Below are 56,299 nucleotides of genomic sequence, written 5' to 3' on the forward strand. Positions count from 1 at the left end.
AAAGGTAGCCTAGTCGCCCTTCGGGCGACGCGCTATCCCTCCCGGCGCTAAAGCAACCGGGTTTCCCGCGTAAACGATGATCAAACCTGAAGCATTGACACCAGACAGGCTGGGTAGCCTATGCAGCGCGATCACCGATAACCCAGATCGCTTTCGCGTTTTACGTCGAATTCACCTGAACCAGGCGACGCTTGGACCGAAACTTGATGCGTCCATGGCCGGCACAGTCCAGGAAGGAACGCCGCTTATCATCCTCATGCTCAAGGCTACTGGCAATGATGTAAGTGGGGATACGCCGGTCGAGATTGGCATGCTCAAGTGTTACGCCACTCGAAATGCGGATGGGAACTGTGCAATGTCGGTCGCAGCCGGTTACCAAGGCGTTGAGTTTCCAGGGGGTGCGCTTAGCGACGAACAGCAGGGCGCGCTGGGCTTGACGAATGAAGCGCTGCAAGGCCAGGCGTTCGATGACGCTCATATCGCTGCCTTGATGCATGATGACCCGATCGTCATTTCACACAATGCGCTAACAAGCCGGCGCTTTTTCGATACCCGTTTCCCTGCGCATGCGCGCCTTCGCTGGGGGTGCTCTGCACGTGATCTTGATTGGCACAAGCGGTACGGCTACCAGGGCAAAATCCTCGAGACCCTTTGCATGCAGACAGGCGCTTTTTACGAGAGCGGGCGTTCGATTAACGAGGCTGCTGCGCTTGCTTGGCTACTTAATCGCCATTCCTGCATGGTTAGCCAATTGCTGGCGCGAGCAGATCAGGATGAGACGCTGGTGGATGCCTTCGGGCTGCCATTGGAGCAGAAAGCCACGGTACGTCAGGCAGGCTTTGAGTGGGTGGCTGATGGTCGGGGTAAACGGCTACACAAGCGGGTGCCTTTTGATCAGGCGGAATCCCTGCAGCAGTGGCTCACGGGGCTGGGAGCCGTGCCTGGGCTGGTCACGCTGGACTGCCGATCGCGGTTTGCGGCTATGTGATAACCGCTGAGCGGTGAAAGAGCTGGCGCCTGAGACCAACGGTCGAGGCGCCATTTTTTTGTTTCTGGGGATGGGTCAAAGAATCACGCGCAAACGACTTTTTCTGCAGAGGTACAGGGCGTTATTGCGACGAGGTTCGTAATCATTTCCAGCGGTACCACCTGGGAAGGATCTTTCAGGGGATGCCTGTCGAGCAGGTCAGCGGCCATGCCTGTTACCGCTGTTCCCTGAAGGCTGGCCACTTCATGTTGCAGATGGCATAGGCGCAGTAAAGTACAGTTGTGGCGGATTGGGTTGGCGCGATCAGGAATTGTGCGCGGGCCACAATTGCGAGCGACGTAGGTGGCCATCACCAGATCGGAGATCCCTGCACAGAGAAGGGCAGCGCTGTCCTTGTCGATGACAAGATCTCCGTCGTGGCAAAGCCTATCCAGCAATTGAGTGAGCCGGGCAGCATAGTTAGGGCGCTGCATCTCCCAGACGAGACGATCATCCAGGTGGCTTGTATCTCGCTGTTGCTTGAGGGTATCCAGCAGGCAGGAGACAGAGATTGCGGCTAGGTGGCGATCGCTGAAAGAGAGTTGCATGGTGGGTACCTCAGGAGCGAAATTTGCATACCACCCATATAGGGGTCCCTTGTGACCGGTGGGCGAAAATATGTTGGTTATTTCGAAAAGGGTGCGTAGTGGCGTAGGCCAGGGTCGTTTATCCGGTGATTAGCATCGGCTCCCACCACGGCGTGATAGGCACGACCTCGCCGGTATCCAGAATGTGCTCGTGGTCATCGGCGAAGGCCCTATAGCGTGAAATATGCTTTTTACAGAACGTCTCGAGGTCAGGCTCGGACAGCCTCGGTGAAAAAATGCTGCCGGCCGCAAGATTGCCTATCAATGCGGTACCATCAGGGAACTCATGCAAGTCAGCCAGGCACATATCCATAACCATACAGATATGCTGGCGATTCCTGGCATACTCGCCAACCATGAGCCGGATAGGTTGCTGGTCATGTGGGGTCGCCGGTAAATATTGGGTACCGTCCTTGACGTAGACGGGGCCAAGCACATCAAGAAGCTTTGCAGAGACCCGAACCAGATCGCCCTTTTTTAGATCCTCGAGTGGCGTATCGATCCACTGGTCATAGTGCAAGCATGGAACGCTGAGCATTTCTTTTCTCCGTAGGTAGCTTCGTGGGTGAGGCAAAGGGCATGCCCGTTCAAGGGTAAATTTCTGACTCGATCGGAAAGTGCTGTCCGTTATACGTAAAAGTGATGTCACCCCCGTCTGTGATACTGACCAAGGCCAGCTGGCGCATGCCGGAAGACACTCGCCGCCAGTGAAGCGCAACGTGCTTTCCGCGAAAGTCACGCGCCAGTGTGTCAGCCACCTTGCCGAGGCTCGATGCATGATCCTGGCCGTGACTGCGGATGATGACTGGAAGCTCAGCACTCATAAGCTAATCGCCTCTGTGCTACGGACGGGAGCGTGATGGGCAGGGCTTGAAACAGCCGGGGCTTGCCTCGGCCGATACAAGGCATTGGCGGTAAGGTCGGGGCTCATGTTCACCACATCCAACGCAAACTGGTAACTCGAGAGATCTGTGGCTGAAAGGCGGGTACCGTGGAGGATGCCGGAAAGATCTTCGCGGGTATTCACGGTTTGCACCAGGTCCTCGAGGGCGGCAGCAAGAATAAGGTTCTCGCGGTCGGTAAGGGCACCCCTCTGGATGGCGGTCATCTTGAGGTGGAGCCGATGCAGCTCAGCACTGCTGTCTTGGCTAGCCCAATCAAGCGGTGCCAGCATCCCTTTAATGTGATGGGTGCTGTGTTTTTCCCAGAGCGTTTCTTCAAGACTGGCGAGTGCGGCAAGGACGATATCGCGTTGGCTGTCGGTGTAGACCATGGGGGTTCTCCTGTAGCGCGTATGGGTAGCTCTCTTTACCACCGATATAGGGGTCTATCGTCCTTGCTGGGCGAAAACGCTTACCCAAGAGACTGCGTTCCTTCAAATTCGCGGTAACCCTGGCGCTGGCGTTCTCTCTGGTTGAGCTCATTGACCCATTCCTTCATCTCATACACGTCCTTCTGGCCAGGAATGTCGAGAATCGGGTGTGAGCGATCCACGGTATCGAGCCGAAGTGTTCCCAGGCCTAGAAGTCGCTGGGTGATCGGGCGAAGGGCGATAATGTCTCGAATACGCGACAGCTCGACCTGATCCCTGCGGCGATTGAGAATGCCATGGGTGTAGTTGATTCGTTGGCTTGTGAAATGAAATTCCATGACCGCCAGCGAGAGCGTCTTGCGGATGGCGGGAAACAGACAAGCAAGCCAAACAAGGCCGTACACCCATGCTTGCCATGTCTCGTAGGGAAAGGCCTCACCCATCACGTCCGCGATCGACTGGGCGATCCAGGTCACCGGCAAATGCAGGAGTTTCAGAATTTCCATGACCACAAAGCCGAGGAGGCCGTAAGCGAGCCAGGTGGGCACCGCGGCTTTCAGTGAAGGTTTCAATGTGGCCAGTGATACCTCTTCTTCAGGCTGCGCAGGTGTGCTCTGGTGAGATGGCGGTATGTTGCCGTTACCGTTTTCCATGGCCTTCCCCAATTTTATGGTGTTCACACCAGTATATAGGAAAAGCTGATACCCTGACGTTGTGAAACCGCCATTAACGCCTTGCCGGATACCCATACCTTGCCCAATTATCTTTCGAGAAATGCCATGAAATCCCAGCAGGGCGCCGCGCTGGTGATAGTGATGGTGCTATTGACAGCAATGCTGATGCTGGGGGTGTCGATGATGCAGTCCTCCTTGATCGATGAGCGTCTGGCCGGCAACTATCGAGCGGCGGTCCAGGCGCAGATGAGTGCTGAATCAGAAGCGGCTGAAAGAATGTTCGTCGTCGCGGATGAATCCGGCTTGGATTGCCAGGATGCCATGGTGCTAGATGCATCAGGACGGGAAGACTGGGAGGCGGGCTTTTACCACTCAGACACGCACTCAGGCAGCCGTTACACGCCTTGCGTGCTGACCGATGAGCTCGGCTCATTCGTATTCGTGATCGAGGGCTATGTCGGCGATTCAAAACGACCAGAGGCGAGTCACTTCATGCTGGCGGGCAGTCTGGCAGGCCAGAACACCGGTGCGGATCCGAGCGAGATACAGGCAATCACAGAGTTCATCGACTATATCCAATCCCTGCTGGGAAGCGATGACGTGATCGCCAGCTGTGATGCGGGCACGATTATGGCAAGCGGCTCGAGCATCGCCTTTTGCAACGGAGACTATGTGGGACAGATTGATTCTGGGATGGAAAACATATTGCTGGTGACAACCGGCAGTATCACTACAGGCGTGGGCGGGCAAGGGCAGCCGTCTACGTTCTCCACCTCGCTGGTAGCACTTGGAGATATTGTGGTGTCGGGAATGGGCAATGATGTTCTGGAGGGTATCGTCTGGTCTGGCGGCGACATTACCTTCAACGGCAATGCTAACGTGATTGGCGAGGTCATCTCCATTGCTGAGAATATCACGGTGAATGGCCGCGAGCGCCTTGAGGCGGGCGAGGCTATCGCTGACCTGCTGGAAGAGTCAGGATTATCACCGGCTGATGACTACATCTGGCGCCAATTTTAAGTCACGCCCGGCAGGCGTAGGTAGTCAGGCGACGGTCTTGGTTTCGGCCTGAACTCGCCACGCTTCATCAGCGAGGGCGTTCAATTTTTCCTGAGTCATGGGTTCATGTGCATCATCCATGAGCTTTCCGCCCAAGACAGCGCCAGCAAAGGCCAGCGAGATTGCTTCCTGTAGGGGGTTGATGTCCGTTGCAATGGCGCGGTGTGGCACGATAAAGGTTAGCCCTTGCACCAGGAGGCTATCCCTTGCTTGAAGTTGATCCGGGGAAGGCAGGGCGCCAGGATTGAAGGCGCTGAAGACAGTGAAGAAGTAGTGCCCCATGCTGCTTGCGCCGTGATACCCCTTGAGGTTGTCGTCATACGTGGCCAAGCCGCTTCCCATTCGCTGAAGAATGAAGGAATTTAGGCTGTGGTCATCATCCATCACGACGGAGAAAATGAAGGCGCCCCCGTCAGCCGGAAGCGTTTCCACGGCTTGACGACAGATACTGGCGTGCTTTGCATGGCGGGGTACGTCTGAGGTTGCGGATGCAGGTTCCTCACTCGGGTTGGGGGTTACCCTGTGAGCCGTCTGGGTGTGATCGGCGCGCTCAGGCGAGAGGGTGTTTAACGCTGGCGCGGTTCTTTCGGCTCGAACCCTCCGGATGCCGTCCATTATAATCAGGCTGCAAAGCCCGAGACCGAAAAGAATCAGCATGACTGTAAACTCCATAACAAACTCATAATCCGTTGTTTATATCAATGCATTATAACATGAACGAATTATGGCCTGTTGACGACCGATAACACTACTTGTCCTGGAACAAGCTTTCACCGACGCTGGCGGCTTTCTGCAGATAGGCTTCCTTGTCATCTCGCACATAGGTCTCGGTAGTCGATGAGTTGGAATGCCCGAGCAATACCTGCAATTCACGAATGCTCATCCCATGTTCATGCATGGTCGTGGCGAAGCTTCGCCGCATGTCATGAGGGGTAACCTCAATACCGATAAGATCCGCTATCGTCGTGTTGCAGCGCTCCCTGACCTTATTCAAAATGTAGTTGACCGCAGTCACGTTGAGGCCGACGTCGTTAATCCTGGGCGTTGCTCGGTTGTTGCCGTAGCGGCAAAACAGCGCCCCAGGTGAGTAGCCGCGCTCGGCATCCAGGTATTGAATAAGCTCCTCCCAAAGGGGGTCGGGAAGCCTTAGGTTGCGTTTTTTAGTGCCTTTTCCGTGTATTTTTATCTTCTTTTCGGCGAAATCAAAGTCTCGGGGAATATGGATACTGATCAACTCTTCGCGCCGAATCCCAAGAAAGCCGAGAAACAGGATCATCAGGGCATTGCGATTGGCCGTGAGAGTCCCGTCAGTGCGAGCTGTGGTGACTAAGCTCTTGATGACGGAGAGGTTTTGAGCGCGGCCCGCTGGTTCTGGATGATTTTTTGCGGGTTTAATGGCGCGGATACGTTCATAGGCGTCCGGGGTCATGATCTCCATACCCCAGCTTTCCTTGGCTGTCCCTTTGAGGGCCGAGAGGTAAGCGTTGCGCGTACTTGGCTTATAACCCTCATCCCTTAGTCGGCCCAGTACAAACTTGATGGCCGGCACCTTGAGATCGTGCCACACCACATACTCGTAATCGTGTGCGCCAAAGTAGCGAGCGACGTTGTTCAGCAGGTACATCTTGCTGCGGGCGCCGGAGGGAGATCCCTGGCTTTGCAGATGAATATGGGCGGGATTCTCAAGACGAGGAATAGGGTGGTTGGTGATCCTGACAACTGGCTTCGTCGCGTCAATGGAATCGTCACGATTCAGGTGGGCATCGGGAAGAAATGAACGCGACGGCTTGGCTGGCAGCCTGCCATCGGCGGGCTTAGACGGCGGAAGCTGAACGGCCGTGCCAGGACCTTCGTGCTTTACTGGCTTATCTTTGCTCATGGATGCGCTCCATTGATTGCGGGTGTATCAGGCCGAGTCTGCGCTGCACGGCCAATAAAATAACAAAAACAGATATACTGACTACAATACCGTAATAATATAAATGAGTTGGCCGAATGCTCACGAAAACGCAAGTGATTCCAGCGACTTCCTACGATAGGGCGCCTGCGCCACGATCTTCTCATTGGACGCTTTGGGGGCAATGGATTGCAGTGTTGACCATGAGTGCCGACCACGCTGCTCGCTTTCTCTTTCGTGAGGCTGCGTTTGCCGATGGGGTGACAATCACGGTCGGGCGGATCGCTTTTCCCGTGTTTGCCGGCATGGTGGCCTGGCATGCGCTTTACAACACACGCAGCTTGCGCCGCTATATCGGCCGAATTCTGTTGATTGCGATCGCGGCCCAGCCGTTGGTGATGTGGCTCAACGGTTATCCGCACATCGCCTACTTGAATATTTGTTTCACCCTGGCACTTGGGTTGGGGGTAGCGCGCTGGGGACAGCACTGGTATCGGGTATTCCGCGAAGGCCGGCGGAGCATGGCGCTGCTTTTTATTGAGGCGCTGGCCATGGGCCTTGGTGTTCTCGTGGTTTCCAGCTTTTTCGAGTATGGCCAGGCGGGGGTATTGCTGGTGCCACTGTATATGCTCAGTTTCCATACGTTGAGAAAGGCGATGGCTGAGCAAGGCATTATTAAAATTGCCGGCGCTTGTGGTGCGATTCTCATGACGGCCTTGATTGCCAGTCTGGCCAATATCAATCCGGTGTCGACGCTGGTGGCCACCATGACAGCGCTCGGTATCATTGTGCTGGCTGCGGGACCGCGAGTGCCGATTCAAAAACCACGCCTTTGCCTGCCACGCAGCGTATGGCTGGCATGGTATCCCGTGCATTTTGCCGTTCTGGCGCTGATCGTCCACATTATCGGATGAAATCCGGGTTTTCGGGTCGATCACAGGCATCACTCCTTTGGCGGTGAATAGCGCTGAAAGCCTTATGTGCTGTGGCTTTGCGTGTGTTCGTCATCTATATTCGTAGCGCTGTGCGCAAAATCTATTATGTGGTGCGGGGCAATACCCGCTAGATTTTACGTAGGAGCGGCTTTTTGAGTCCCGCGGACGACCATCTATGCAGACCTGGGTCACCATCATCACCGATGATTATGTTCACAGCGAAACTCAGCGCATGGAAAATTGGTTGGTAGGCGTACCGACAGACGATGCCCGCTGGGTGATATTGATCCAACCGCCCTACTGATTTCAAACTAATCATAACGTCAATTATGTTCGGTTTGAATTTGGATTGCCAGGGCTGCTTGCCCTCTCTTGCGCGATGAATGAATAAAGTTTGAACCGTTGTGTTGGGGTTTCTTGGCAGGTATTCACGTTGCGCGGGAGGCCCTGCATGTGTGACGGAACCTACCCACTGCAGTACAGAGCCTCGAGGCTATTCATCTCGCGGACTTAAATCCTTAAAATCTAGCCGGCAAGCTCTCGGTCATTTGGTAAAACCATGACAAGCTATCGGGCATCGTGATGTAGGTATCAGGAATTTCGGGGTCGGTCTCCTGGCGCACGGCGACACAGGCTCCTTCATCGGTTACAAAAAGCTCCCAGGGCAGATCGGCATCAAATTCGACGCGAATTCGTTGGTGTTTGGATTCTCGGTTGCTTGAAGCATCCCGCATCAGCTCAAGAAGGTTGCGCAGGCAGCACAGCGCTTCACTTTCTGGAAGGTGTGCCCATAAGTGAGGAAGCTTATATAAATCAGGGTTTGACACTGCTTTCTGGACGGTGGCTTCGGGAGCGCTAATGATCTCGGCGAGCATGTCCTCGAGGGGCCGGTCTTTGTAGTCAATGCCGTTTATTTCCTCGATAAAGCCTGGCATATCGTGAAGACTGCGCAACGTGGTATGCAAAGCAGTGGCATTTTCCGCATGAATAGTACCTTGGTCAGGCAAACGGAAAACATAAAGTTTGGCACTGGGATATGGGTAAGCGCCGAACCTAGCAAAAGCAAGGCGATGCAAGAAAGTCCGTAGACTGTTTTCCACTTCATTAACCGGGAAATCAGTTAATAACTCGACCGGATGATCGGTTGCTCCTGGCATAGTGCGCCCCGTGGGTTATGTCTTTATGGTGTACTATTAAGCATATCACTGTTTGCTTGAGCCAGGCTTTAATTCAGGAGGTGTGCCGTGGCGCATCAATACCGTTATTTGTCAGCCATTGAAAAAGCTTTTGATCAGATAGTTACGGCCACTCACCAGCTTATTAACCAGTACAGTAATGACCAAACTCATGCTTGGGCCCTGCACTCCCCGAGACCAGACGCGGCCTGGCTTGAGACCGCATTGCTCGACTATTGGTATGAGGAGGGTCAGGACGGGCGCAGCACACGGCCCTATATTGGCATGATCGCGGCTGGGCCGGATCTGCTGGAGGCTGTGGCGGCAGTCAATGCCGCAAAAAGTGTTTTTTCTCAGGTGCTTGCTGAGATCAAGCGGGAGGAAAAGGCCCTGATTCCCGAGCTCAAGGGCAGCCTCCCTGCTCGCCACCCTGCCCTGGCTTCCAATCTCTCCGGGGCGGGTCTGGCCAGGCTTAACCTCAAGCAGTGCTGGCGCCATATTCCGGTTGCCGATGCGCCGGTCGAGCGTGTTCACCTGAGTTGGTATACCAGTGGCCGCTCTATCAAGCGACTGACGGTTGCAGCAGTTGAACAGAAGCTAATGAGCATGAATACCGACTCTCAGCATGTAGAGATCCTGATGAAGACATTGGCGTCAGTTCCCAGCCGAGAGCCGCTCGCCCAGGTGCAGACGCTTGCCCCGACAATGCGTGCTAACCTTTTCTTTATTGACCCTTTAAGGGATGGGCGGGACCGCCGGGCAATGAATGTACCGCTTCCGCTGTTTATCCCATCAATAGATGGCAGGCTGCCGCTTCATAACCAGCCAACTCCCTTCCCACCGGAAAGCAGGACCCGGAAGGTGCGCAGCGATGAGAAGCTAGAAGAAGAACCCTTTCTGCCTTCATTGCGGATCTATCGTTATCGTTGATAGCTTGCATTCGCAACTTATACGCACCTGATTTATTTCTACTAAGATAATTTAGCCAATCGAGGGTTTTATGCTTCGATTGTAACGATATCCTTCCTGCCTTTATGTCAGCTGAATGCGGGTGTAGGATGTCAACAGTGTTGACACGCATACAGGGGAATGGGCGATGCTACTCATTGAGTATCTCACCAAGAAAAGGGAGCTTGAAGCACTTGAGCAAGAGATTGAGTCGCTGAAAGACACTGCCGAAGTAAGGGCCGATCTTGAATTAGTCGATCGGCTGAACGCATTGATGGCTGAATACGCTATTGGGTTCAACGAGCTTCAATACATGCTTGAGACTCCCGGGGTGATGGCCATTGGCTTCGCAACAGCAGAGCCAATGCCCCAGGAAGTGGACTCCTTGGAGGCCGCCCCGGCATCAGCATTAGAACCCGAACCACCGAAGCCGAAACCAAAGCCAAAGCGTCAGGAAAAACAAAGTCAGGAAAAACAAAGTCAGGAAAAACAAAGTCAGGAAAAACAAAAGCAGCACAAGCAGGATGCGCCGGCATCGGCTCCAGGCTCGATTTACCGAAAGCGCCCGCTGAGGGTCTTTCGCAACCCCCATACCGGTGAAGTGATTCGCACCCGCGGGGGCAAGCACCGTCAGCTGACAGAATGGAGCGCTCGCTACGGTCCCGATGTGGTCGCTGAGTGGCAAGAAGAGTAGCTGCTGTGAAGTGCCTCCGGTACGACGCCCGCAGTGGCATATTGGTACAATGCTACTACATAGGGTGGTTTATTTAGTCAGGAGGTGCCTCATGCACAACAATGACAATAACGTTCAGGACGATTTCTTACGTGGGGTGTTTGGCGATGTTTTCGATGGCGCCGAACACCAATCGAGTGCACAGAAAAGCGCGCTGAATGACGTCCACTTCTGCCGTGCGTTCGAGTGCTGGTCTGTGGATGTGCTGGATGATGTGGCGCGTCCATACTGGATCGTCGGTATTTTGGTCGGCCTGGCAATCACTATTCTGCCTTGGGTGGTGCTTAGCTATTTCATTGGCAGCATCGGGGGGCTGTTCTACCACCTGGTGTTCTCTGGGCTGTTTGGCCTGATCGCTTATCGGTTTATCGCTTACGGTGGATCAGAAAAGCCTACAACTGAAGCGATGGCTTACATTGAGCGCGAACGCACACGGTATTTCGGCTGAAATTCAATGTTCTGGTATTGTGTAGTGTACACTGAATGGACAATGTAGAGATTGCCAGGAGCGTGTCGTGTTCACTGTCCAATTCAAACTGTGCTTTCGAGATTCCGAGTGGAAAGTCCTTTCCGAGCACCCTTCTTTCGCCTACGCCAGGACGGTCGCAGAGCATCGCTGGCGTAATGTCGCTGCGGTCAAGGTGTGCGATTCAGACGGCGTAGCAGTCTGGCCCTCGCCTACCTTCAACACAGATGCCGGGTCGCTTTCAGCGACATTATCCCGGCATTGAAGCCACGCTATCTCCCTTTCCCTGATCCATTTTCTCACCGGAGACCTACCCGATGAAGCCCACCCCTGAGCAGCAGAAAGTCATCGATCTGGGGTCTCAAGGGAAAAGCTTGAAAGTGGAGGCCTATGCTGGCTGTGGCAAGACTGCGACTCTTGTGAATACAGCCCGAGCAATCAAGGGTAAGGGACTCTATCTCGCCTTCAACCGAGCTAACGCACTCGAAGCGAAGAAAAAATTCAAAGGCTTTGCTGACGCGGCGACCATTCACTCTTTGGCCTACCAAGCCGTGGGCGTAAATTTTGGCGATCGGGTTGAAGGCGAATTAGCGGGCAAGCTCTCTGCATACCGCCTGGTACAGTTTTTCAATTACGCAGCGCTTGGGCCTATTACTCCCCTGGGGCGAGCTACCCTGATTCGGGAAACTCTCTCAAACTGGATGAATTCCGCCGCAGAGCTGCCGGAAACCCAGCACGTTCCCATGGAGCAAGCCCAGCTTGCCGCCCAGGCGGCGAATCAGAACCTCTCGCGTCCTGCAATGTTGGCCGAAGTGATAGCCAAGGACACACGCAAGCTGTGGGAAGAGATAATAACCGGCGGCAGTCTTCCCCTTCCGCACGATGGGTACCTAAAAATTTTTGCGCTGCAAAAACCGGTATTCCCCTGTGACTACATCCTTTTCGATGAGGCACAGGACGGAAACGAGATGATGATGGAGCTGATCCGAAGCCAGCCCTGCCAGCAGATATACGTAGGCGATGGATTTCAGTCGATCTATAGTTTTCGGGGCGCGGTAAACATCCTTGCACAGATTACCGACCTTCCCACTTGCCACTTGTCCCAAAGCTTTCGCTTCGGTACCGAGATCGCGGATCGAGCCAACGTGGTGCTCGAGTGTCTGGGTGCAAAGGTGCCATTGAAGGGCTTTGATACTGATCGCACAGAGCTGGGTCAGCGCTCCGCCATGCTGTTTCGCAGCAATACCACGATATTCTCCGAGCTTCTGGTGCAGGTGCTCAAGAACAAGCGCAAGGTGGCCGTGGTCGGCGGTACGAAAGATATGGCCCAGGTTCTCAGAGCCGTTGAGTCACTCAAGGCCGGAGAGGAAACGCCCCACCCCGACTTCGTTGGCTTTAGCCGCTGGGAGCAATATATCGAGGCTGCCGAGATCCCCGGCGCTCCTGCCGACATGGTGCGCCTGGTCAAGGTATGCAAATCCAATCCGGTCAAGGCACTCCGCTACGCCCTGCAGCTTTCGGATCGGGTCAAAGAGCATGAGGCGGATATCGTGGTATCCACCGCGCACAAGTCCAAAGGGCGCGAGTGGCCCTACGTAAGGCTTGGGAACGACCTTTACCGGCCGGACAATAGCCCCGAAGCCGAGGAACCCTTTCAGGAAGAGGAAGCCCGCTTGGATTATGTGGCCCTCACCCGTGGGCAAGTGGGCATGGAGGGTGGCGAGGAAATGATGGCGGCGTTTCTTGAGCGTCAAGCCATGCTGCGCGAAGGTCAGTTGAAGGATGGCGTCGATCTGGATATCAATACGCTGATTCGTGACCTGAAATCGCTCCCCCCCAAGGCGCGTATGGAGCGGCTTACCGGCCTGCCTTCTGATATCCAAGGGAAACTGATGGCACGACTGCAGCAAGGTGCCTGAGTGGAAAGGCATTAAGGTTTGACTTGCCGGCCTCTTAGCCAATAGTTGACATTCTCCCCACCCTTCAGCGCTACGCGACTCTGGAAGAGGTATTACGCGCTTTTAGATAATCCCCTTCCTGATTAGAAAAGCGGCCAGCGCCACAGACAGCGCCAGCCTACTGAGGCTAGATCCTCCCCTGTGAGCTTGCCAGTCAGTTCATCCGCGGACCCGAACCATGGAGGCGCGAAACAGTTTGCCGTCGTGCCGGTATCCGGTCTGCAGGACATTGGTGACGGTATTCTTGGGCAGGTCGCTTTCCGTGTCCACGGCAATGGCTTCGTGAACATTTGGATCGAACGGCTTGCCCAAGGCCGGAATGACCTCGATGCCATGCTGGGCTAGGGTGTTGCGCTGCATTTCGAGGATCAACGCCACGCCCTTGCGGTGGGCTTCATCCGCCGGTGAGGCCATGGCCTCAAGGGCTTTCTCCAGGCTGTCTATGGATGGAATGATGGCCTTCGCCAGTGAGGATATGGCCGCCATCTTCCCTTTCTCGAATTCCTCGCGAGTGTCACGTTCCGCCTGGTTTTTTTGTGTCCTGAATCCGGCAATGCGTTTTTCCAGATTATGGATGCGATCAATCGCCATTTTTTCCAGGCCATCCCGATCTTGTTCAGTGCAAACATCCACCAGATAGATCATATCACCGCGCTCGGCACTCCCCCTTTCGTACCCGCCGCCACCCTTGCCAATGAGGGCCATGTGAGACTGACACCAGCGCACGTTTTCCTCGCGGGTGACTCGACCATCCGGCCACTTTGTTGAAACGCTCTTTTTGTCCGATGGTGATATGTCTTTCCTGAAAGCGCCCCCGTCAAGACGCGGAAAGTAGATCTTGCAGCCAAACATTGCCTGGAGCGGCGTAATGTCTACATGACAATAGATATCCTTCCCTACGACATGGAATTCACGGTCATCCTGGACCTTTATATTGACGATAATATCGTCCCTTTCACCAATCTCGAACTCATGCCCTACATTTGAAACCGTGCAGATGCGATCTACGCAGGAAATATCGTTGGGGGAGAATGTAAGGTTGAGCTCATGATCTTCAAGGGTCTCGCCCAGACAATGACAACGGTAACAGGGTTCGCTTGCAGTGCCACCCGTGCCCTTGCATTCTTTGCATTTGGATAGCCGCCGGTAGCGGACACTTATCTTTTTCCTGTAAATCAATTGCGCTATTGACGGTCTGACTGTCACCTGCAGCTTTGGTCTTTGCATAAAATGGCCCTTGAACGACTGATGATGCAATCCATGTGATCATGATTCGGTAATTTGCGGGTTGCCCGACCTTGTTTCCAGTGCCCTCTGCTTAAAGATTGACGCGAAACAGGATTTCGAGACGAAACAAGCTGGCGCCTTGCAGCGCCAGCCTCTCTGCCCTGTCAGGTGCCGTTGGCAAGCGCCAGGTGGGCGCCGGCATGCCCGATCACGACCTGCTGTGTGGCGTCGTCCCAGGCGAAGTACAGGCGGTGGCGATAATCGATGCGCAGGTGCCAGTGCATGGTCCAGGTGGTGCTTTGACCATCGGCGCCCTGCTCCACGAAATCGCGCTCCTGGGCCAGGCGCTCGTGATTGCGCACGTTGTCCGACTCGTTCAGCGACAGCACGCCTGGCAGGCAGTCGTTCATCTCATAGGCCGGGCGCCCGGCCATGAGGATGTCGCGGCCATCGGTTGCCAGCGCCACGAGCTTTTGCAGCAAGGTGGTGGCGCTCAACTGGCTGGCGGAATGCGTGGCGGACTCCATGGCTGTGTCAAGCACCCGGATGCGTTCGGGAAAGCTCGCTTGCACCAGGGCAAGCGCCTGTGGCGCGGTGCCTTGCATGGAAAATTCTTTTAAGGCTTCGTGAACGCTGGTATCCGCTCTGCCGGGGAAGGTTTCCTGATTCGCGTTATCCAGGTGCTGGCGCAGGGACCAGTTTGCCGCCTTGAGATCACGCAGGCAGTCTTCCTGCTGGTGCAGCTGTTCCCGCAACTCTTCTATCTGCGAGTCCTGGCCTTCTGATTCGCCGTGCTTACTTGCTTCTGCATGCTCTGTGGCGATGGAGGGTTCACTGTCGATCGTGATCATTCCCGTAAAGCTTTGGGCTTTTTCGGTAGATATCCCGAGTGATTCCCAGGGAAGCTTGTCACTTTTGGCGAGTATTTTATCTACCTTGCCCTTGATCGACTCTTTCCAGGCTTCGTATTGATTGGCCTGCGCCTGTAGGGCGGCCATACGCTCAGCAATAGGCTTATCCTGCTGCTGGCCCAGCTTGTCGAGCTGGCTTTCCCAGTGAGTTAGTTGTTCGACAAGACGGCTGTCTAACGACTCGACCTCCAAAAACCATGGAACCAGATCATCTGGCAGGAGTGATGGATCATGCATCTCATTTAGCTGTTCGACGGCTTCAGCGTCCGAGGGCGCTTGGGTAGGCGTGGGGGCGTCAATGCGGCTAATGATGACACCGCGGCATTCGCCAGCCTCCTGGATAAGCTTGTCGAGGAAGTCCGCGCGAGCGCCTAGCCGTTCGATATCCGACGCCAGTTGATCGTTTGAACTCCCGGCCTGTATCCGGATTAGTGTTCCCGCCAGTTGGCGAACCACGTTATCCGTTGGCACAGCATTGCTTCCGATGCTGGCGCTGGAGCCGCCCCGAAAGAGTATGTTATCGAGTAGATAGCGCTGAGAGTTAAACCAGAATTCGCGGCTTTCATCTTCAATCTCAGACCATTGCTCCAGCGCGTAATTCAGACCCGTACCGGCATCTTTCCAGCAGCCCAGTAGCGTCGCGGTATTGGCCAGCCAGTTCCCCAGGCGCTGAATGTGATGCAAGTTTTTGAATGCAGACGTAGTGACCCGCGGCATGTTTCCGGCACACTTCTGTAGCGTGCTGTCGCCGTGACAGCTGAAGGCAGTGTGCACCATCATGTCGTGGGCGCCGGGCCAGAGCATGCGAAGGTCGCTGAGAAACCGCACTGTCTTGTAAAGGCTCGCAATGGCCCACCATGCATTGAAGGTTGCCCATGTCAGCGCATCGGGCGTTTCGTTTTGCTCCGGCGTGAGCGATTTAAGGCTATCGAGTACCGGGAACAGCAAGCTTAGGTATTGCTGATGCTTTTTGATCCGCCGTAAGTCCTGGCCTTCGATGAGTGCAGAGGCAGGGACTGACAAGAAGTCCTCGGATTCAAATTCGACACCGGCCTGCTGCATCCAGTGATTGAGGATATCGTGCTCGATTACCGGGGCGTTCTTTCCGGCGAGGTAGTGTTCCAGCAGGAATAGGCGATGCGATGGCCTTGCCAGGTAGCTGAGCAGCAAGAGCAAGTCTTGATCAATGAGGAAAGTGCCGCACCCGCGCAAGGATTTACGCAGCCGTTTGATGCTGCTGCGGGGCAAACTAGCGATTTCTTTAAAATAGGTATCGGGACTCTTTCCCGTCAGCGTGGCGAATGACAAAGGATGCCTGGGGTCTTTCGCCCTTTTATCCAGGGCGACCTGAAATGGGGCAAAGGGTAAAAGCGTCGTAAAAGTGCCGGTATCGGGCTCCTTTTCTCCCCCATATAACACTAGCCGCATGGCTTCGCTCATGGGTTCCTTCGACCCTTCCCCGCTCATGATGCTCGAATCATCAATAAGGCTCTGGAAGTATTGCTTTTGCTCAAGGCCGACCGCAGCTTCAGGCTTTTTCATCATCACGCCAATTTGGGAGGGATCCTTCAGCGCGTCGGCAAACAATTGGTAAGTCATGTAAGCATTCCATGGTAATAATCCGATGCTTACATCATAACACTTACGTTTGCACCTTTTGGGGTAAGGAACACTTACCGGTGCTCGGCTTTGTCGTGGTTTGCTTCACTGCTCGAGTCCCGTGGAGAAGGTGAAAATTGCATCTGCGGTATATCGGGATGCACGCAGTGGAGGCTGTTACAAGGAAGCCGCCCAGGCTATACCCAATGATGGGTACAATCTGGGGCGGCCTTGTCACATGCCGCTTGTTCAGCGGTAGCTTCACAAAGCAAAAAAGACACTTTTGAGCCGCTTGCGCAGCGGAGATTGGATCTAATCTGGCTCTATTGGATCGACAATGCATACTAGCCGCTTGTACAGCGGTTCCTGGTCCAAGCCTTCTTCGGGATGCTGGCGATATTACTATCCGCTTGCACAGCGGTTCACTTTTAGGTTGGGCATTTGTCGCACTATTAATACTTACTAGCCGCTTGCACAGCGGTTCACGGGGGGGTAGAGGATTTCGCGACTGTCCCTACTTATTAGCCGCTTGCACAGCGGTTCACTAGGGAAACAAATGGCTAAAGCATTGAATAAAGGTCTTTTATACGCAGCGCCCGGAAATATTCCTTTTACACGGAGGTCGATAAGCACCTGTTTTTAAAGAGCGAATGATTCAGATTTGAAAAAGGGTTATCCAGCGATCCGGCGCGGCATCACGCATGCCTCCCAATCGGTTGCCCAGTAAGGAAACCGGCAAGGACTCAGCCCATGGGTCACCTGCTCCACCGGCGTTGCGGAGATTGACTCCCAGAGAGCCACCGGCAAGGGTCGTGCCGGTGTTCCGTCAGCGGCGATCCAGGAGCGGTCATCCGCGATCTCACGAATCGAGCGACCGGCAATCTGCCCCTGCCCTTGATTGGCATGCTTGCCCAGGCCTATCACAAGCTCAAGCAAGTGCAGGATGTCGGCAGGTTTGCCCACCCCGTAGCAGGTGGCCGTGGGCGCCATCACCGTCACGTACTTGGAGAGCTTGTTGGCATAGTCGCCGCGTTTTTTGTCCAGTGGCGTGTAGGGCCTTGTCGACACCTTCCCCTTGGCCGTGCGCTTCGGTCCGATATTTCGGATGTCCAGATCGTCAGCGCTTCTCATGCTGCGTACCTTGATCCTGTCGAGGTAATGAACCTCCGGGCCAAGGAAGATCGAAGACGCCCGAAAGATACCGGAGTCGGGATCACGCTCCAGGGGAATATGTGGCACCAAGTCGTCGCCGCGAAGCCCGGTCATGACCTCGGCGGCAAACGACAAAAGCCCATCCAGGGTGGTATGAAACGGCAGGATCACCGGGGATACCAAATCCAGCTTCAATTCGAACGGTACGGATTCAGACATCAGATATCCTCCGGGGTGTAGCAACCCAAGCCGTCCAGAAAAAGCTGGGCCTGCTCGAATGACTCAGAACGAAACCGCTGGGGGATACAGGCCAGCAATGAGCGTGGCGCTGATGTTAAGCGCTTACCGGCGCGCTTTTCCAGTTCTGGGTCAAAGCTTCCGGCCCAGGCTTGGGGAAGCGGAAAGCGCGGGTCAGCAATCCACACACAGCAGGCGTCGCTTCTGGCGCGGATACCCCGTCCAAGGCCTTGGGCAAGCACCTGGCGCACCTGCTCCTGATCGTGCTGCTGCAGAATGCGCGTCACGCTTTCGTGGCTGTAGCCGATGCTGCGCAGATGAAGGCGTAGCCGCATTTGTTCATCACGCTCCGGGGGCGGAAAGGGAATCCGGTGGATGAAGACGTTGGGGACCAGCCCCGGCAGGTCGACGCCCTCCCATCCACTGGGGGTAATCAGTACCGCGCCGGGCGTCTCTCGATAGCTCTGAAGGACGGAGCGAAGCGCCGCCCCCCGCTGGTGCTCGATCACGGTCATGTCCGGAGCAAGCTTCCTCACCTGCTCGGCGAGGGCCTGGGTGTCGCGCCAGCTAAGGGTCAGCGCAAGCACACGGTCCAGCGAGCCTTGCTGGGCCTCGATGAGCATGGCGGCACTGTACGCCAACCAGGCGGGGTCGGTCACCACCGCGACATCGCCTTGCTTGTTAAGCTGCTTGCGGGTCGGTGAATGCACCGCGGGATCGGCCAGCACGAACCGCATCTCGCCAAAGTCGGTGGGTTCGTGGCGAACCATCAGCTCGACCTGGACGTTATGCACCGGTTTGCCCGTGGTCTTCGACGGGTGGCGGTTGATCCCCAGCTGGCGCGAAAAGCCATCAAACGCCTTGGGAATGGCTTCGCCCGGGACGCTCAGGGTTGCCGAGGTAAACACCACCGCATTGAGAACAGGCCTGGGCGGCAGGGTGTCCGGGCTATCCGTATCGTTGTCTTGCGATAGCGGCGCCCATAGCCTTGACAGGGTGCGACCGGCATCGGGAGCGCCGACCGACAGGCTGGGGTATTCCCTGACCGGGGACCAGCTCACAATCGGCGTGCCGCCACCCCCCGTTCCCAGCGCCGAGGCGATGCGCGACAGGTCATGACAGTGATCGAGCGCCTCGTAAAGCATGTCCTGGCTGTAGGCATTCGATAGCAGGTTGTTCCCGACCAGCTGCGCCAACTGGCGACTTGCCGTTACCGCCATCTTCGCCGCCCCCGCCAGGCGTTCGGGCAAGGAGCCAATCTGCTGAGCGGTGCTATACCGAGCCCCCTGATGCTGGTCGGTCAGAAAGGTCGAAAGGGCCGTCAGCATTTCATGCAGCGAATGCCACTCGCCCTGCTGGGTCTGGCCCAGGTCGTCGGCAATGCGCCGCGAAAGCTGACTGAATCGGCTAACCGACAGCGAATCACTCAATACCGACTCGGCGATCCCCGGCAGTTTATGCGCTTCATCCACCACCACGCTGCGCACGGGGCGCACGCTATCGGCGTCATCGAGAAGATTGCCCCAGCGGAAGGCATGCAGCACCAGCAGGCTATGGTTGATCACCAGCACATCCGCGATTTTTGAGGCCGCCACATCAGCATGATACGGCGCGGCCTCGTCAGCATCGGAATGCTGATCCAGGGTCACCTGACCCGGCGTCAGCCCATCCGGCAAATCCTGCCCGCCCTCCTGGAGAAAGTCATCCAGAACGCCACCGCCCGCTTCGCGCCAAGCCTTGAGGTCGAGCAGAAACTCACGAATGGCGCGCATCCTCTCCTGCTCGCCCTTTTGCCGGCCGATGCGCAGATTATGCAACAGGCTGTCGATCTTCCCCGGCGAGACATAGTTTTGCTTGCCCACCCGGCGAGCGATCGTCAGGCGCACCGCGGTCAGGTCGGCGATCCAGTCGGCCACGCATTCCGCATCCTTGCCGAGCATTTGGCGCTGCAGCTGGCGCGAGTGCGTGGAAATGGCTGCCCGTTGCCCGGTCACCGCAGCATGGGCGAACAAGGCCACCAGGTACGCCAGGGTCTTGCCCAGGCCGGTACCCGCCTCGAGCATGCCGAGGGCGGTTTTCTCGTTTGCGTGATCGTAGGCGCACAGGACCATGGCCACCCGTCGAGCGTAGTCCCACTGCTGGGGATTGGGATGATAGCCGTGGGTTTGCGCCAGGCCCTGCGGGGCCAGGATGCGATCCACGATATCCAAGACCTTCAGCGCCAGCGGATCGTCTACCACGCTTGGGGCTTCAGGGGTTGCGGTTGGGTTACTCATGCGCCCCCCTTGTCGCGTCCGGCCCTGCCTTGAGGCGTTCGCTGACCAGGGGCACGGGGATTCCCAGGCCGTAGGCCGCGCCCGGACCGACAGTTGCGTTGTCCGACGATCTGGCCGGGGTGCGGCTGATGGCCAGCGTATAATTCTCGGGGCTGCTCGATGACTGGCTGGCCATGACCACAAACTGACGCGGATGGGGGTATTGATTTTCGGCCCGGATGCCGCCGGTGGCCGTTTGCGGTAAATCTGGCGGAGCCTCGCCGCGTGCAATGGCGCGCCTGGCATAACGCTGCAAGCGCGACGGGGAATATTTGCGCGAATCGCCCTTTGCCAGCCGGGAGCAGACCACGTACTCGGTGACGTTCTCCGGCACCGGGCGGATCGACTGAATGCCGATCAGGCCGATGTCTTCAAGCTTGGTGGCCATGGCGACGATGCGCGCCAGCGCCATCGGCTCGGCAAAGGCGCGAAAGCTAAACCCCATGCCATGGGAGTGGTAGCCGGGGAAGTCGACCCCGATGTGATGGGGCTCGGAGGCGCTGCGCAGTTGATGGACGATCCACAGCAAGCGCCCGTGGAGTTCCGCCGCCAACGCCCCGTCGCGGATCACGATATCCAAATAATGGCTCATGCGTTACACCTTGGTCGGCACGTTGAAATCCCAGTTCATGTCGGCCATGAAGGTATCGAACGCCGCCACAAACCCCTCCAGGCGGCCGTCACCGGTCAACACCGCATTGGAAAACGGCTCGCAGCGCACGGTGCCCACCAGCACCTTGCCTTTACGGGTCACCTCGAAGAGGTCCCACTGGGCAGACACCAGGCCGTTGCCGTTGGCCACGTGGGCGCCGATGATCGGCTCGAGGCTCCAGGCATCCAGGCCCGCCAGCAGCAGCCCCATGTCCACGTCGCTGGCGCGGCGCACGATCATGCGGTGCGACATCACCGCGCCCTGCGGGATGGCCTGCCAGCCGGCCAGCGGCATGCCCACCGAGTTCTTGCTGCCGCTTTCCTCGCGCACCTCGTTCATTTGCGCTTCGATGTTGGCGACGTCCTCACGGATGGCCTGGACTTCCGCGTCGTCCGCGTTACGACTCAGGGCGCCATAAATGTCCGAGTTGCGCTTGCGCAGGTCCGCCTTGAGCCGCGAAAGCTCCCGGTTGCCCATTGACCGCTCGCTCAGCTGCAGCAGGTCCGCATCCGACAGAAACCGCGCCTGGTCGGGATCCCTGTAGACATCATCGCTGCGCGCCCCGGAAAAGATCACCGGCTCCATGGCGTCGTCGCAGATCGCATTGCCCATGCCCAGACGGCCTTCGAGAAAGCCGATGGTGCCGGCATCGCCCGCACCGAACAGGTTGAGCAAGGGATTTTTCTGGCGGACTTCATGAATGCGCATCACCGACGTCTTGTCTTCCTCCCCGGCGCCCTTGATGCCCCCCAGCGCCAGTAAGAAGTGGGTATCGAGATCGAAGGGCTGCGGATTGCCGGTAAGCTCGATGACCCGATCGCGCACCACATCGCGTACCCGGCGGCGCAGGGTGCCGCGAATCCCGGTCGATGGAAACATCAATCGCTTGCCCAGGGCGGTCTGGGTGTGCGGGACCGGCGTCGGCTGGTTCTTCTTGCCCTCGCGGTCGAAAAGGTCCTTGCTGCAGGTCGCCAGGGGCTGTTCTGCGGTGATCTTACCTTCGAGGACGTAGTTGGAAACGGAGGGAGGCGCGATCTCGGTCATTAGGCTGAATCCATTATGGGATAAAAGTAATGTAAGGTATCTTGCATTGGAACACATATCAAAACAGACAGGTGGTAAATTGAACATCCAGAGCCCGGTTGATTTCTTTCACGCGCACCTTGGCCAGTACCTGGTGCCCGACGCCAGCCCCCGCAACAGTACCGCGCCCTCGCTGCCCACCCGGACCAAGGCGGCCCGGGAGGCGGGACTGGCCGCAGCGGACTTGCCGGTCAAGCGTGTCGGGACCGGCATGCCGGTGTATTACATCGTCACCCCGAGCCATGCCTGGTTTCTGTCCAACACGGCGGCGCCGTCATCCGAGCGGGTGACCGCGGTGCGCATTGACGACGACGAGGGACGGGCGGCGATCAAGGGCAACCAGTACCTGGCGCACTGGCTGTATCACGAGGCGCCCCTGGATCAACCCTTTCTGATCGGCAATGTCGAGAAGGCCAGCCCGATTGCGGCCATGGCGATCTCGCTGCCGCCCACCCGGATCATCTTCTGCACCACCGGCAAGTACGGGCGACTGGTGCTCAACCTGCTCGACTTTCGGGAGGACGTGGCCACCGTCCGGGCAAGCGGCATTCCCTGGGAGACGCTTCGCAAGGCCAACCTGCTCAAGGAGAAGGTCCGCCAGAGCGCCAAGGGCATCCTGGCGCCCCAGGAAGAGGTCACGGCACGCAAGGAAATCGGCAAGTTGCGCAAGAAGCACCCGGAGCTTCTGGCCACGCTCAAGGCGCTGCATGCCAAGCCCGGGTCCGGGGAAGCCACGCTGTTGCACTGGTTTTTTCAGGAAGGCAATTACTACGGCCAAGTGATCAAGGCCGCCCAGCAAGCGGCCAGTTGACCGGGATGCGCGACGCCAGGTCATGCCGGCCTTGGTGGGCAGAGGCGTTAGGACGCCGAGGCGGAAAGCTGGGTGTCCGGCGCGCAGGCCAGCAGCGCTTTGATCCCCTGGGTTTTCCAGGCGGCATGCCAGTCGAGCACGGCGTCCCCGGGCATTGGCCTGGCGAACAGAAAGCCCTGGAGTTCATCCACCTCGATCTCGCGCAGGTACTGGGCTTCCGCCGCCTGCTCCACGCCCTCGGCGACCACGTACATGCCCAGGTCGTGGGCCATGACCACGGCCGCCTTGGTGATCGCCTGACTGACCGGGTTCAGGTGAATGTCCTGAATGAAGGTACGGTCGATCTTGAGCTCGGTGAACGGCGCGACCTTGAGGTGCGAAAGCCCCGACTGCCCGGTGCCGAAATCGTCGATGGCCACCCCGTAGCCGGCCAGGCGCAACCGCGAGATGCACGACAGGATGTCCTGGGTCAGGGAGGTGATCGCGGTTTCGGTGATCTCAAGGCCCAGGCAGGTCGAGTCGATGTCGTGGGACGCCAGGGTGATGGCGATGGTTTCGACCAGATCCTTTTGCGTCAGGTTGCTCAGCGACAGGTTGAGCGCCAGCGGCGCGTTCAGCCCATCGGCCTTCAGGCGCTTGATGTCTTCCACCGCCTGGCCGAGCAGCGCATGAAACAGCGGCTGGATGAGCCCGCCGTATTCGGCGATCGGAATGAAGCTGTCGGGGGGAATCCACTCGCCGCTTTGGGTTTGCCAGCGCGCCAGCACCTCGATGCGGGCGACCTGGTGGGTGCGGGCATCGATGATCGGCTGGTACCAGGGCTGAATCGCCCCCGTGTCGATGGCCTCGGCCAGGGCGCTGCGGGTGATCGGCTGGGGCTGATCGGTGCAGGCGGTCAAGTGGGCGACCGCCAGGCGGCCCGCCCAGAGCCGCTTGAGCTTGTCGGCGCACAAGGGATAGGACAGGTAGCCCGGCACCAGCAGCGAGCGGCTGCGGGCATGGCTGACCAGCGACCCCATCAGGCGGCAGTCGGCGTTGCCGGTGAGCACCAGGCCGCCCCGGTAGCCGTGCTGGAGCAGCAGGTCGTGCAGCGCCAGGGGGTTGGCATCACGCCCACTGTCGACGCGCTGCACCACCAGGCCCAGCGACGGCGTGAGCCAGGGCGTGATGTCCTGCCAGCGCGCCAGCCCGCACACGGGCGAGAACCCCATGGCGATGAGCATGTCGCAGGCGCGGCGCGTATCGGCCGGGTTGCTGTCGATGACGAGGGCAGCGTGCTGAAGGTTGGGCATGAAGGCTCCGATGCCAGAAGGGGACACCTTGATTTTAGCATACCCTCACTACAGCACGGGAAATGAAGAAAGACCCCCGTATACCGTTATAATTAGGCCAGCCAGTCCTCCACCAACCCTAAAACCTCCCCTGACTTCCCTGCCAAACGTTGGGGTTGGCTTGCCTGGCCTCTATGGGGTCACTCCCCTGACCCCCGGAGAGCTTCCCTGACAGGCGCCCTTCCCCTGGGAGTTGATCCCCAAGGCCCCAGCACCAGCACCAGCACCAGCACCAGCCACCCAAACAACCCACCCCCAGGGAGACTGCCCCCTCAGGAGAGAACCCCGACCCCACCCGACGCCCTGACCGACAGGACGCAGAGCTCACCGGCCTTTCCCAACGGGCGACAATCCCCTGAGGGGGAAAGCCCCAATGGCCGAGACCCGCGCTTTAAGAGCAATTCCGGCCAGGGCGTCAATCCCGACGATGGGGTCATCCTCCCTGGGAGAGCTTCCCGACCGCAGCCATAACACCGCCGGACAGGGCTTAGCGTCTGGGGCCTTTCAGGCAAAAAAAACGCCGACCCTATTCAGGCCGGCAAGGGAACTCTTGGCAATTGCTTGCCGAACGAAAACGAGGAAGATCAAAGTGACAGCTTTAATCTGAATCCCAGTCTATCACCCATTTCTGGTGCTGTCACTACAACATCAGAATGACAAAGCCAGTCGCGGATAATCGCCCTTTCATAGGAGGCATCCCATGCATTTGTAAGACATGTCTTACAAGCGAGCGAGCAGATTGTGCCAATATCACCTATAAATGGCAAGCGATATCCAATACCCCTCTTATATAGGTATATAACCAACGTTCGGCGACTTGATGCCCGTCAAGTTCTGGTATTCACTCCACTTAGTAATAAACCGGCAACGCCCGGGCCACTGCCCCAGGGAGACGGCCCCTTGCGGGCATTCCCCAGATCGGCGTTAAACGCCTTAGCCACGGAGACTCTCCACGGCCCGCCATGCCGGGCGAATTGCCCGTCTAGGCGAACATCTCCCGGGGGGTCGCCTGCCCCGGGCTCCCGGATTGTCCTGCCCTGAGGCGACCCCCCGCGCATGTCACCAGGCGGTGGGGCAGTCTCTTCTATCAGGCGAATCCCTCTGGGGTTGGGGTTGATCTCCCTGGGGTTGGGGTTGATCTCCCTGAGGGAACGTCTCTAAGGTCGGGAGAGTGACTCCGGCCGGGAAAAAACGGCGGGAAAGGGCCGGTTTAGCAGGAAAAACCGGGCAGGCAGGGAGGAATTTGGGGGTTGGGAGGTAGGGGTGGGCTTATTATAACGGTATATCTATTAGGGTGCGGTTGGGGGTCGGTTGGACCTGGGGTTGGTTGTAACGGTATATGGGGTGCCTGGCGGGCGCCTGGGCCTTTCGGTGGGTAGGCCTTGTCCCAGGCAAAAACGGTGCTATCGTTGGGTGGCTTTTCTGAAAAAGACGAGGTGGACGATGGGATTTCTTCGACGGTTGCTGGGGCGTGAATCGGTCAAGGGCAAGGCCCCGGGTCGGCAGCATTATTCCCCGGTGGGACACGACTGGCGGGATCTTCCCGTTCAGACACGCCCGCAGCGCGTCAAACCTCGGCCGGCGGTCAAGCCCCACCCCGCCGCTGCGCCGTCCACGGATGCGGTTGCTGGCGCGGCCACCGCCGCGACCCTGCTGGCAGCGGTGGCCACCTCCCAGGCGCATGCCGAGGACGCGGGGCCGTTCGGCGATGATCGGCTGGCACCGGTGGCGGGGTTGTCAGAATCCCACGACATCCACGCCTCCACAGGCGATTGGATGGCCACCGACACCCCAAGCGGCCCGTCAGTCAACCCGGCCTCGGGCTTGCCCATGACCAATGAAAGCTTCGACGTGGCCGGCAACCTCTTTGGCACCGATTCCATGAGTGGCGCCATGGACAGCTTCGAAAGCATCGGCAGCTGCGGAGGCGGCATGGACAGCTTCGGGGATTGTGGCGGCGGCATGGACAGCTTTGGAGATGGGGGCGGCGGCATCAATTCCTGGTGACCCACCCTACCCGGCCGAGGTCATCGAGCTTGACCGCGGCCGGGCCTTCTTAGCTGACCTGCCGCTCGGTTTGTGCGCTGAGCGACGCCACCGTAAGTACCGGCATATCATCGATGCAGCAGTCCTCGATGTAGGGGTAGGTGCCCCAGCGTTGCCGGTCGCCCACGATGTACAGGCGTGACTTCGCCCGACTCACCGCCACGTTGATCAGGTTCGGCTTGCTGGTGGCCCACTTTTTGGCCCCTTCCTTCGCGGGATCGCCGCCCAGGACGAAGATCACCGCTGGCGCCTCCTTGCCCTGCACCTTGTGGATCGTCCCGCACTGGACGCCCGTCAGGCCGTGCCGCTCGATCAAGCGTTCCAGCCCCTCCACCACCTTGCGAAACGGCGAGATCAAAAAGATCTCGCTCGGCGCCAGTCCCTGCTGACAAAGCCGCGCAATCAGCGCCCGCACCGCCTCGCCCTCGCCGGGTATCCAGTGGTTTTCGGCATTCTGCGCGGGCACATGCACCCAGCCACTCGGCAACAGCGCCGATGCCTTGGCCGGCTTGCCGTTCACCATGGCGTTCTCGTAAGCCACGACGTTGGCGATTTCGAACATGGGGCTGTCGCAACGCCGGTGTACCAGCAACGGGGCACCCACCCATTTTTTATTGATGAAGCTGCCGTAGCGGCTGGCGTTGTCCGCGCATTCCTGCGCCGAGGTGAAGCCGGGCATCCACTGCTCGCCCACCCCGGCATGGCGCCGCAAGCGATCTTGCAACTGGTCGGGCACGGTCACCACCGGTTCCAGCTGCAACGGATCGCCCACCACCATCACCCGCCGGCTGCGCCAGATGGCCCCGGCGGCCTGTTGCGGCGCGGCCTGGCCCGCTTCATCGATGAGCAGCCAGCCGATATCTTCCTCTTCCAGGTGCTCGAATTGCCGGTGAAAGGAGGCAAAGGTGGTCGAGACCAGCGGGACCATCAGGAAAAAGGTCGCCCAGGCGGACTGAGCCGCCTCACGGGGCACCCCCTTGGCGGGTGCTTCGCCGTTGATCAACTTCATGGCCAGCATGGTGTTCAGGTAGGCTTTCTTACCGGCATGCAGCACAAAGGCGTCCTGCAGATCCAGGGCCGCCAGCAGCACCGCCACCCGGGCTTCGTTCCATAACTCATCCGCCCAGGGCGAGGATCGCTCACGCGTGGTAACGTCTTGGGCAAGCTCGTAGCGCCAGGCGCCGATCTTCGCCCCGAAGCGCTCGCAATACAGATTAAAGTGAGCCACATACTTGGACAGTCGTTCTTCGCAGCGCTGGTACTGTTCGACACTGGTCTTCAGCGCCTTGTCGGCCTGGCGTGAATTCGCCCTGGCGGTCGCCACCTTGTCCTTTGCCCCGGCAAAGGCGGCTTGCTCGGTGGGCAAGCCATCAAGGATGGCGGGTTTCGTATTGCGAGCCCTGGCGGTACTGAGCTGCGAATTCTGTTGAGTAACAGCACTGGAGGCGCGCGCCACTTCCATATTTTTTGTCTGAATATCTTTACGTCGGGCTAGCTTCTCGCTTTTCCAATCCTCTACCGACCGAATCGGAAAAAACTTGCCCAGCCAGCACAGAATGTCCGCCGGTGCGTCGTCGTCCAGATCAGACAATTCCTGTTTCAACTCTGACTGGCGTTTCTTCAGTGTCGCCTTGTAGGCCTCGGCCTCTTTGGCGGCTTTCGACGCCGCTACCTCACTCTGTTCGCGCCTTGTTTTCTCTCCTTGGTAGGCGGCATTCAGGGCGCTCTGGGCTTTAGCGAGGGATTCTTGCGCGGCGGCTAAACTGAGCTCCCAGCGCTCGAGATCCCTTAGCCAACGCCCTCTTTCGTCGCTAAGCCGGGACAGCTCGGCGCGTAAGCCAGGCACAGCATCGTGAACCTTGGCCAGCCCGATGCGGATAGTGCGTTCTTCGGCTTCCTTGCGACAGGCCTCAGCGAATCGACTGCGGGCCTCTGCCCAGCTCAGCGGGGCAACCTTGCTGCCTGCCTTGAGCAGCTGCTCCATACCCGGAAGCTCGGACTCTTTGCACGCTTTGGGCTTTTGCGCCTGTGGCTCCAGGCTCGGATCAGGGCGTGGCCACCAGAAGTTGCTGACAAATTCTTTGCGGTTGCGCTGCTTGCCCAGACGAGCGGCCATCAAGCGCCAGGCCGGACCGTCCTTACCCAGCAGATGGCTGGCAATCGCGCCGAAGGGGCTGGCATTGTTGCCCCAGGCGGGGTCCACGTCGCCCGCCTTGGGGAATTCCAGGCTCAGGTTCTCGACCGCTGAATTATTGCTGGATGACGCCACCACACCGAAGTTATGCAGGCGCTTGTCCAGGGCATAGTAATACTGGGAGTCGCCACTGTTCTTCCAGGCGGCAACCGCCCGGGTCGAAAAGGCGTCCTCCGGCGATTGGTACTTGGACAGAATCACCGCTCGCTCCACGATGATGGCCGCGAGCAGGTCTTTGAGCAGTGTGGTCTTGCCGGTGCCGGGTGGCCCATTGACCGCCATGAGGCCACTGGAGGCTGACAGATTTTTCTGGGCGAGGTTGATGGCCACCTGCTGGCTGAACACCAAGGGATGGCGGCCTTCACCCGGCCAGCGGCCCATCGGGAAATGGCTGGGATGAAGCATGCCCCAGGCGGCGGGGATGTTCTCCCGCAGGTCGATCCGGGCAATGTCTTGAGGGTGGTTGCCCAGATAGGCATTCAACGCTGCCCCATAGCGACCCTCCCTGACCGCCGCGCTTAACGCTTTAAGTTCCCCGAGGTACATGCTGTTGATCATGTCGACCGGCTCGCCCTTCTCCTCTTGGGCTGGCTCATCGCCGTCGCTCGAGGGCGCGGGTGTCTGGGACTGAGTGGGCGAGGTGGCTCCAGCGGAAGATTGCGCTTGTTTGTCCTTGGCGGCCGTCGTCGCCTTGCGGGAATAGCACTGCACCCGACAGACATGGGCTTGAACGCTTTCACTAGCCGCGGACAGCTTGAGCGTGGCTAACAGCCATTGGGTAAATTCCTCCAGAAGCGGTCCCGTCACCCTTTTCCCGGCCAGCACCGCCTGGAAGTGATCCAGCACTTCTTCCTCGATCTCGGCGAAGCCGTCCAGCCAGCTCGAATCGCGGCTCGCCTGCTCGCCCAGGTCACAGGTGCGCGCATAGGCCCAGGCAAAGACCGAGAGCACGCCACTATCGCTGACGGCACACCCCGACCCATCCACAGCGAATGCAAACCCACCGGCTCCGGCCGGTTCACGTTGATCGCGAACGGCGCTGTCTTCTGAATCGCCCAGCAGCAGTTCGATATGATTGCGCGCCGCCACCACATCGATCGGGCAGATATAGACGTTATAGGCCCATAGTTTGTCCGGAGAGGACTTAACGTGGGTGGGTTTGGCGGAAAGGCACTTGTGTTGATGGTGTGGATGGCCTGGCTCCCAAGGGAGGCTGCGATTTAACCGGCAATCGTAAATCGGTTTTCTGGCATCGTCTGGGGCTTTCTTGGGCAAGGTATTGGGGGTGAAAAACTCAACGTATCGCCAAAAGTTTACGATGTCGGCCTGGGCCTGGGCTCCGGTTGTCTCGCGCTGCACTCGCCTTCCCTCGCGTTATTATATTTCGTTGTTTTCATTGTACCGAGTCGTCAATGCCGATAGAAATGCCTGAGTACATTATTCAAACTTACAGCAACCTTTTAGATGGTTGATTGGATGCTCTGACCTAGCTTTCGAAAATCTCACTCTTTGGCGTGTCTAGCACCCCATAATCAATACAACACTCTTTGAGCGGGAAAGGCGTTATCCGGTGTGACACAATCGACCGCGACACGACGCACTAACGCTGGCTATTGGGTGACAGATTCAATGAGTGAGCAATTGGCACAACAACCTGATCTGAATTTTTTCAAGAACCTCGAGGCGGGAACGGAGGTCCGGCTTTATCTGGCCGATCAGCGCATCCCTTCCTTTCACTGGACTCATGAACGGGTAGAGCGGGATCTGGTGTACGGGCGTATCCAGTTCGAGGGGTATTCCCGGCAATTTCCTTGGCAGGCCTATCTGTTCTTTGACGGAAGTCAGGTCAGACTCGCGTGCTATTGTTTCGTGACCGATACTGGCGAGCGCGTCGATCTGCCTTCGGCTACTGAGTTATATCTCAGTGCGCTCTTGCCATCCCAATACAGGGGTCACGGAAACGAATTCTACAAACCGCCGACCTCCGTTCATTTCAAAGACCGGGAGCTCGACCAGCTTCAGTTCGCCGTGTCTCGACTGACGAGGGCCGGACTCACCCCTGCCTATTCGGAAGGGAGGGATGTCAGGACCTGCTATGTGAAGTTCAAGCTCAAAGGTGCCTTAGATTTCAGGCTGGAATCGGAGGCTCTGGGCGCGGCAGTCATGATCCGTAAATCCCGTCGCGGGCTGCTCACGCCAGCAAAGTGGTCTCTCTGGATAACTGATTATTCGAATCGCTCGGTTCAGCCGGGAGGATGGGGAAAGGACGGCATTGACATTTCCCCGGGCAGTACCGATATCGTCAGGTTGGCAGGCTTGCCGGACATGGAGGCGGTGGTAAAAGCCCTGCTGGAAGGGGCGGACCTTCTGGTTTCCAGGAATCGTTGAGCGCACCGCGGGGGCCTTGAAACGAAATGGCATACGAAAGCAGGGTTTCTGAAGCTCGGAACAATTTTGTCGCCAACAGCCAGCGAGAGCGTCAGCTGAACTGCCCGAGCCAACCAATCGACAGTGACGACACCAAACTGGTCTAACTGCAAAGCGTTCAACACTGGAAGGCAAGGCTAGCTACACGAGGTTGGAACTCTCCGAAGAAGCGACCGAATCATCGGAGCAGTATTCCCGTAGGTTGTTCGAACATACCTGATCTGCATCGAAAAAGGCCTGCTGTAGCGACCCTTGGTGAAGTTTGCCTGGATATTTTTGCCGGGCTGTATTGCGACACTACCAGTTGCAAGCCTTCCGCAGCGGCTTTATCTCATCTTCGATGCCGTCAATAGCAAACTGCACTGTGACCGGGTCGCTGTTGACTGGCGTAGCGCGTGCCGTCAGCAAATCGCCGCCTAACATTTTTCGGATGGTCGCGATGGCGTTCCCACCCATTTGCCCTAGTGACGAATGGTCTGTGGACTGATGCATAGATCGAGTAAATGCCTGCTTATCATCCACTCGGAGCGTCATGCTGCCGTCGATCAGGTCGCTCATATAGTGGCCGCCAAACTCCACAAAAAAGCCCGTCCGGTTTTCAACGCACTGAAGCTTTAATGTCGCTCTCGCTGGCCTGCCGAGCGTGTCCTTTATCTGATCGGTTGATGAAACCCCCATCACTACTATCTGACTATCGTCAATGGGCGATGCCTCTTTCTGCACCACCCATGCGCTGGCCTCGGTGACGCCTACGGCAGCCATAACCGCTAGCCCTGCAATCCATTTCCTCATTCCCTTCCCCTCGACTATTGGTTGTCCAATAGCCTCAGTATAGCGGCTAGCAGCGACTCAGCATAAATCGTGGCGATAATCACACATGGCAGCTTGTTCACCCTCGAACTGGGCGCGCCCACCATCGAGCGACAGTTGATCGTCAAGCGACATCGCCATGGGGTAACGAGAAACAAACCAGGCAAGGTCGGCACAATGCAGGGTGTCATTGGGGAAGGTGAAGCCCTTGGACTGGCCCTTCGCAATGCGAGGGAACAGTTGCTTCAGGCGGATGGCGACGTGGGGCGCCAGCGTTCCATAGGTGACACTCATAGCCAGGCCGTCCCCATGGAGAAGACATAGGCCGGTTTTCCGTTAATCGTCTCGGGGAGCGTCATGGCGGTGCCGCTAAGCAGTACCAAGGCATGGATCTCCTCGTGCTCAGCGTAGCGGCATAACTGGCGGTAGATCGCCTTGCGCTGGGCCTTGAGCTTGAGCTCCACCCCGATTCTGGCGCCCTCCGGAGCTATGAGAAAATCGATAATGTCTCGTGAGGACAAGTGAACCTCGCGCTTAAACGCGATGCCTGCTTTCTCTAATGCCGTTTCAAGGTCGCCTTGCGCCAGCTTCTCTTATCCCTGCCGGAGGGGGTGTGATAGGAGTATCTCACCCAGCTTTTGCAGGCTGCCGGTGAGTCGATCATGGTTTTTATGGGTTGGATGCATAGGGTTGCCCCTGGGTAGCGTGGGCGGCAGAGCGTGCCCAGCCTTAATGTGTATTGAGCGCGCAGACGTGCTGGTCTTACCGATGAATTATACCAAGTGACATAGTTGTTCAGGCAGATTTGCTACCCTTTTTGTAACATTCTTTTGTTATAGTGTATGCATGGGATTATCAACTTATCCAGCTCCATGAGGGCAATCATGCTCGCCTACTCGCCACAACCCATCGACCTTCCTCTTGCGGATCACTCCTTGTTTGGCTGTAACGTGCCAAGCGAAGCACCCTGCGACACCTTCTCGGTCAAGGAATCGGTGTATTTCGACTGCCTGCCCGCCCAGGCAATGCTCACCATCAACGAGATATTGCCGGTGCGTAACGCAATGGGGGCTATCGCTCGCACCCTTTACTCAGGCCCGGTACCGGCGCGGCTGATGCTGGAGGCGCTGACCAATCATCAGGCTTCCGGCAAGCAATACGAAATACTTGCGTGCGCACCCGGCCATGACACCTTCGAGTGCCGATTGATTGCCTATGGTCATCGCCCCTACAGAGCCGGTCACTCCTATCAACCGCAACCCAGGCCGGATCTTGTTTTCAGCGGCTGGTATATCGAGCACCCCGATACCGGTGATGTAGAGACTCTATTCGACAGCCACCTGAGCATCGACCTCGATCCCCGCGCCCCAAGTGAACGCTACCCGTCAGCCTGAGCCAAGGACGGATCAGCACAACAAAAACTCAGATCAAGGATTCCGGCAATGCGAAACAATGGCCCGGTCACGCAAATCGACCACCCGCTCGGCGAACATGATGTGCTTATCTCCAAGACCGACGAGAAAAGTCGTATCACCTACGCCAACCAGACTTTCATCGACATCAGTGGTTTCACCTACGATGAGTTGCATGGCGCCCCCCACAATATTGTGCGGCACCCTGACATTCCGCAGTCGGTGTTCGAGGATATGTGGCGTGACCTGCAGGGCGGCAGTTACTGGTCGGGGCTGGTCAAAAACCGCTGCAAGAACGGTGACCACTACTGGGTGCGGGCCAACGTGGTGCCCATGCGCGCCAATGGTCGCATCACAGGCTTTGTCTCGGTACGCGTCAAGCCCGAGCCGGGCGAGATCGACGCGGCGGAAACCATCTATCGAAACATCCGCGAAAATAGCGGCCGCTACAAGGTCAAGCATGGCGCCCCGGTAGCGCAAAACCCGTTGCGTCGATTGTTCGAGATCAACCTGAGCAGCTCTCGGGTGCGGATGGCGGGGGCGGCCGCGTTTAACGTCGCCACCATCTTCGGCATCAGTTTTGCCGGGGCTGCGGCGCTATACAGTGCCGCCCCCGAGGCCAACAGCTGGCTGTGGCTGGGGGGCGCCGGTACGGCGGGCGGGCTGTTGATTGGTGCTCTGACCCTGATTGATGGCCTCCAGACCCGGCGTTTCATCCGCAGCGCCAATGATTTCTCGTTGCAGCTTGCCGCCGGCAACCTTGACGCCGTAGCGCCAGCCAGTGGGCGCGGCGACATGGACCGCGCACTATCCACCATGGGGTTCATGCGCAAGTCACTTTCTGCGCTGATCGGCGATCTAAACAACCGCGTGGACAAGGTGCGCCCCTCCGTTGAAGACCTGGCGACCAGCAATGAGCAGATGGCCTCACGCATCGAGCAGCAGGCGGCTGCCGTTCAGCAGACTGCGGCAAGCACCGAGGAAATTTCCTCGACGGTCTCCCAGAGTGCGGAAAACGCCCAGCTTGCGAGTCAGGCATCCGTGGGCAACGTGACAGAGGTGGATCGCGCTTCGGCGGTCATGACGTCGCTTGCCGAGGCCATGGAGCAGATCACCCAGCAGGCCGAGAACATGGCGGGCATGGTGAGCACCATCGATGCCATCGCGTTTCAGACCAATATCCTGGCCTTAAATGCCTCGGTGGAGGCGGCACGCGCCGGTGAACACGGGCGCGGCTTTGCCGTGGTGGCCCAGGAGGTCAGAAAGCTCGCCAGCCAGTCCGCCGAGGCGGCCCACCAGGTACAGGCGATGATCACTCAGTCGCGCCAGAGTATTCTGGGTGGCAAGATGCAGACCCGCGAAGCGGAAGACGCGATGCTTCGTATTCGCGAGGCAAGCCACCGTGTAAATGACCTGATGGATGAAATCCGCGCCGCCACCAGCGAACAAAGTGATGGTGTGGCACAGATCAGTCAGGCGATATCGGAAATTGACCGAGGCACCCAGGAAAGTGCCACGAGCATGCAGACCTACAACCGATCCGTCGCGCTGCTCAACGGCGAGGTATCCGCACTGGCCCACAGCGCTCGTGCCTTTCTCTCCGATACCGAGGCACTGCGCGCTGCCAATACCCAGGCGACAACGCCCAAAGCAACGCCCAAGAGCCGCGCCCTGCCCCGCACGGCCGCCAACGGCCGGGTGCCGGCGCCCTCGCCCCTGCTGGCGGCGGGCGACGATACTTGGGAGACGTTTTAACCAGGACAAGAACGGCCTCATCGGTCGTTCTCCCCATTACCAGCAGCATACCAACCCGTCGCACATTTTACCTAAGCGACCGCCGCCACAAGAAACGGCCATTGCAAGGAGATACACTCTATGACCTTTGTATCGGTTTCCACCTTACGGGGGAGCGGTCCAACCGCTGAATCCGAAGCCATTGCACAAGCTCTCACCCTTCACTGTCATAAATGCAGTGGCGACAAACGGGCGCTGGAGATTTGCGTAGGCGCCAAACTCGCGGAGTCGCTGCGCTTTCAGGACGGGGATCGCATTGACATTTTGTTTGATCAACAGGCGCGTAAAGCTAAATTGGTACGCGTTACTCATAACGGTTGGACGCTGCGCCAAGTTTCACGTAATCGCCTGCGGACATCGGTCACGCTGTGCCCCGGCATGCCGTCTGTGAGCCAGCGCCTTGAGTGTGATGGCATCACCCGCACGCCGGATGGATGTGTCTTTGATTTGCCCGAGAGCACGGTTTTTGTGGGCGAAGAAGCGTTGCCGGCGGTAGGCGAGACAGACGCGCCTTCGGAGCAGAACGCCACGCTCGGCGGCGTCACGGATGCGTCACCCGAACCGGCGTCTGCCACTTAGGGGCGGGCGGTCATCAGGCAGGACTGCCCCGCCGGGATATATCCGCTGACGTTGCCGGATGGGAGTCTTTCTGAAGCTTCTTCATCAAGTAATCCGTTATTTAGCGGTTTCGAAGTGGCATTTGCACAACAGCTAAATAGCATTTCTGTATTATAGAGGGTGAGGGTTGGCCCTTACTCAAACCGACAAAAGAGGCACTAACGATGCGCAAAAAATCCGATCTAATCGATGCACTTGCTGAAAAGACCGGCGCGACCAAGGCCGATGCAAAGGCTATCCTGGACGCCCTTCCCGAGATCGTGGCAACGGCGTTAAGAGAAGATGGTGAGATTGTCTTGCCGGGTATCGGCACATTGAAAAAGACCCAACGCGCAGCGCGCTCAGGGCGCAATCCGCAAACCGGTGAAGCCTTGGAGATTGCCGCGTCAACGTCGGCATCGCTCAAGGTGACCAAGCCCCTCAAGGATGCTATTTCCGCCTGAGCCCCTCCAGACATTAAAAAGATGCCCGCAGCGTTGCTGCGGGCATCTTTATTTCAGCGGGACAGAAAACCCTGTCTGGCAAGCGCCACCACATCCCCGCTGTCTACCCTAAAGTCCTTGCAGAGTGTCAGCAGCTGCGCCGTAAACGCTTCATCCATCGAGGCTGCCTGTACTTCTGCTTCAGCTTCGGCTTCCTGGTGCGCCAAGGCCTGTTTGTCGGCCTGTTGCTTTTCCGCGTCACGCAGCATCTTGCCTAGTTCGGCATCGATATCCCATTTCTGCTTAATATTGAGCATGGTTCTGGTTTTCGCCTCTTGTCACGGCTGGCGGCCCTTTCGCCAACCATGAAATCCTCTCCCGTATGCAGCATCCGTCTACTTTCCCAAGCATACTGCCTATAGCAAGCCTTCAAGGGCCTGAATGGAAGGCAGTGCTGTGAAACAGAACAACAGAAAGCCTGCCATCGCCATCATGAATAATCCGAAGACTTGCAGCAAGGGCGCAACGACACGTAAGGCGCGAATATAATCCTCTTTCTTACCGTTGGCGACCTCTCGCAAGGCAACGGCGATATCCGCCCGGTTCTGGGACGTTGCCAGCGCCGCCTTGTCGATTGCATTGATATGCGTCATGGCATCCGGCCAGTTTCCATCGTCCGTTTCAATTCGAGTGAGGGCGCGCTGCAGATCCTTTTGCATTTCGCCTTTGGGCGACGTCTGCATAGCCACTCGAAGGGCATCATCGATACGGATGCCGGAGCCGATCAGGCGCGAGACAGTATAAAACAGGATGTAATGCTTTTTATTCAAGGCGATCTTTCGGTAAAGCGGAATACGAAGGGTAATCCGATCGGAAAGGCCGGGGTTTAGTGGGCGCAATACATGGGACACAAGCCAAACTCCCAGTGCCGACAACAGGGTCACTCCAATCACCCCGCCCATGAGGTTGGAGAGCATCACCACCCAGCCGATATCAATGGCCTCGGACGTTGCTATGAAGCCACTGTTCATGAAGTAAGGCGCGAAGATGTAGCTGGTACAGAATATCAGGGTTGAACCGAAGCCGAAGTTGAGCAGCGCATACCAGAGCCCTTCGCTGCTGACCCGCTTGACCTGTTCCATTTCCTTCTCGAAGGTGACGGTCTCGCTCAGGGCCTCATGGAACTTGCCCGAGCGCATGCCGGCCTCAACCAGCGCCACCGTGGTTTCGGGAAAGTCCGGAAGGCTGCGCAACGCCTCATAGAAATCCATCCCGCTCTGAAGCTCCCGGTTTAGCGTGGTCGCCACCCTACGCACCGCCCCACTGTATACCTGGCCAAGGGTCTCGAGGGCTTCCTCAAGCGGCACCTTGGAGGCGAGCATCATGGCCAGCTTCTCAAGAAACTCAATGCGCAGTCGCGGGGTGAGCTTGGCCTTGTCGAGGTTTTTCGATCCTCTCGGGCGATAGACACGAATGACCCGACCGTCATGCCTGGCCAGGTGGGCGGCTTGCTCAGAATCGCTGGCGATCACCGTCCTCTTGCTAAGGCCCTGCTCCCCCATCACCTTGACGCAATACTCACGCATAAGGGTTCCCCAGCTCCAGCTCGCTGTATCCTCGCTTGATAAGCGCCTGGCGGCCAGGCTCTCCAAACACCCTGATCACTTCGTCGGGTCGCGTGACACCGGCTGCCGCCTTTTCAACGGCATCCTCAATGATGGTGGGCCAGTGCTTCTCGCCCTCGATGGCCCGATCCACTTGCACCGGGTCATCGAAATAGGCGATCTCGGACACCACCGCTCGCTTGGCATAGCCGGAGTCCAGGCACTCCATACAGCCGCGGCCCCCGCAGGGGGTACAGAGGGTTCGCACCAGCCGCTGAATGAGCACCGACTTGACCAGAGTGCGAATTTCCTTGGCCTCGATGCCCATGTCGCGCAGGTGCGCAAAGGCCCCGGCGATATTGTCGGCGTGCAGGGTCCCGATCACCAGGTGGCCAGTTTCGGCTGCCCGAATGGCCTGCTTTGCCGTGCCGAGTTCACGCATTTCTCCGACCACGATGATATCGGGGTCACAGCGCAGCAGGGCCTTGACGCCGCTTGTGAAGTCCAGGCCGATGGCATAGTTGATGTTGGTCTGGGTGACGAAGGGAATGCGGTACTCGACGGGATCTTCCAAAGTGTTAATCGTATGCCCGAAGCGGTCCAGTTCGCGGATCGTTGCGTTGAGCGTGGTGGTTTTGCCCGAGCCGGTGGGGCCGCAGACCAGGCAGATGCCCGAGGAATTGGAGATGCCCTTGCGCCACTGCTCGATATTAGCGATACCCAGTGCCTTCAGGCTTGGCTGGGAGCTGTCCGGGTCGAGCAGGCGCACGACAATCTTCTCGCCGTCGATGGTCGGCATGGTGGCAACCCGCAGATCGATCATCCGTGAATCGTGTTCGACCTGGTAGCTGCCGTCCTGGGGGTTGAGGCGATCGGAAATATCCACGTTGGCTTTGATCTTGATCGAGGTGGCAAGCTTGCGGTACTCCTCGAGGGTGCCTTCGTGAAAATGCTCTGTCATCCCCAGGCGGCGAATGAAGATCGAATAGGTTTTGGGACGCGGCTCGATGTGGATGTCGGACACTTCGGCGATCAGCGCCTCGCGCAACAGCTTCTCGGCAAAGCTGCTCTGCTGGCTCAGCATGGTTTCAAGCTTGTTGAGGTATAGGTCGATCTCCTGGATGCTCACGGAGCTAAAGCGCAGTCTGCGCCCCGGGTAATACGGCTTGAGCGCGTGGCGGACCCACTCTTCATCGGAGAGGCTTGCCACGAATACGGCATCACGGTCCTCGACCAGCACCATCGTACTGGTCTCGAGCAACAGCTCCGGCGGACAGCGGGTGATCAGGGTGCTCTCGTAGGAAAGTTCCTTGATGTCCTGGTCGCGGATCGTCTCGATCATCACCTTTTGGGTGATGAAGCCATTCTGAATCAGGATTTTTCCCAGGCGCTCCTGGGTGATGCGCTGTTCGGCCAGGGAGACCTTGAGCATCATCTCCGTGATCTCGCCCCGCGCCAGCAGAATATCACCGAGCTTTTGCTTGGCGGTCCCCGGATTGGTTACCGGCATCGGGATGCTGCTGTCCTGCAGCGCTGACTCTGTGAGGGTCGCCATGGTTAAGGTGTCCGTGAGAGCGTCATCTGAAGAAGGTCGCCGCCGCAGTCCTCGCCGGCACAGAATGTCGCGACCTCATAACCAACGCACTGCTCGACGATGAGGCTGCTGGCGAGGATGCCTTCGCGCAGCGTGGGTGCCTCGGCAAGGCTGATGGCGAGTTGACCACCCGGTTCTGGGGTCAACTCGCCGCCCAAGGCGGCGGCGCTTTCCAGGCAGTTGCGTGCCAGGGCGCTTCCCGCGACCGGCTCGGCCATCAAGCCGAAGCCGTAGAGTTGCGCCACGCCCAGGCCACCCAGGGCAATGCCGCCAACGAGAAGGCCTAGCGCTGTCCAGCGTGCGGTGCGGGACTCACGATTGATGCGCGCCTTGCTTGGAGAAATCATGAACCCTCTCCTTCTATTGCCAGCCGATGAATCTCGGGAGGACTTTTTTCTGGGGTAAGCCTCTCGGTTAAGTCAGCGGGTTCATTGATTTTAAAATCGCCTCTGGTTAGATCAGATTGACGGTCGGCCTTTCTTATTAACTCTATAGTTGAGTCGCCGTCCGTTATCGTTTTGACCTCCATTTCGGTCCAGGTGCCATTGGCGTTGCGATGGTAGTCAGTGATTTCACGCTCGGCGGCGCCATCCGCGGTTGTCTCGATCACGGCACGCCACCCATGTCTGAAGGGGTCGTTGATTCGCCGGATGCTGACCAGGGTGCCCTGCTCGATGGCCGACAGCGCCTGTTCTAAGTGAACGATGGGCAAATGCGCCGACGCCTCGGGACCGGCAAAGCGTTCGGCATATATCTCGCCAAGGTGGTTGGCATCAGGGGTCAGGGCCGCCTGATTCAGCACTCCTGCCCCGAGCACCAGGGCACCGGCCAGAAAGACGATGCGGCCTGCATTGGTCATTGCCCCTGAGGAGGAGGTATGCCGCGTCATGCGCGGACCGCTTTTCACCAGGCCGTCAACATCAATGGGGTGTTCGTCGTCGCTGGCAAGCCACAGGCAGAACAGGTCGCCGTTACTTCGTCGCCAGATCTTTACCTGCCGCTCTTCGGTGGCCAGGGTAATATCATCGCGGTCTTCGCCAAGCGCTTGCAGGATCGATGGCAAATAAGCCCGCCCCTCGCCGCCTTGCTGGATTTCATAATGCACCCCCACGCCCTTTTCGACTTTCAGGTAGAAGCGGCAGATTTCCGGCGCATCAAAATAGCGATCGATCATGCTTTTCGCTATCGCACGGGCATCGGCGCGTGATCCGCGGCAGGTGCCGACGATCAGTTTAATGGCGGCGACTTTCTGACAGGTCATGTCGGTACCTCAAGGTGGAAATCACTGGTCATTCAAGCGATAGACAATCGCCCAGTGCCCATCTGGGGTCAGATCGCCACTGGGCATGGGGGTCGCGCAGTCATCGGTGAGAAACACCTGATTGATGGGGGCGCGTTGCTCGAAGCGCTGGGCGGCGTTCATCAGGGCGGCGTTGCCGGTGCCCTCGATGCAAAACCGCTGGCCGGTGGCTTCGGTGTGGTAGTCAAGCGTGAAGTCGGCTGGAAAGCGCGGCTCGAAGGTGTAGGCATCGAACAGGGTTTGGCGCCAGCCGTCCGCCGGCAACAGTCCCTTGTCCTGCAGGACAAAGGCCGGGCATTCGGCATCGCGGGTCGCCACGGCGCAGGTGAAGCGCTGATGATCGCGGCGATAGTGCTGCCAGGCCTGATCCAGTTGGTGAAAGCCGTCACCAAGCTGGGATGCCAGCTGGCGTTCGAGAATATTCAACTTGGAGACGTAACTGACGCTCACCCCGAGCGAGGCTGATGCCAGCATGATGGCTATCACCACTTGCGCCAGCCCCATTAGAGGTTCGCCTTGAAGCGCTGGCGCAGCAATTTCAGGGTAATGGCACTGGAGAGGCGGGCTGTCACCCCGGTCACGGCCAACCCTAGCTGGGCGACACCACCCAGAAGCAGCGACCAGCTCCAGAGGCCGTTGTCGAACGTGGCCACCGCGTAGGCGATCACGCCCAGGCCGATGATTGATTCGATCCAGCAGTGCAGGCGTTTATGGTTAGGCATGGGTAACGGGTCTGGTGACGGGGCTGGCCAGCGCCAGCCCGAGTGGATGGGACTAGCGGCGGTAGTAGACGTACTCATTGTTGATGCCATCGCCGTAGCAGCCCTGGATAGGACCGGCGAGGGCCGCATCGGCATTGGGGGCGATGTCTTCCGGCAGCGGGTTAGTGGTACCCAGTGCTTGCAGGCATACCTTTTCTGGCACGCCGGGAGAGGTCTGGAGAACGAATCTTGGCTTGACCGTACCGATGGTGGCCATCTCCCACTCGACGTCATCGATCCCGGTATCCGGGGTCGTTGTCAGCAGGAAGCTGTTGACCAGATCCTCGATAGTGCTTGGGCTGCGACCGCTGTGCATGGCCTGATAAACGTTACTGGCATCCTTGAGCTCCTGCCCTTGATACGACAGGGTGGCGGCGGTGGCCATGGCGTCACCTTCAAAGAAAACACCGGAGAGGTAAGACACGAAAATGCCGCCTAAAACCGACGACAGCAAGATGGCAATGATAAGACTGGGTAGACCCATGGGGCGTTCTCCCTTATGGCGGTGACTTTATGGGTGGCGTGGTGACGAGGGTGGTGCGCGACAAACACCCATGACCAGGGAAGCCCCCTTGGGCTTGGCGATCATGGGCATAGTGCAAATGGGGAGTCGGGCATAGGGCGGCCAACCCCCCGATGAATCCAGCATATTCAGCGGGCTGTCTGGCCGGGTGACGGAGGGCTGTCTGGCGGGCAGTCCCGGTCATGTGTCTAGGCGGCATTCAGCATCCAATCAATGTTCAAGTATTAACACCATAATACCATAATTGAGAATGCTGAATGTGGCGGGCGATGGCCCTTGCTCGGTATCTCCGGCGACGGCAGGACGCCGCTAACGACTGGCAACGAGCGTTTTGCTGGAGGTGTTTCCGCTCTCCAGCGTGGCGATCAGGGTTGCCCGCTGATCGTGAAAAGCATGCCGGTCACTTGCCGCCAGCGGCATCCTGCTCGCGGTATTCATGCTGAGGGGGTCGACTGGGCGTCCGGTGACGTGCATTTCATAGTGAAGGTGCGGCCCTGTCGAGAGGCCGCTGGTACCGACATAGCCGATCACCTCGCCCTGGGCAACGCGGGTTCCGGGGGCAAGGTTCGTCGCGAAGCCCGAGAGATGGGCGTAGCGGGTTTCGATGTCGCCGGCATGCGCCAGGGTGACCAGCCTTCCCCAGCTGCCTTGCCAGCTTGCCATATTCACCACCCCATCGCTGGGTGCGATAATCGGGGTGCCGGGCGACGCCGAGAAGTCGATGCCCTGGTGGGGCCTGATACGGCCGGTCACCGGATGGCGTCGGCGAGGATTGAATTTCGAGGTAATCCGAGTGAAGTCCGCAATGGGGTACTCAAGCCACGGGGTGACAATGGGCGTTCCGTCATGGCTGTAGTAACCGCTGGCGCCCTTGGCTGGGGTGAAGCGGAAGGCGCCATAGGCCTGGGTGGGCGTATCGAGCTGCACCGCAATCAGCTGGGGTTTGCCGACGGGCCTATCTTGCAGGGTGGGCTGCGTTATCAGCACCTGGAAGTGTCCGCCGCGATGCCGGGCGGTGCCGGCCTGCGTCTCGATGAGTTGGCTTGCCTGCTCGGCAATGGCGTCCGGCACACCCGCTTGGCGTAGCCCCCGGGCAAGATCGGTGCCCGCCTTCCCGGTGAGCAGCTGCTGGTGGTGGCCGTCGCTTAGGGGCTGATAGGACACCGTAACCCCTTCGGGGCCTTTCTCGGCGACTCGCCACTCGGCATTCTCGACCTTCTGGGCCAGCAACGTCAGGCGGCCATCGCGGTCGATCGCAAGGGCGAGTTGATCCCCCGGATGCAGCCGGGAGAAATGCGCCTGATCGTCGGCGGACATCGCATGGAAAAGGCCCACGTCGGCGCCAGCGCCGCGCAGAAGCGCGAGAATGGAATCGCCCTTCCTGACGGTGATCTTCTTGATTGCGGCATTCTGAAAGCTGGGGAGACTGCGTGCCTGATAGGACTGGAGGGCGCGGGCAATGGCGGCGCTTTGGTCGGCCTCGGCGGATGTCAGCTGCTGAGTGGTGCTGCACCCGGCCAGCAATAGCGCCAGCGCAATGCCGGATAGTCCCTTGTGTAACATGCGATCCCCTGAGATTTTTCAGTTGTTATGCGCATTATAACTTTTTTAGCGCTTCTCGGGGGAGGTTGACTCGCGCAGGCGGCGATACTTGATCAGTTGCAACGTATAGCGGTTGCGGCACCAGGGGTCGGGGAACGCCGATGCACCGGCGGCCAGCGCCATCCGCTGAGCTTCCTGCCAGACCAGTAGCACCCACTGTTGGTCATCAAAACACATGCGATCCACGGTAGCGTTATCCAGATGGGCCAGCTGGTGCTCCATGTGCCGGCAGGCCCGTACCAGCGTGGGAAAGGGGTCGGGGTAGTCCGGATTGCCACAGGAGGCTCTGTCCGGCAGTTCCTCCCCTGCCGCCTTGCGTCTGGCCCGTTCCCGCATGTCGGCCTCAAAGCCGCCGAAGACCATCAGGCGCCGCTCGATCATAAGCGCCACGATGCGCTTTCGGATTTTCTCGAAGGCGCAGCGCGCTTCGTCGCATTGGGAAAGATCCTCGGGGGTCTCGATGTGCCCAATCCGGAGAAAATCACTGATCAGGTCATCGTCGGACAAGCCGTCAGGGTCATCATGCAGCGTGGGGAGCGTGCTGCTGGGGCTAAGCTTGATGGGGCGACGCTTGGTAGGTGGTTTGGCCACGCTCGGTGCATTGTGCTTTGGCCCTGTCTGCTTGGTCGCGGCTTTCGCTGACGCTTCGCTGGGAGATGCAGGAGTCTCGACGGCTGGAGTCGTTCCCACATTGAGTGTTGCGTCATCAAAGGGGTTCCCCATGGTGCGCGCCTTCGCTTGCGCCTTGGGTCGGCCCTTGGCGGGGCTTACGGGTTGCATATCGAACAGGCTGCCTTGCTCCATTACCACGCCTCGCGTCAACTGTGTTTACCTTTCGGGGCGATAGACGCCCCTCTCCTTCACTCCGGAAGCTCAACTTTGAGATGGATTTCGGCGCCGGCATACGTCGTCATGTCGACCAAAACCTCCAGAGGGATTCCCCCGGCCTTGCCGGTCAACAGGCTTTCAGCATGTAGCTCCGAGGCCCCCATCGATTTGGCCGCCTGTTTAGCGTCCCATCCTCGCCGCTGAGCAAGGCTCAGTAATGCAGCGCCGATCCCTGCGCGAAGGTAGTCAACGCCGTCGAGGGTTTGTGATTCGTTCATCGTGGGGGTTCCTTGGGTATTTGAGCGATATGAAGGCCTAGCGACCTCTTACTCCTGCGTGGCAGCCTCGACCCCCAAGGTGCGATCGGCCCCGGTGGCATACTCGCTGACCAGCACGTAGCGCGAGCCTCGCGGCTGGTGGGCGTAGCGTCCTTGGTAGTAGCGGTCGTCACGCAGCTGGCGCCAGTGGGCCGACACCCGGCGTGGCGCGGTCATGGCCGCCGTGAGCGTGGCATCGGCATGGGCGGTCAGGCGCACAAACCCTGCTCTGGCGTTCTTGTTGCGTGTCGCTGGGTGCTTGTTTTTCATGTATTCCGGGACGCCGGGGGTGATGGCGTCGGGAAAGGCCGAGAAGTACATGCCCATGGAGAGCACGTAGCGGGTCACCTCCCGCATGAAGTCTCGCTCGGCCGGATTCATGGCGATTCCTGCCGGGAATTTCGTTCCCCTTACGAACAGGCGATCCTCGATGGCTTCGGTGTTGATGAAGTCAGTGATCTGCTCGACGTTGAAGGTCATCAGCAGCACGACCGGCATCTTGAAGCCGCTCTGTTGTTCCGGCTCGCCGGGGCAGGCGATGAAAAGAAACTGCTCGGTACTACCACTCGGCATGGGTTCGACCGGCGAGCCGTGGGCCGCCAGAAATTCAGGCGCAAAGCGCCGCTCGAACGTATCCCCGTTTTCCCACGCCACCATCAGTCCCTTGGCGGGTTGTCCGGCAAAGCGCTGCGTGGTGGGCAGTGAGATGGTGCTGGTAGGGAATGGCCATGTCCACGCATCGCCCTTGACCGACGAGAGCTTGATGCGTGCCAGCTGATGCGACAGCTCCGGTTCGGGGACGATGACGTGCCCCTTGGGAAGCTGGTGCTCCAGAATCACTGTCTGGCCATCGACCGAACTCAGAAAGCCATTTTGCTGGCACAGAAATTGGATCGTGTTCGTTACCCGCCTATTGTTGGGCAGGCGGCGATGGGCCTTGATGGTGGCCTTGGTGAACAGGGGGTAGTGCTGGTAGGTGACGGGCTGCATGCGAGATTCCTATTCTCAGGGGGAAGCGTTCAGCAATGGGCGTTCGGCAAGTGGCACCCTTTCCCGGAAAAGCCAAGTCTGGTCTGATCAGGTGATCCGGTCACCGCTCTGGCGATCGAAGAAGGGACTGCCTGAACAAGGCATGAAGTCGAAGACATACCGCCCTGCCAGCGTCTCGGTTGGCACGCTCTCCATGACGTCCAGCGCAACGATGACCTCCCTGCGCGCCAGCGCAAAAAAGGTCGTGTCGTCGGCGGGCAGATGAAGCGACTTGAGCACGCTTATCTGGCTGGGGTGAAAGAACCAATCGCGTGTGCGTTGGTAGACCGAGTTGGCGGGCATGGGCATCTGGGTGTTATCCACGCTCATGGCGAAATCAAGCTGGCAATAGCGGATGGTCTGTTGAAAGGACCGGGCGAAGGCGATCAATTCCGGGGTGACCAGAATTGGCTTGGGTTGCGAGGCGGATTGCGACATGGGCGGGCTCCAGTGCTCATGGTATTAAGGGGACATAGCGTATAGATTATTCTGTATATTGGTTGCGGTCAACTGGTATCTAGTGAGCATTGTTCTTGCCAAGCCATGCAAAGATGCAAACGGGGAGGCCCGAGGCCTCCCCTCTTGGTTCAGGCGGCTATCGCCGGTTGCTTGCCACACTCTTTCTGGGCAGCGCTCACAAGGCGGCGAAGCGCATGCCCCAGTGAATAACCCAGCGCCATGAAAGCGGGGTAAATCACACTCTGCCCCAGAATCTGATGCGCGGTAGTATCGGCAAGATTCTTGATGATTCGCTCGGGTATGCCCTTGATGCGCGCATGCTCAAGGGGCGTGAACAGGCGGGTCAGCACGGGATCGCTCGGGTGAGCGAGCTGCGGATCGGTTGAGCGCACTTTGTTGTAGTCTCGCGTTATCGTGGGCACGGATACGGCGTCCGGGGTCAACAGCTGGCGCATGAAGCCTTTCCCGGCCTTGCGGTCACGTTCTTCCTTGATGCGCAGATAGTCATAGTCGCGAAAGCGTTCTTCGACGGCCTCGGCAGGCTCCAGCACCTCCGCCAGCGCGGCGGGCTTTTCCGCGAGCACCGGAATGGCCTCGATATCAAACTCCAGCGGGAGTCCTTCGGATACCGCCACCATGGCCATGCGGTCGCGGTTTTCCAGCGCGCCGAAGATGTTGCCGTTCAAGTCGCGGTCGCTAACCCGGTAGCCCAGCGTCTTGAGAACTGACAGGATGATCGCGTAGCTCGGGGTGTTGCGGTACTGGCAGACATTTTCCAGTATGCAGATCGCCGGGTTGGTCAGTTCGATCATTTTCAAGAAGGCGAAAAACTGTGCCCCGGCGGAAGGATGCTGCTCGGCATAGGCAAGCTGCAGCTTGGCCTTTCCTGCTGAACTGGCGCCAGTACAGGGCACCCCACCGACCAATGCGTGGACTGAAAAAGCGCCACTGTTGGCAAACTGAAGCTGCTCAACCGGGGCGTTGAGGATCAGGCTATCGTCACGGAACAGATGAGGATTGTTGGCCAGTGAGGCATCCATGTACTTGCCTTCGATCTCACTGGCCAACGCGCAGTAACTTTCGATCCCGGCCTTCTCCAGCCCTTCATGCAGAGCACAATCAAGACCACCACCGCCATGGTAGAGACTCGCTATTTTCAGCGATTGACCGCCTTCCAGACACTCCACGAGGCTTCTCTCGCGCTCCTTGATCTTAACGTCCTGATGATGGCGGCTGACGCAGAGCTTGCCACGCATGAGCTTGACCACGACGCGGGCGGCAAGGCCGAACAGCTTGGACAGTATTGGCAGGCGCACTTCCAGTAGCGGGGTGATCTTGTCGCCGCGCTTGCGTCGTGAAACCGTGACCTGAAATTCGCTATCGTTTGCCGGGGCTTCTCCGTTCGCCGGGGCGAATATCAGCTGGCCATCCTGAATGCGCCCGCTGAGGATCATTCCCGGCGCGAGTCCCTCACGCGCCAGCCGTCCGCCCTCTATCCATAGGCGCGGCTGGCCGCGATTTTCGCTGATGGTGGTTTGGATCAATGTTGCCATGGGTGAATCTCCTTGGTGGTTACCGTGAGACAGGACGGGCGGTTGCCTTTCCATGAAGTAATATTATCCCATATATATGTTTACTGCAACTTATATATGAAGTATTCGTTGATTGAAAGTGGTGGTTCGGAGCCGGCGTGGCAAGGCTTGCGGGCGGTACGGTGATCCAAAACAGAAAACGCCCGGACTTGAAGTCCGGGCGCGCTCGGTGCCGCCGTTTCAATACGATTGGTTAGCCGCCGCAAATGTTATGCATACAAGCGAACGGTATCTCGCCGTCAAAATCATCAAACCCACCGCCGCCGCCCATCGGGGGCGCCTGTTGCGCAGGCGGGGGGGTATTGGGCTGCTGGCCCTGATGAGCATTCTGCTGTTGATTCTGGGGGGGCTGCTGATAGCCACCTTGCTGGTTGGCTTGGGCGGGCTGCTGATAGCCGCCTTGCTGGTTGGCTTGGGCGGGTTGCTGATAGCCACCCTGCTGGTTGGCTTGGGCGGGTTGCTGATAGCCACCCTGCTGATTGGCTTGGGCGGGCTGCTGATTGCCCTGCTGTTGCGTTTGCGGGGGCTGCTGATAGCCGCCTTGCTGCGGGTTCGGCTGTTGCCCTTGATTACCCCCTTGCGGCGCACCATCGAGCATTTGCATGTCGTTGACGACGATCTCGGTGCTGTAGCGATCCTGTCCGTTCTGGTCCTGCCACTTGCGCGTCTGCAGGCGTCCCTCGACATAAATCTTCGAGCCTTTCTTCAGGTACTGCTGAACCACTTCGGCAAGCTTGTTGAAAAACACAAGGCGATGCCACTCGGTGCGCTCCTGAGCTTGGCCCGTCTGACGATCCTTCCATGTGTCGGTCGTGGCGAGGCTGACGTTTGCCACTGGGGCGCCTGCCGTGGTGAAACGCATCTCGGGATCACTTCCCAAGTTGCCAATCAGGAGGCATTTATTGATTCCACGTGCCATGGGGAATTTCCTTCTGTATGTGTTTGATTTAGCTGTGCGATATGTCGCCCATGCCCTATAAATATAGCATCTTTTATATGGGTTGCAAGTAATTTATATATTATTTCTTCACTTCGCTTTTCCTTTTGCGTTTCCGCCCGGATTTTCACGTTCACGCCCTTCTCAAGCCACGGCTTCCGGCCTGTTCTGTTCCTTGGTGCCCTGCCCCCTCAACGCCTCGAGCATCTGGCACGACCGGTATTTCCAGTCGCGCTGCCATTGGCTTCTCGACGCTTGGCGTATCTCGGTGGCGTACACCCTGAACCATGCAAGATCAGTGCATAACGCCCTGATGGTCGCCACGACATCCCCGCTGCTCAGCACTCGGGCATCCGGGCCTGCCGGTTGCGTCGTTTCGATACGCTTCTTGGCTGGGCGGCCCAGACCGGGTTCACCTGCCGAACGGGCGATGTAGTTGGCCACCTCGATCGTCATGCCGGATCGGCGGGCGTGCAGCCCCTCGATATGGCGCAACGTGATCGCCATGCGTGCGCGGCGTGCCGCACCCCCGCTTGCACCCCCTGCGCGTCCGATGAGGCTTTTTCCAATCTGGATCATGGCGGGGTCGGTATCGGGAGCGGCGAGGCGAACCATGGCGGTACGCGACAACCGAGTGGTTGTGTCCGGTTGCTTGTTGCGCTCGGCATAAAGCGCCAGCGCCTCCTGCATCAAGGTCTGATGAATCTCGCGGATCTCGACGTTAAACGCCGCCAGAATGTCGTCCATGGTCGCTCCTTCTCGGGTGTCGACGCCGATGGTTCGGCCCTTTTATCCATATAGGGGTCTGCTCGCGGGGCTGGGCGAATCTTTTTCGCCCACTCACTCACCCTGACCCCTATTTAGGAAGTACCGCGATAACCGCCACAGGCGCCAACCGATAGCGAGGCCATCACCATGTCCAACCCATCCAGCACACAAACCAACAGCCGGCTCATGCCTCCCGAGCGCGCCGTTGACACCATGCTTGAGGCCATCTCCACCCAACTGGCCTCGCCGGTAGGCGGGCAGCTCCTCCCCGAGCTTGCCACCATGTACCAGTCCCAGGGACGCGAAGGGTTTGAATCGCACTTTCGAGGCTTACCCCCCAAGGAGGCTTTGACCCAGCTGGTGCAAGCGACGGGGGATTCGTGTGGCGTGGACTGCAACGCCTCCCCTCTTGTTGGCGAAGGCGCTGGGCAGGACAAGCCGCTGGGTGACTGGCAGAACGTGACCTTGATCAGCGAGGCGCGGGGAGAAGCCCTGATGCTGTTCGCCGATGCCGGCGAGTGGTGGCGAATGACGCCAAAGGATGCGGACGACTTGGCATGGGCCGTGACCCTTGCCAACGGCAGTGCCCGTCGCCACAAGATCACGACGGAGCCGGCCTTCGAGCAGTTGACCGCCCGCCTAGCCAGCCGCCCTGATGACTCGGGCAGCTATGCCCGTCGCCTCTCCGATGGGGTGGTCACCTCGCAGTTCAAGGTTGAACCCGAAAAGCTTGCGGCCTTCAACGAAGCGATGGGGAATGACTGGCACAAGGTGGCGGCCTCCAGTGACGGACAGGATGCAATCTATGTGCAGCGCAATCCCGATGCACGCTTCGAGGATGCACTGACCGCCCGCTACGTCTCCAATCCGGGGGCGGTGCTGGCGGGCATGACAATGATCAATGACATGGGACGGGCCGAACGCATCTCCATGGCAACGCTCAGTGAGCACGGCATCATGCCGACAATGCTGGATGTGTCGGCGCCGGTCTCCGGTAATGGCGCGGCATTTTCCGAAACCTTTGCAGGCATCATCAAGGGGCTGGATCTCGACATCGAGGACGGTGCTGCATTACCTGACCCGGTGAAAAATGCCCTTCGCATCGCCCAGCCCGAGTCTTCCAGTGCTCCTGCATTGACCACTAAGCACACCAGTCCCGGCATGTGAGCCATCCGCAAGGAGCGCATGATGAATAAACCCTTATTGCCCGGGCAGACCGCCTTCATATTCGACCCCGATCAGCGGCGCATCGAGGCCGTCGATCTTATCGATCCATTGCCCGAGGCTTGCCAGCCGGACGCCCCTTTCGAGGACAAGGTGGCGCTGGCGCTGGAGAGCTTGGTCCGGCACATGGCTGAGGGGTATCACCTAATCACCGGCACTTCCTACGGAAAAGACTCGTCAGTCACCAACGCCCTGGTGTGCGCGGCCATGCACCGGGCGATCGAGCAAGGCATCAAGGTGCCTCACGCTATCTTCGCCCACGCCGAGGTGGGCTACGACAATCCCGTGATGGAGCAATACGCCTTGGGTGAGGCAAACGCCCTTAAAGCCTACATTGAGAAGCATAACCTGCCGGCCAGCGTCGAGGTTCAGTCACCGTCGCTGAGCAATGATTACATGGTCAATATGGTCGGGGGTCGCATGACCGCGACGATGCCGGGACAGGGCCGAGCCTGCGCCGATATGCTCAAGGTACAGACCAACAAGCAGCTCAAGCGCCGGTGTAAGTCACTGCTGCCGGGCAAGACCATCAACGTCGTTGGAAAGCGCTGGTCGGAAAGTGCTTCTCGGGCTCAAAATATGGCCGCCTCGGGCGAGCGCCCCGACCAGTTCGTGACCAACCGTGACGGAGAACGCCTGCTCTGCCCCATCGCCCACTTCACCCTGGATGATGTCGGGGAACACATCGGCATGACCAAGATGGCGCGTCAGTCCAGCGATGTGGCCGCTTTTGCGGCCTATGCCACCTACAGCGATTTCGAGGCCTTGACGCAGGTGTACCGTGACGGCAATGGCGGGGAATGCATGATCACGGCCTTTGCCAACGGCAAGGCTTCGTCTGCTGGATGTGGTCAGCGCTTTGGATGCTGGAGTTGTTCTCAAATCGAAAACGACCGCTCGATGGAGAACATGGTGGCTGAGAGTCATCCGCACTTGAAGCCCTTGCTCGATATCCGTCAGGCCATCGTCGATAACCACTGGGACCCGGACAAACGCAGCTGGCTGACCCGGGAACCCAACGAGTTCGGCGAGCTGGAAATCGGCCCCAACGCCTACAGCCCCGAGTTCTGTCGCGAGCTTCTGCGCTTCATCATCACCGCCCAGGCGAATGAAGAGGAACGCGCTGCCCAGGAAGGCACGGTGCCGGCCTTTCAAGTCTTCGATGAACGCAAAGTGATGGCGATACAGGCGCTATGGTCCCGATACGGCTATCACGAGCCGTGGGCGGCCTTGAGTGACTGGCACGCCATCTACAACGGCAAGCGTTACTACCCCGAGGCTCGCGACGAGCCCGCCCTGCGCCAGGATTTCCCCAGCATTGCGGCGAAGGACCGGGCGCGTTTCCCGTTGACCGTCTTCACCGGCAAGGACGCGCCGGCGCTGCAAAGCATCGCCTGGAGCTTTGCCGGGGATTGTGTGCCATGGGAGGGCGACGGCCCCGACCCCCGGCTGGAGACCCAGGTGCCGCTCAACAGTGGCCCTCTGTTTGATGTCGATGCCGAAGGGGCGGAGCTGTTCGTCTGGATCATGGGGCCGGATGTCTTGAAAAAAGCCCGCGACCTCGATCCCTTGATGGCATTGAAGCAGACCGAGCCTGACGTTTACCAGCGCTTTGCCGAAGCAAATCCCGGTCTTTTGCGCGATATCCGCAATCAGCAAGGTTACCCGCCCGGAACGCATCATGCCGATGTTGTCCGGCAAATGCTCTCCGTGGGCTTTCTCAGCATTCGCAAAGGCGATCGCGACGACTGGGAGCGCAAGCTGACCGTGGCGGACAGCCTCGCATGGGGGGAGGTCTCTCAGATCATGGACAACCCCAAGGCGCTGCAGTATCTCGGCTACTCGATATCACGCTATGGCGGGGATATCGCTCCGCATATTGATAAAGCCGCGGCCATTCGTCTGTCCGATCAGGCTAAAGCACTCAAGGGTGACCCGGCACGCCCCGACCAAGGGGTGTCTCGGTTTGCCCGCCAATCCGGCTTGGATCTTTAAGCACACCGCTTAGGCTCGATGTGGCTGTCGCATGATGCCTGCCTGCCAGAACCGCTGGCGCTGACATCATTCTGGTATAATGATCACAACATATTAATTTGCGAGGAAGCGACGTGAACAAGTCAGACACCGGTACGGATGACCAGATGCAAAGCGCGGACATTGCCGACGCCCTGGCCGCCCAATCGCGCCAGCAGACCCAGTTGATGAACCAGTGGGTGCAGGGCGTCATGGCGGATCGGCAAAGCGAGCGTCGGGCCAAAACCTTTCGGCGCCTGCTGGGGTATTCCTTGTTGGCGGGGGTTGCCATTTTCTATGCGCTCTTGCTTTCCGGCAGCCTGAGTGTTTTTGGTGGCGGCAAGACTCAGAAAACCCCGCACGTAGCCGTCGTGAAGGTCGAGGGACAGATCTCCTACGATAGCCCCGCCAGCGCAGACAACATCATTACCGCCCTGCGCTCAGCCTGGCAGGCCCCTAATGCCGAGGCGGTCCTCATCCGGATCAATAGCCCCGGCGGCTCTCCGGTACAGTCCCAGCGCATCTATCATGAAATTCTGCGACTGAAATCCGAAAGCCTCACCAACAAACCCGTCTATGCGGTGATCGAAGACATAGGCGCCAGCGGTGCTTACTATGTGGCCGCAGCGGCAGACGAGATTCGCGTCTCCCCTTCCAGCTTGGTCGGATCCATCGGCGTCATTCAGTCAAGCTTTGGTGCCAAGGACGCCATGGAATCACTGGGTATCGAGCGGCGTGTCTTTACGGCTGGCGATAACAAGGCATTCCTCGACCCCTTCCGTGATGTCACCGAGGATCAAGTCGATTTCTGGCAGGGCGTGCTGAACACCGTCCATCAGCAGTTTATCGCGGACGTGAAAGCCGGGCGCGGCGATCGCCTCAAGGACGATAAGGATGTTTTCAGCGGCCTTATCTGGTCCGGAGAGCAGGCCGTCGCGATGGGCTTGGCCGACAGCATCGGTGACAGCAGCCAAATCTCCAGGGAGCTGTTCGATGGAGAGCATCGACTGGTGGACTACACCCCGAGCCAGCCCTTGTTCCAGCGGGTCGTTCGCCAGATTGGCGTGGTCGCCATGGATCTGATGAATGTGTCGCACAGTGAGACAGGACTCATGATGCGGTAAGCGTTCCCGGTCATTGCATTGCTTGAATGGGCAGACCGACTCAACAAGGCCGACATATCGTGAATATGCCGGCCTTTTTGTTGCGTTCATTCCGGCTTGCGCAAAGCGAGAAGATAAATCAATACGAGTATAAACCTGGGTTATTCATGACGCAGGCCTGAAAATAAGAATGGCGAATGGTATTATCTAGGTAAATCAGTATGTTCCGCCAAGAACCTGACCCTAGAGGACCATTCGCCATGGGTGAAAGATTACCGTCCTGGTCGCCGACCTGCAACGGCGCCGTTCATGTCCAGTTAAGTAGCGATGCCACCACCAGTGATGCTGGCGGATTAATACTCCGCGAAGCGCTCGATATCAGCGGCGTGATCAGCGCGCTTGACTATCACCTGGTGGATCCGCGTGATCCTTTGCGCGTACGTCACTCGCTGACCAGCCAACTCCGTACCGTCGTGCTGCAGCGAGCCATGGGATGGGGCGACTTGAGCGATACCGACGTACTGGGTCACGACCCGCTCTGGCGGTTGGCNGCTATCTCGCTTGATCACCTGTCTGAGTGATCCAGATAACCTCGATACGGTGCATGAAGGCTTATTACGGTTGGCGATCTGGCGCTTGAACAGCCTGCCGGACGTCACGCCTTACACGGCCAATACGCCGATGACCCTCGATATCGATGGGCTGCCCATCGAGGTCTTTGGTCGCCAGGGTGGCAGTGCCTATAACGGCTATGCGGGTGCCCGGATTTACTCACCCCTTGTCGCCTCCATCGCTGAGACCGGTGACATGGTGGGCGGCTTACTGCGAGAAGGGAATGCCGGCCCGGCAGAAAACGCGGATACCTGGATCCCTCACCTCGTTCAGCGCCTGATGGAGGGCACCAATCGCGACGTGGATCAGTTCCGTGTCCGTCTGGATGCGGGCTTCACCGATGGCGAAACGCTACGCGCGCTCGACTCAAAGGATATCGCCTATCTGGGGCGATTAAAGAGCAATAAAACGTTGCTGACACTGGCGGCACCCTATCTCAAACGGCCGCCCGGGCGACCACCGGAGACACCGCGGGAGTGGTGCCATGACCTGGACTACCAGGCCGGTAGTTGGGAGTCTCCGCGGCGTGTGGTGTTGATCGTGCAGGAAAAAACGGATGACCTGCTGCCGCATGCCTTCTTCCTGGTAACAAATCTAAGTCGCTATCATTACCCGGCGGAGAAGGTCCTGGCACTTTATCGCAAGCGCGGCAAGGCGGAAGCCCACATGGGCGAACTCAAGTCGGCCCTTGATCTCCATTTATCCTCGGCAGATCGAGGGCACTTAACGGTGCAGGACGTCATGGCGCGCAACCAGGTTAACCTGTTGCTGAGCCTCTATGCTTACCAGGTGCTGCACAGCGTGCGTTGCTTGATGGAGCGACATACCGGGCAGGGCTGGAGCCTGGTCAAACTGCGTGAACAGGTGTTGAAAGTGGCGGCGACCTTTACCACGCATGCTCGGCAAATCCGAATGCGCCTGGGAGTCGCGGCTGATAAATGGTGGCCACGCCTGTTAGCGGGTATTCGACGACTGCGACCGCTGCCAGACTGACGTTAGCAAGCTCGATGGTGTAAGGGCAGTAATCGGCGAATAGCCGAGAACACGCAGTGGATAAGTGACTGTTATTAATTAATAAAAGTGATAAAAACAGGGTGCAGCATAACGATGTTGCATAGTGCGCGCGTCGAGAAGACGTCAGATAGCCACAAAGCGCCCATCACGTAATCGTAAAGCGCTAAAGAATGGCGCTACCGCCGCCGTGATGAATTAGGCGGGATAAATGGTGTCAATACAGAAACATCGCCTTTTTCACTTTCTCAATTGAGTCAGCTCAGCATGCCGAATGGCTCTCATTTCTGGGACTAAGCGGCACTTCAAAATTGGATTTTTTCGCTGACTATCCTTTCCTGCGCCTCAGTATTTGATATGCCGAATTGCAAGTGAGCAAAAGCAGCGTATTAATGCTGAAGTCTGATACGGTGTGATCGGACTCATCCGTATTCCTGGTCAAAAGTAGCTAAGCATTCTCCTAATTTGCGAGAATTGCTTTTACGACATGATGGCAAGGTTTCAGCAGCAAGCCGGGGAAGAGGCTTCTTGAAGCTCCCAGCTCGACGGATGGCAAAGCGACCACAAAAAGCAGTGATTCAAAAGGAGAAGGGCGTGGCTGATAAGACATCCGAAATTTTTTCCCGGCTAGACACCATGAACGAGCATGAGCTACGCCGCCTGCTGGTTCAAGAGCTTACCCGCAAACCCTTGGGGCTCGTATGGGAGCGCGATGCCATCGAGCATGACAGAGCTTTAAACGCCAACGTTGTCCTGCCTCGCGTAGACCCTACCCTTTCCCACCTCGAGCCAGGCGCCAGCACCGGCAACCTGATTATCGAGGGGGATAACTTTGACGCCCTGCGGTTGTTACGCAAAACCCACGCCGGCAAGATTCGCGTGATCTACATTGATCCACCATACAATACGGGTTCGAAGGACTGGGTATATAACGATGACTATGTATCCAAGACGGATCGCTACCGACACTCCAAGTGGCTTGAATTCCTTTATCAGCGTTTATCTTTAGCCCGTGACCTGCTTACCTCGGACGGGGTGATTATGATCTCGATTAATGACGATAATAGGGCGCATCTTGAGTTACTGATGGATCAGGTCATGCCGGGCCGTCGAGTAGGCAGCTTAGTGTGGAGGACCCGAGACACCACAAGCGCAAAAGGCCGTAACTTTAGCGATGTTCATGAGCATGTGCTGGTGTATGCCGGCAATG

56 protein-coding genes and 1 pseudogene (1 of these 57 only partly in view) are annotated in these 56,299 nt (G+C 58.3%); 21 read left to right on the top strand and 36 right to left on the bottom strand.

Annotated elements, in window-relative coordinates:
• Positions 1 to 160 precede the first annotated feature (160 nt).
• Positions 161 to 478, bottom strand: a complete 318-nt coding sequence (locus tag DU506_RS21545) for a hypothetical protein (protein WP_181870651.1) — start codon at positions 476 to 478, stop codon at positions 161 to 163.
• A 177-nt stretch (positions 479 to 655) separates the two neighbouring features.
• On the opposite strand from DU506_RS21545, the gene DU506_RS21550 reads away from it, so the two are divergent.
• On the top strand, positions 656 to 988 hold the full coding sequence (locus tag DU506_RS21550; protein WP_181870652.1) for a hypothetical protein: 333 nt from the start codon (positions 656 to 658) through the stop codon (positions 986 to 988).
• An 83-nt stretch (positions 989 to 1,071) separates the two neighbouring features.
• On the opposite strand, the gene DU506_RS00930 is transcribed toward DU506_RS21550, so the two are convergent.
• The 5 genes from DU506_RS00930 to DU506_RS00950 all read right to left on the bottom strand — a co-directional run bounded on the left by DU506_RS00930 (position 1,072) and on the right by DU506_RS00950 (position 3,579).
• Positions 1,072 to 1,575 (bottom strand): hypothetical protein, encoded by a 504-nt coding sequence (locus tag DU506_RS00930; protein WP_114485077.1) that lies wholly within the window; start codon positions 1,573 to 1,575, stop codon positions 1,072 to 1,074.
• Between the two features lie 118 nt (positions 1,576 to 1,693).
• Complete coding sequence (locus tag DU506_RS00935) at positions 1,694 to 2,152, bottom strand: hypothetical protein (protein ID WP_114485078.1); 459 nt, start codon at positions 2,150 to 2,152, stop codon at positions 1,694 to 1,696.
• 49 nt (positions 2,153 to 2,201) lie between these two features.
• Positions 2,202 to 2,438 (bottom strand): hypothetical protein, encoded by a 237-nt coding sequence (locus DU506_RS00940; protein ID WP_114485079.1) that lies wholly within the window; start codon positions 2,436 to 2,438, stop codon positions 2,202 to 2,204.
• Complete coding sequence (locus DU506_RS00945; RefSeq protein ID WP_114485080.1) at positions 2,435 to 2,887, bottom strand: hypothetical protein; 453 nt, start codon at positions 2,885 to 2,887, stop codon at positions 2,435 to 2,437. The genes DU506_RS00940 and DU506_RS00945 overlap by 4 nt, the downstream gene beginning before the upstream one ends.
• A gap of 80 nt (positions 2,888 to 2,967) precedes the next feature.
• A complete protein-coding gene (locus tag DU506_RS00950) occupies positions 2,968 to 3,579 on the bottom strand; it encodes a PH domain-containing protein (RefSeq protein WP_181870653.1) in 612 nt (203 codons plus the stop codon).
• A 126-nt stretch (positions 3,580 to 3,705) separates the two neighbouring features.
• On the opposite strand from DU506_RS00950, the gene DU506_RS00955 reads away from it, so the two are divergent.
• On the top strand, positions 3,706 to 4,620 hold the full coding sequence (locus DU506_RS00955; protein WP_114485082.1) for a pilus assembly PilX family protein: 915 nt from the start codon (positions 3,706 to 3,708) through the stop codon (positions 4,618 to 4,620).
• Between the two features lie 24 nt (positions 4,621 to 4,644).
• Here DU506_RS00955 and DU506_RS00960 read toward each other — a convergent pair whose 3' ends face one another.
• Positions 4,645 to 5,316 (bottom strand): hypothetical protein, encoded by a 672-nt coding sequence (locus DU506_RS00960; RefSeq protein ID WP_147273712.1) that lies wholly within the window; start codon positions 5,314 to 5,316, stop codon positions 4,645 to 4,647.
• Positions 5,317 to 5,407: 91 nt separating this feature from the next.
• The gene (locus DU506_RS00965) at positions 5,408 to 6,538 is read right to left on the bottom strand and encodes a tyrosine-type recombinase/integrase (RefSeq protein WP_114485084.1); all 1,131 of its coding nucleotides are present in this window, start codon (positions 6,536 to 6,538) and stop codon (positions 5,408 to 5,410) included.
• 116 nt (positions 6,539 to 6,654) lie between these two features.
• On the opposite strand from DU506_RS00965, the gene DU506_RS00970 reads away from it, so the two are divergent.
• A complete protein-coding gene (locus DU506_RS00970) occupies positions 6,655 to 7,470 on the top strand; it encodes a TraX family protein (protein WP_114485085.1) in 816 nt (271 codons plus the stop codon).
• 196 nt (positions 7,471 to 7,666) lie between these two features.
• The gene (locus DU506_RS22425; protein WP_268877297.1) at positions 7,667 to 7,795 is read left to right on the top strand and encodes a hypothetical protein; all 129 of its coding nucleotides are present in this window, start codon (positions 7,667 to 7,669) and stop codon (positions 7,793 to 7,795) included.
• A 214-nt stretch (positions 7,796 to 8,009) separates the two neighbouring features.
• Here the strand turns inward: DU506_RS22425 and DU506_RS00975 are convergent, their stop codons facing one another.
• Entirely contained in the window at positions 8,010 to 8,648 is a 639-nt protein-coding gene (locus DU506_RS00975; RefSeq protein ID WP_114485086.1) for a hypothetical protein, read from the bottom strand.
• An 87-nt stretch (positions 8,649 to 8,735) separates the two neighbouring features.
• On the opposite strand from DU506_RS00975, the gene DU506_RS00980 reads away from it, so the two are divergent.
• The 5 genes from DU506_RS00980 to DU506_RS00995 all read left to right on the top strand — a co-directional run bounded on the left by DU506_RS00980 (position 8,736) and on the right by DU506_RS00995 (position 12,732).
• Entirely contained in the window at positions 8,736 to 9,596 is an 861-nt protein-coding gene (locus tag DU506_RS00980; RefSeq protein ID WP_114485087.1) for a DNA replication terminus site-binding protein, read from the top strand.
• A 166-nt stretch (positions 9,597 to 9,762) separates the two neighbouring features.
• Positions 9,763 to 10,308, top strand: coding sequence for a hypothetical protein (locus DU506_RS00985; protein WP_114485088.1), 546 nt, complete (start codon positions 9,763 to 9,765; stop codon positions 10,306 to 10,308).
• 91 nt (positions 10,309 to 10,399) lie between these two features.
• Entirely contained in the window at positions 10,400 to 10,795 is a 396-nt protein-coding gene (locus tag DU506_RS00990; protein ID WP_114485089.1) for a hypothetical protein, read from the top strand.
• Between the two features lie 67 nt (positions 10,796 to 10,862).
• Entirely contained in the window at positions 10,863 to 11,078 is a 216-nt protein-coding gene (locus DU506_RS21875) for a hypothetical protein (protein ID WP_220254265.1), read from the top strand.
• A gap of 52 nt (positions 11,079 to 11,130) precedes the next feature.
• Positions 11,131 to 12,732, top strand: coding sequence for a UvrD-helicase domain-containing protein (locus tag DU506_RS00995; protein WP_114485090.1), 1,602 nt, complete (start codon positions 11,131 to 11,133; stop codon positions 12,730 to 12,732).
• A 198-nt stretch (positions 12,733 to 12,930) separates the two neighbouring features.
• On the opposite strand, the gene grpE is transcribed toward DU506_RS00995, so the two are convergent.
• From grpE to DU506_RS01025, 6 genes are all read right to left on the bottom strand, one after another.
• Entirely contained in the window at positions 12,931 to 14,028 is a 1,098-nt protein-coding gene (gene grpE, locus DU506_RS01000; protein WP_147273713.1) for a nucleotide exchange factor GrpE, read from the bottom strand.
• Between the two features lie 134 nt (positions 14,029 to 14,162).
• The gene (locus DU506_RS01005; protein WP_114485092.1) at positions 14,163 to 16,508 is read right to left on the bottom strand and encodes a hypothetical protein; all 2,346 of its coding nucleotides are present in this window, start codon (positions 16,506 to 16,508) and stop codon (positions 14,163 to 14,165) included.
• A 672-nt stretch (positions 16,509 to 17,180) separates the two neighbouring features.
• The gene (locus tag DU506_RS01010; RefSeq protein ID WP_114485093.1) at positions 17,181 to 17,879 is read right to left on the bottom strand and encodes a hypothetical protein; all 699 of its coding nucleotides are present in this window, start codon (positions 17,877 to 17,879) and stop codon (positions 17,181 to 17,183) included.
• Positions 17,879 to 20,173, bottom strand: coding sequence for a helicase C-terminal domain-containing protein (locus tag DU506_RS01015; RefSeq protein ID WP_114485094.1), 2,295 nt, complete (start codon positions 20,171 to 20,173; stop codon positions 17,879 to 17,881). The genes DU506_RS01010 and DU506_RS01015 overlap by 1 nt, the downstream gene beginning before the upstream one ends.
• Positions 20,166 to 20,804 (bottom strand): type I-F CRISPR-associated endoribonuclease Cas6/Csy4, encoded by a 639-nt coding sequence (gene cas6f, locus DU506_RS01020; RefSeq protein WP_114485095.1) that lies wholly within the window; start codon positions 20,802 to 20,804, stop codon positions 20,166 to 20,168. The genes DU506_RS01015 and cas6f overlap by 8 nt, the downstream gene beginning before the upstream one ends.
• Positions 20,805 to 20,807: 3 nt before the next feature.
• Positions 20,808 to 21,995 (bottom strand): hypothetical protein, encoded by a 1,188-nt coding sequence (locus tag DU506_RS01025; RefSeq protein WP_147273714.1) that lies wholly within the window; start codon positions 21,993 to 21,995, stop codon positions 20,808 to 20,810.
• Between DU506_RS01025 and DU506_RS01030 the strand changes: the two genes are divergently transcribed.
• A complete protein-coding gene (locus DU506_RS01030) occupies positions 21,988 to 22,758 on the top strand; it encodes a hypothetical protein (RefSeq protein WP_114485097.1) in 771 nt (256 codons plus the stop codon). The genes DU506_RS01025 and DU506_RS01030 overlap by 8 nt on opposite strands.
• Positions 22,759 to 22,805: 47 nt before the next feature.
• Here the strand turns inward: DU506_RS01030 and DU506_RS01035 are convergent, their stop codons facing one another.
• Entirely contained in the window at positions 22,806 to 24,050 is a 1,245-nt protein-coding gene (locus DU506_RS01035) for an EAL domain-containing protein (RefSeq protein WP_114485098.1), read from the bottom strand.
• A 1,482-nt stretch (positions 24,051 to 25,532) separates the two neighbouring features.
• On the opposite strand from DU506_RS01035, the gene DU506_RS01040 reads away from it, so the two are divergent.
• Complete coding sequence (locus tag DU506_RS01040) at positions 25,533 to 26,096, top strand: hypothetical protein (RefSeq protein ID WP_114485099.1); 564 nt, start codon at positions 25,533 to 25,535, stop codon at positions 26,094 to 26,096.
• A gap of 49 nt (positions 26,097 to 26,145) precedes the next feature.
• Here the strand turns inward: DU506_RS01040 and DU506_RS01045 are convergent, their stop codons facing one another.
• Complete coding sequence (locus DU506_RS01045; RefSeq protein ID WP_114485100.1) at positions 26,146 to 29,688, bottom strand: DEAD/DEAH box helicase; 3,543 nt, start codon at positions 29,686 to 29,688, stop codon at positions 26,146 to 26,148.
• Between the two features lie 270 nt (positions 29,689 to 29,958).
• Between DU506_RS01045 and DU506_RS01050 the strand changes: the two genes are divergently transcribed.
• Entirely contained in the window at positions 29,959 to 30,717 is a 759-nt protein-coding gene (locus tag DU506_RS01050; protein ID WP_147273715.1) for a hypothetical protein, read from the top strand.
• Positions 30,718 to 31,053: 336 nt separating this feature from the next.
• On the opposite strand, the gene DU506_RS01055 is transcribed toward DU506_RS01050, so the two are convergent.
• Genes DU506_RS01055 through DU506_RS01065 form a run of 3 tightly spaced genes read right to left on the bottom strand, consistent with a single transcriptional unit; the run spans position 31,054 to position 32,087 of the window.
• The gene (locus DU506_RS01055) at positions 31,054 to 31,548 is read right to left on the bottom strand and encodes a type VI secretion system-associated protein TagO (protein WP_114485102.1); all 495 of its coding nucleotides are present in this window, start codon (positions 31,546 to 31,548) and stop codon (positions 31,054 to 31,056) included.
• Positions 31,549 to 31,605: 57 nt separating this feature from the next.
• Positions 31,606 to 31,860, bottom strand: a complete 255-nt coding sequence (locus tag DU506_RS01060; RefSeq protein WP_114485103.1) for a hypothetical protein — start codon at positions 31,858 to 31,860, stop codon at positions 31,606 to 31,608.
• Positions 31,857 to 32,087 (bottom strand): hypothetical protein, encoded by a 231-nt coding sequence (locus DU506_RS01065; RefSeq protein WP_114485104.1) that lies wholly within the window; start codon positions 32,085 to 32,087, stop codon positions 31,857 to 31,859. Before DU506_RS01065 ends, DU506_RS01060 begins: the two co-directional genes overlap by 4 nt.
• A 363-nt stretch (positions 32,088 to 32,450) precedes the next feature.
• Here DU506_RS01065 and DU506_RS01070 point away from each other — a divergent pair, with 363 nt between their 5' ends.
• The 4 genes from DU506_RS01070 (at position 32,451) to DU506_RS01085 (ending at position 35,833) form a co-directional block, all read left to right on the top strand.
• On the top strand, positions 32,451 to 32,960 hold the full coding sequence (locus DU506_RS01070) for a hypothetical protein (protein WP_114485105.1): 510 nt from the start codon (positions 32,451 to 32,453) through the stop codon (positions 32,958 to 32,960).
• Positions 32,961 to 33,008: 48 nt separating this feature from the next.
• Positions 33,009 to 34,733, top strand: coding sequence for a methyl-accepting chemotaxis protein (locus DU506_RS01075; protein WP_114485106.1), 1,725 nt, complete (start codon positions 33,009 to 33,011; stop codon positions 34,731 to 34,733).
• Positions 34,734 to 34,853: 120 nt separating this feature from the next.
• Positions 34,854 to 35,351 (top strand): hypothetical protein, encoded by a 498-nt coding sequence (locus DU506_RS01080; protein ID WP_114485107.1) that lies wholly within the window; start codon positions 34,854 to 34,856, stop codon positions 35,349 to 35,351.
• Between the two features lie 203 nt (positions 35,352 to 35,554).
• Entirely contained in the window at positions 35,555 to 35,833 is a 279-nt protein-coding gene (locus tag DU506_RS01085) for an HU family DNA-binding protein (protein WP_114485108.1), read from the top strand.
• A 53-nt stretch (positions 35,834 to 35,886) separates the two neighbouring features.
• Here the strand turns inward: DU506_RS01085 and DU506_RS01090 are convergent, their stop codons facing one another.
• From DU506_RS01090 to DU506_RS01165, 16 genes are all read right to left on the bottom strand, one after another.
• Positions 35,887 to 36,129: a hypothetical protein gene (locus DU506_RS01090; protein ID WP_114485109.1), complete on the bottom strand. Its 243-nt coding sequence runs from the start codon at positions 36,127 to 36,129 to the stop codon at positions 35,887 to 35,889.
• Between the two features lie 99 nt (positions 36,130 to 36,228).
• Positions 36,229 to 37,398, bottom strand: coding sequence for a type II secretion system F family protein (locus DU506_RS01095; RefSeq protein ID WP_114485110.1), 1,170 nt, complete (start codon positions 37,396 to 37,398; stop codon positions 36,229 to 36,231).
• Positions 37,391 to 38,971 (bottom strand): GspE/PulE family protein, encoded by a 1,581-nt coding sequence (locus tag DU506_RS01100; protein ID WP_114485111.1) that lies wholly within the window; start codon positions 38,969 to 38,971, stop codon positions 37,391 to 37,393. The genes DU506_RS01095 and DU506_RS01100 overlap by 8 nt, the downstream gene beginning before the upstream one ends.
• 2 nt (positions 38,972 to 38,973) lie before the next feature.
• On the bottom strand, positions 38,974 to 39,357 hold the full coding sequence (locus tag DU506_RS01105; protein ID WP_114485112.1) for a hypothetical protein: 384 nt from the start codon (positions 39,355 to 39,357) through the stop codon (positions 38,974 to 38,976).
• The gene (locus tag DU506_RS01110; protein ID WP_114485113.1) at positions 39,354 to 40,271 is read right to left on the bottom strand and encodes a hypothetical protein; all 918 of its coding nucleotides are present in this window, start codon (positions 40,269 to 40,271) and stop codon (positions 39,354 to 39,356) included. Before DU506_RS01110 ends, DU506_RS01105 begins: the two co-directional genes overlap by 4 nt.
• A 21-nt stretch (positions 40,272 to 40,292) precedes the next feature.
• Positions 40,293 to 40,814 (bottom strand): hypothetical protein, encoded by a 522-nt coding sequence (locus DU506_RS01115; RefSeq protein ID WP_114485114.1) that lies wholly within the window; start codon positions 40,812 to 40,814, stop codon positions 40,293 to 40,295.
• Positions 40,814 to 41,110, bottom strand: coding sequence for a hypothetical protein (locus tag DU506_RS01120; protein ID WP_147273716.1), 297 nt, complete (start codon positions 41,108 to 41,110; stop codon positions 40,814 to 40,816). Before DU506_RS01120 ends, DU506_RS01115 begins: the two co-directional genes overlap by 1 nt.
• Positions 41,085 to 41,555: a hypothetical protein gene (locus tag DU506_RS01125; RefSeq protein WP_114485116.1), complete on the bottom strand. Its 471-nt coding sequence runs from the start codon at positions 41,553 to 41,555 to the stop codon at positions 41,085 to 41,087. The genes DU506_RS01120 and DU506_RS01125 overlap by 26 nt, the downstream gene beginning before the upstream one ends.
• A gap of 348 nt (positions 41,556 to 41,903) precedes the next feature.
• A complete protein-coding gene (locus DU506_RS01130; protein ID WP_114485117.1) occupies positions 41,904 to 43,157 on the bottom strand; it encodes a M23 family metallopeptidase in 1,254 nt (417 codons plus the stop codon).
• A 45-nt stretch (positions 43,158 to 43,202) separates the two neighbouring features.
• Positions 43,203 to 44,000, bottom strand: a complete 798-nt coding sequence (locus DU506_RS01135; RefSeq protein WP_114485118.1) for a hypothetical protein — start codon at positions 43,998 to 44,000, stop codon at positions 43,203 to 43,205.
• A gap of 56 nt (positions 44,001 to 44,056) precedes the next feature.
• Entirely contained in the window at positions 44,057 to 44,302 is a 246-nt protein-coding gene (locus tag DU506_RS01140) for a helix-turn-helix domain-containing protein (RefSeq protein ID WP_114485119.1), read from the bottom strand.
• Positions 44,303 to 44,350: 48 nt separating this feature from the next.
• Complete coding sequence (locus DU506_RS01145; RefSeq protein WP_114485120.1) at positions 44,351 to 45,331, bottom strand: hypothetical protein; 981 nt, start codon at positions 45,329 to 45,331, stop codon at positions 44,351 to 44,353.
• Between the two features lie 87 nt (positions 45,332 to 45,418).
• Complete coding sequence (locus tag DU506_RS01150; RefSeq protein ID WP_114485121.1) at positions 45,419 to 45,808, bottom strand: hypothetical protein; 390 nt, start codon at positions 45,806 to 45,808, stop codon at positions 45,419 to 45,421.
• A 149-nt stretch (positions 45,809 to 45,957) separates the two neighbouring features.
• Positions 45,958 to 47,382 carry a DNA cytosine methyltransferase gene (locus DU506_RS01155; RefSeq protein WP_181870654.1) on the bottom strand — a complete coding sequence of 475 codons (1,425 nt, stop codon included), beginning with the start codon at positions 47,380 to 47,382 and terminating at the stop codon, positions 45,958 to 45,960.
• 232 nt (positions 47,383 to 47,614) lie between these two features.
• Positions 47,615 to 48,340, bottom strand: a complete 726-nt coding sequence (locus DU506_RS01160; RefSeq protein WP_114485123.1) for a single-stranded DNA-binding protein — start codon at positions 48,338 to 48,340, stop codon at positions 47,615 to 47,617.
• A 162-nt stretch (positions 48,341 to 48,502) separates the two neighbouring features.
• Entirely contained in the window at positions 48,503 to 49,105 is a 603-nt protein-coding gene (locus DU506_RS01165; protein WP_114485124.1) for a hypothetical protein, read from the bottom strand.
• 168 nt (positions 49,106 to 49,273) lie between these two features.
• Between DU506_RS01165 and DU506_RS01170 the strand changes: the two genes are divergently transcribed.
• The 5 genes and pseudogenes from DU506_RS01170 to DU506_RS01190 all read left to right on the top strand — a co-directional run.
• Positions 49,274 to 50,293: a hypothetical protein gene (locus DU506_RS01170; protein WP_114485125.1), complete on the top strand. Its 1,020-nt coding sequence runs from the start codon at positions 49,274 to 49,276 to the stop codon at positions 50,291 to 50,293.
• 21 nt (positions 50,294 to 50,314) lie between these two features.
• Positions 50,315 to 52,345: an adenine nucleotide alpha hydrolase family protein gene (locus DU506_RS01175; protein WP_114485126.1), complete on the top strand. Its 2,031-nt coding sequence runs from the start codon at positions 50,315 to 50,317 to the stop codon at positions 52,343 to 52,345.
• Positions 52,346 to 52,458: 113 nt separating this feature from the next.
• On the top strand, positions 52,459 to 53,487 hold the full coding sequence (gene sppA, locus DU506_RS01180; RefSeq protein WP_114485127.1) for a signal peptide peptidase SppA: 1,029 nt from the start codon (positions 52,459 to 52,461) through the stop codon (positions 53,485 to 53,487).
• A 200-nt stretch (positions 53,488 to 53,687) separates the two neighbouring features.
• Positions 53,688 to 55,071: pseudogene (locus tag DU506_RS01185) on the top strand (IS1380 family transposase).
• 612 nt (positions 55,072 to 55,683) lie between these two features.
• Positions 55,684 to 56,299 carry the 5' end (the start) of a site-specific DNA-methyltransferase gene (locus DU506_RS01190; RefSeq protein WP_181870655.1) on the top strand. Its footprint extends 1,247 nt past the window's final position, so 616 of the gene's 1,863 nt are visible here — the first part of the coding sequence; the start codon lies at positions 55,684 to 55,686; its stop codon lies off the right edge, out of view.

This window comes from Vreelandella rituensis, assembly GCF_003336665.1.
GTDB lineage: Bacteria > Pseudomonadota > Gammaproteobacteria > Pseudomonadales > Halomonadaceae > Vreelandella > Vreelandella rituensis.

What these genes read in the sequence shown, in the direction of transcription:
- DU506_RS01060 (WP_114485103.1), bottom strand. Translation starts at nt 31,860, where the DNA reads ATGAGTGTCACCTATGGAACGCTGGCGCCCCACGTCGCCATCCGCCTG.
- DU506_RS01035 (WP_114485098.1), bottom strand. Translation starts at nt 24,050, where the DNA reads ATGCCCAACCTTCAGCACGCTGCCCTCGTCATCGACAGCAACCCGGCC.
- DU506_RS21550 (WP_181870652.1), top strand. Translation starts at nt 656, where the DNA reads ATGCAGACAGGCGCTTTTTACGAGAGCGGGCGTTCGATTAACGAGGCT.
- DU506_RS01080 (WP_114485107.1), top strand. Translation starts at nt 34,854, where the DNA reads ATGACCTTTGTATCGGTTTCCACCTTACGGGGGAGCGGTCCAACCGCT.
- DU506_RS01175 (WP_114485126.1), top strand. Translation starts at nt 50,315, where the DNA reads ATGAATAAACCCTTATTGCCCGGGCAGACCGCCTTCATATTCGACCCC.
- DU506_RS01110 (WP_114485113.1), bottom strand. Translation starts at nt 40,271, where the DNA reads ATGACCTGTCAGAAAGTCGCCGCCATTAAACTGATCGTCGGCACCTGC.
- DU506_RS00970 (WP_114485085.1), top strand. Translation starts at nt 6,655, where the DNA reads ATGCTCACGAAAACGCAAGTGATTCCAGCGACTTCCTACGATAGGGCG.
- DU506_RS01010 (WP_114485093.1), bottom strand. Translation starts at nt 17,879, where the DNA reads ATGTCTGAATCCGTACCGTTCGAATTGAAGCTGGATTTGGTATCCCCG.
- cas6f (WP_114485095.1), bottom strand. Translation starts at nt 20,804, where the DNA reads ATGAGCCATTATTTGGATATCGTGATCCGCGACGGGGCGTTGGCGGCG.
- DU506_RS00950 (WP_181870653.1), bottom strand. Translation starts at nt 3,579, where the DNA reads ATGGAAAACGGTAACGGCAACATACCGCCATCTCACCAGAGCACACCT.
- DU506_RS01140 (WP_114485119.1), bottom strand. Translation starts at nt 44,302, where the DNA reads ATGAACGAATCACAAACCCTCGACGGCGTTGACTACCTTCGCGCAGGG.
- DU506_RS01105 (WP_114485112.1), bottom strand. Translation starts at nt 39,357, where the DNA reads ATGATTTCTCCAAGCAAGGCGCGCATCAATCGTGAGTCCCGCACCGCA.
- DU506_RS01070 (WP_114485105.1), top strand. Translation starts at nt 32,451, where the DNA reads ATGCTCGCCTACTCGCCACAACCCATCGACCTTCCTCTTGCGGATCAC.
- DU506_RS00985 (WP_114485088.1), top strand. Translation starts at nt 9,763, where the DNA reads ATGCTACTCATTGAGTATCTCACCAAGAAAAGGGAGCTTGAAGCACTT.
- DU506_RS01165 (WP_114485124.1), bottom strand. Translation starts at nt 49,105, where the DNA reads ATGGACGACATTCTGGCGGCGTTTAACGTCGAGATCCGCGAGATTCAT.
- DU506_RS00955 (WP_114485082.1), top strand. Translation starts at nt 3,706, where the DNA reads ATGAAATCCCAGCAGGGCGCCGCGCTGGTGATAGTGATGGTGCTATTG.
- DU506_RS01125 (WP_114485116.1), bottom strand. Translation starts at nt 41,555, where the DNA reads ATGGGTCTACCCAGTCTTATCATTGCCATCTTGCTGTCGTCGGTTTTA.
- DU506_RS01170 (WP_114485125.1), top strand. Translation starts at nt 49,274, where the DNA reads ATGTCCAACCCATCCAGCACACAAACCAACAGCCGGCTCATGCCTCCC.
- DU506_RS21545 (WP_181870651.1), bottom strand. Translation starts at nt 478, where the DNA reads ATGAGCGTCATCGAACGCCTGGCCTTGCAGCGCTTCATTCGTCAAGCC.
- DU506_RS01090 (WP_114485109.1), bottom strand. Translation starts at nt 36,129, where the DNA reads ATGCTCAATATTAAGCAGAAATGGGATATCGATGCCGAACTAGGCAAG.
- DU506_RS01095 (WP_114485110.1), bottom strand. Translation starts at nt 37,398, where the DNA reads ATGCGTGAGTATTGCGTCAAGGTGATGGGGGAGCAGGGCCTTAGCAAG.
- DU506_RS00965 (WP_114485084.1), bottom strand. Translation starts at nt 6,538, where the DNA reads ATGAGCAAAGATAAGCCAGTAAAGCACGAAGGTCCTGGCACGGCCGTT.
- DU506_RS01115 (WP_114485114.1), bottom strand. Translation starts at nt 40,814, where the DNA reads ATGGGGCTGGCGCAAGTGGTGATAGCCATCATGCTGGCATCAGCCTCG.
- DU506_RS01130 (WP_114485117.1), bottom strand. Translation starts at nt 43,157, where the DNA reads ATGTTACACAAGGGACTATCCGGCATTGCGCTGGCGCTATTGCTGGCC.
- DU506_RS01160 (WP_114485123.1), bottom strand. Translation starts at nt 48,340, where the DNA reads ATGGCACGTGGAATCAATAAATGCCTCCTGATTGGCAACTTGGGAAGT.
- DU506_RS00990 (WP_114485089.1), top strand. Translation starts at nt 10,400, where the DNA reads ATGCACAACAATGACAATAACGTTCAGGACGATTTCTTACGTGGGGTG.
- DU506_RS01040 (WP_114485099.1), top strand. Translation starts at nt 25,533, where the DNA reads ATGGGATTTCTTCGACGGTTGCTGGGGCGTGAATCGGTCAAGGGCAAG.
- DU506_RS01145 (WP_114485120.1), bottom strand. Translation starts at nt 45,331, where the DNA reads ATGCAGCCCGTCACCTACCAGCACTACCCCCTGTTCACCAAGGCCACC.
- DU506_RS22425 (WP_268877297.1), top strand. Translation starts at nt 7,667, where the DNA reads ATGCAGACCTGGGTCACCATCATCACCGATGATTATGTTCACAGCGAA.
- DU506_RS01055 (WP_114485102.1), bottom strand. Translation starts at nt 31,548, where the DNA reads ATGAGGAAATGGATTGCAGGGCTAGCGGTTATGGCTGCCGTAGGCGTC.
- DU506_RS01075 (WP_114485106.1), top strand. Translation starts at nt 33,009, where the DNA reads ATGCGAAACAATGGCCCGGTCACGCAAATCGACCACCCGCTCGGCGAA.
- DU506_RS01005 (WP_114485092.1), bottom strand. Translation starts at nt 16,508, where the DNA reads ATGACTTACCAATTGTTTGCCGACGCGCTGAAGGATCCCTCCCAAATT.
- DU506_RS01155 (WP_181870654.1), bottom strand. Translation starts at nt 47,382, where the DNA reads ATGGCAACATTGATCCAAACCACCATCAGCGAAAATCGCGGCCAGCCG.
- DU506_RS01120 (WP_147273716.1), bottom strand. Translation starts at nt 41,110, where the DNA reads ATGAGTACGTCTACTACCGCCGCTAGTCCCATCCACTCGGGCTGGCGC.
- DU506_RS01050 (WP_147273715.1), top strand. Translation starts at nt 29,959, where the DNA reads ATGAGTGAGCAATTGGCACAACAACCTGATCTGAATTTTTTCAAGAAC.
- DU506_RS01150 (WP_114485121.1), bottom strand. Translation starts at nt 45,808, where the DNA reads ATGTCGCAATCCGCCTCGCAACCCAAGCCAATTCTGGTCACCCCGGAA.
- DU506_RS00975 (WP_114485086.1), bottom strand. Translation starts at nt 8,648, where the DNA reads ATGCCAGGAGCAACCGATCATCCGGTCGAGTTATTAACTGATTTCCCG.
- DU506_RS00945 (WP_114485080.1), bottom strand. Translation starts at nt 2,887, where the DNA reads ATGGTCTACACCGACAGCCAACGCGATATCGTCCTTGCCGCACTCGCC.
- DU506_RS00940 (WP_114485079.1), bottom strand. Translation starts at nt 2,438, where the DNA reads ATGAGTGCTGAGCTTCCAGTCATCATCCGCAGTCACGGCCAGGATCAT.
- DU506_RS01025 (WP_147273714.1), bottom strand. Translation starts at nt 21,995, where the DNA reads ATGTTCAATTTACCACCTGTCTGTTTTGATATGTGTTCCAATGCAAGA.
- DU506_RS01135 (WP_114485118.1), bottom strand. Translation starts at nt 44,000, where the DNA reads ATGGAGCAAGGCAGCCTGTTCGATATGCAACCCGTAAGCCCCGCCAAG.
- DU506_RS01100 (WP_114485111.1), bottom strand. Translation starts at nt 38,971, where the DNA reads ATGGCGACCCTCACAGAGTCAGCGCTGCAGGACAGCAGCATCCCGATG.
- DU506_RS00935 (WP_114485078.1), bottom strand. Translation starts at nt 2,152, where the DNA reads ATGCTCAGCGTTCCATGCTTGCACTATGACCAGTGGATCGATACGCCA.
- DU506_RS01015 (WP_114485094.1), bottom strand. Translation starts at nt 20,173, where the DNA reads ATGAGTAACCCAACCGCAACCCCTGAAGCCCCAAGCGTGGTAGACGAT.
- DU506_RS00960 (WP_147273712.1), bottom strand. Translation starts at nt 5,316, where the DNA reads ATGCTGATTCTTTTCGGTCTCGGGCTTTGCAGCCTGATTATAATGGAC.
- DU506_RS01085 (WP_114485108.1), top strand. Translation starts at nt 35,555, where the DNA reads ATGCGCAAAAAATCCGATCTAATCGATGCACTTGCTGAAAAGACCGGC.
- DU506_RS00995 (WP_114485090.1), top strand. Translation starts at nt 11,131, where the DNA reads ATGAAGCCCACCCCTGAGCAGCAGAAAGTCATCGATCTGGGGTCTCAA.
- DU506_RS00930 (WP_114485077.1), bottom strand. Translation starts at nt 1,575, where the DNA reads ATGCAACTCTCTTTCAGCGATCGCCACCTAGCCGCAATCTCTGTCTCC.